This window comes from Ciceribacter azotifigens, from assembly GCF_048159625.1.
Classification (GTDB): domain Bacteria; phylum Pseudomonadota; class Alphaproteobacteria; order Rhizobiales; family Rhizobiaceae; genus Allorhizobium; species Allorhizobium azotifigens.
Genome location: NZ_JBLQTA010000004.1, coordinates 111,549 through 166,843, shown reverse-complemented (window position 1 = coordinate 166,843; position 55,295 = coordinate 111,549). Strand labels below are relative to the sequence as shown.

At 64.6% G+C, this 55,295-nt stretch carries 55 protein-coding genes, 1 pseudogene and 2 riboswitches (2 of these 58 cut by a window edge); of the genes and pseudogenes, 37 read left to right on the top strand and 19 right to left on the bottom strand.

Annotated elements, in window-relative coordinates; translation table 11 throughout:
- Both ACM6UT_RS08160 and rpe read right to left on the bottom strand, forming a co-directional pair.
- Positions 1-243, bottom strand: the beginning of a protein-coding gene (locus ACM6UT_RS08160; protein WP_416796852.1) for a DUF2259 domain-containing protein. The gene continues 492 nt to the left of window position 1, outside the view; the window shows 243 of its 735 coding nt (coding positions 1-243); the start codon lies at positions 241-243; its stop codon lies off the left edge, out of view.
- Positions 240-917 carry a ribulose-phosphate 3-epimerase gene (gene rpe / locus ACM6UT_RS08155; protein ID WP_416796851.1) on the bottom strand — a complete coding sequence of 226 codons (678 nt, stop codon included), beginning with the start codon at positions 915-917 and terminating at the stop codon, positions 240-242. Before rpe ends, ACM6UT_RS08160 begins: the two co-directional genes overlap by 4 nt.
- Before the next feature lie 146 nt (positions 918-1,063).
- Between rpe and ACM6UT_RS08150 the strand changes: the two genes are divergently transcribed.
- Positions 1,064-1,819 carry an SDR family NAD(P)-dependent oxidoreductase gene (locus ACM6UT_RS08150; protein WP_416796850.1) on the top strand — a complete coding sequence of 252 codons (756 nt, stop codon included), beginning with the start codon at positions 1,064-1,066 and terminating at the stop codon, positions 1,817-1,819.
- 17 nt (positions 1,820-1,836) lie between these two features.
- Here ACM6UT_RS08150 and ACM6UT_RS08145 read toward each other — a convergent pair whose 3' ends face one another.
- Entirely contained in the window at positions 1,837-2,919 is a 1,083-nt protein-coding gene (locus ACM6UT_RS08145; protein ID WP_416796849.1) for a branched-chain amino acid ABC transporter substrate-binding protein, read from the bottom strand.
- Between the two features lie 183 nt (positions 2,920-3,102).
- Here ACM6UT_RS08145 and ACM6UT_RS08140 point away from each other — a divergent pair, with 183 nt between their 5' ends.
- Genes ACM6UT_RS08140 through ACM6UT_RS08110 form a run of 7 tightly spaced genes read left to right on the top strand, consistent with a single transcriptional unit; the run spans position 3,103 to position 8,815 of the window.
- Positions 3,103-3,597, top strand: coding sequence for a flavin reductase (locus tag ACM6UT_RS08140; protein ID WP_416796848.1), 495 nt, complete (start codon positions 3,103-3,105; stop codon positions 3,595-3,597).
- Positions 3,598-3,621: 24 nt separating this feature from the next.
- The gene (locus tag ACM6UT_RS08135; protein WP_416796847.1) at positions 3,622-4,551 is read left to right on the top strand and encodes an AAA family ATPase; all 930 of its coding nucleotides are present in this window, start codon (positions 3,622-3,624) and stop codon (positions 4,549-4,551) included.
- Position 4,552: 1 nt separating this feature from the next.
- Complete coding sequence (locus ACM6UT_RS08130; protein ID WP_416796846.1) at positions 4,553-5,824, top strand: vWA domain-containing protein; 1,272 nt, start codon at positions 4,553-4,555, stop codon at positions 5,822-5,824.
- A complete protein-coding gene (locus ACM6UT_RS08125) occupies positions 5,808-6,137 on the top strand; it encodes an XdhC family protein (protein WP_416796845.1) in 330 nt (109 codons plus the stop codon). Before ACM6UT_RS08130 ends, ACM6UT_RS08125 begins: the two co-directional genes overlap by 17 nt.
- Positions 6,137-6,841 carry an XdhC family protein gene (locus tag ACM6UT_RS08120; protein WP_416796844.1) on the top strand — a complete coding sequence of 235 codons (705 nt, stop codon included), beginning with the start codon at positions 6,137-6,139 and terminating at the stop codon, positions 6,839-6,841. The genes ACM6UT_RS08125 and ACM6UT_RS08120 overlap by 1 nt, the downstream gene beginning before the upstream one ends.
- Entirely contained in the window at positions 6,838-8,469 is a 1,632-nt protein-coding gene (locus ACM6UT_RS08115; RefSeq protein ID WP_416796843.1) for an NTP transferase domain-containing protein, read from the top strand. The genes ACM6UT_RS08120 and ACM6UT_RS08115 overlap by 4 nt, the downstream gene beginning before the upstream one ends.
- A 4-nt stretch (positions 8,470-8,473) precedes the next feature.
- Positions 8,474-8,815, top strand: a complete 342-nt coding sequence (locus ACM6UT_RS08110) for a TfoX/Sxy family protein (protein ID WP_416796842.1) — start codon at positions 8,474-8,476, stop codon at positions 8,813-8,815.
- On the opposite strand, the gene ACM6UT_RS08105 is transcribed toward ACM6UT_RS08110, so the two are convergent.
- The 5 genes from ACM6UT_RS08105 to ACM6UT_RS08085 all read right to left on the bottom strand — a co-directional run bounded on the left by ACM6UT_RS08105 (position 8,803) and on the right by ACM6UT_RS08085 (position 13,719).
- Positions 8,803-9,210: an NUDIX domain-containing protein gene (locus ACM6UT_RS08105; protein WP_416796841.1), complete on the bottom strand. Its 408-nt coding sequence runs from the start codon at positions 9,208-9,210 to the stop codon at positions 8,803-8,805. The genes ACM6UT_RS08110 and ACM6UT_RS08105 overlap by 13 nt on opposite strands.
- Positions 9,210-10,694 (bottom strand): DEAD/DEAH box helicase, encoded by a 1,485-nt coding sequence (locus tag ACM6UT_RS08100; protein WP_416796840.1) that lies wholly within the window; start codon positions 10,692-10,694, stop codon positions 9,210-9,212. Before ACM6UT_RS08100 ends, ACM6UT_RS08105 begins: the two co-directional genes overlap by 1 nt.
- Positions 10,695-10,963: 269 nt before the next feature.
- Positions 10,964-12,253 (bottom strand): M23 family metallopeptidase, encoded by a 1,290-nt coding sequence (locus ACM6UT_RS08095; RefSeq protein ID WP_416796839.1) that lies wholly within the window; start codon positions 12,251-12,253, stop codon positions 10,964-10,966.
- Positions 12,254-12,413: 160 nt separating this feature from the next.
- Positions 12,414-13,241: a ferritin-like domain-containing protein gene (locus ACM6UT_RS08090; protein ID WP_416796838.1), complete on the bottom strand. Its 828-nt coding sequence runs from the start codon at positions 13,239-13,241 to the stop codon at positions 12,414-12,416.
- A 1-nt stretch (position 13,242) separates the two neighbouring features.
- The gene (locus ACM6UT_RS08085; RefSeq protein WP_416796837.1) at positions 13,243-13,719 is read right to left on the bottom strand and encodes a peroxiredoxin; all 477 of its coding nucleotides are present in this window, start codon (positions 13,717-13,719) and stop codon (positions 13,243-13,245) included.
- Positions 13,720-13,842: 123 nt separating this feature from the next.
- Here ACM6UT_RS08085 and ACM6UT_RS08080 point away from each other — a divergent pair, with 123 nt between their 5' ends.
- Complete coding sequence (locus tag ACM6UT_RS08080) at positions 13,843-17,256, top strand: hypothetical protein (protein WP_416796836.1); 3,414 nt, start codon at positions 13,843-13,845, stop codon at positions 17,254-17,256.
- A 55-nt stretch (positions 17,257-17,311) separates the two neighbouring features.
- On the opposite strand, the gene tyrS is transcribed toward ACM6UT_RS08080, so the two are convergent.
- Positions 17,312-18,565, bottom strand: a complete 1,254-nt coding sequence (tyrS, locus tag ACM6UT_RS08075) for a tyrosine--tRNA ligase (protein ID WP_416796835.1) — start codon at positions 18,563-18,565, stop codon at positions 17,312-17,314.
- A gap of 124 nt (positions 18,566-18,689) precedes the next feature.
- Between tyrS and ACM6UT_RS08070 the strand changes: the two genes are divergently transcribed.
- Positions 18,690-19,835: an anhydro-N-acetylmuramic acid kinase gene (locus ACM6UT_RS08070; RefSeq protein WP_416796834.1), complete on the top strand. Its 1,146-nt coding sequence runs from the start codon at positions 18,690-18,692 to the stop codon at positions 19,833-19,835.
- A gap of 112 nt (positions 19,836-19,947) precedes the next feature.
- Positions 19,948-21,117, top strand: a complete 1,170-nt coding sequence (locus tag ACM6UT_RS08065) for a GGDEF domain-containing protein (protein ID WP_416796833.1) — start codon at positions 19,948-19,950, stop codon at positions 21,115-21,117.
- Between the two features lie 70 nt (positions 21,118-21,187).
- On the opposite strand, the gene ACM6UT_RS08060 is transcribed toward ACM6UT_RS08065, so the two are convergent.
- Positions 21,188-21,865 carry an alpha/beta hydrolase gene (locus ACM6UT_RS08060; protein WP_416796832.1) on the bottom strand — a complete coding sequence of 226 codons (678 nt, stop codon included), beginning with the start codon at positions 21,863-21,865 and terminating at the stop codon, positions 21,188-21,190.
- A gap of 217 nt (positions 21,866-22,082) precedes the next feature.
- Here ACM6UT_RS08060 and ACM6UT_RS08055 point away from each other — a divergent pair, with 217 nt between their 5' ends.
- From ACM6UT_RS08055 to ACM6UT_RS08010, 10 genes are all read left to right on the top strand, one after another.
- The gene (locus tag ACM6UT_RS08055) at positions 22,083-23,249 is read left to right on the top strand and encodes a cysteine desulfurase family protein (RefSeq protein ID WP_416796831.1); all 1,167 of its coding nucleotides are present in this window, start codon (positions 22,083-22,085) and stop codon (positions 23,247-23,249) included.
- 143 nt (positions 23,250-23,392) lie between these two features.
- Positions 23,393-24,862 carry a Fe-S cluster assembly protein SufB gene (gene sufB / locus ACM6UT_RS08050; protein ID WP_416796830.1) on the top strand — a complete coding sequence of 490 codons (1,470 nt, stop codon included), beginning with the start codon at positions 23,393-23,395 and terminating at the stop codon, positions 24,860-24,862.
- Positions 24,862-25,224, top strand: coding sequence for an ADP-ribosylation/crystallin J1 (locus ACM6UT_RS08045; protein WP_148177389.1), 363 nt, complete (start codon positions 24,862-24,864; stop codon positions 25,222-25,224). The genes sufB and ACM6UT_RS08045 overlap by 1 nt, the downstream gene beginning before the upstream one ends.
- A 117-nt stretch (positions 25,225-25,341) precedes the next feature.
- Complete coding sequence (gene sufC / locus ACM6UT_RS08040; protein WP_416796829.1) at positions 25,342-26,097, top strand: Fe-S cluster assembly ATPase SufC; 756 nt, start codon at positions 25,342-25,344, stop codon at positions 26,095-26,097.
- A 23-nt stretch (positions 26,098-26,120) separates the two neighbouring features.
- Positions 26,121-27,395, top strand: a complete 1,275-nt coding sequence (gene sufD / locus ACM6UT_RS08035) for a Fe-S cluster assembly protein SufD (protein WP_416796828.1) — start codon at positions 26,121-26,123, stop codon at positions 27,393-27,395.
- Positions 27,388-28,632, top strand: a complete 1,245-nt coding sequence (locus tag ACM6UT_RS08030; RefSeq protein ID WP_416796827.1) for a cysteine desulfurase — start codon at positions 27,388-27,390, stop codon at positions 28,630-28,632. Before sufD ends, ACM6UT_RS08030 begins: the two co-directional genes overlap by 8 nt.
- A gap of 10 nt (positions 28,633-28,642) precedes the next feature.
- Positions 28,643-29,023 (top strand): SUF system Fe-S cluster assembly protein, encoded by a 381-nt coding sequence (locus ACM6UT_RS08025; RefSeq protein WP_416796826.1) that lies wholly within the window; start codon positions 28,643-28,645, stop codon positions 29,021-29,023.
- Between the two features lie 78 nt (positions 29,024-29,101).
- Complete coding sequence (sufA, locus tag ACM6UT_RS08020) at positions 29,102-29,494, top strand: Fe-S cluster assembly scaffold SufA (RefSeq protein WP_416796825.1); 393 nt, start codon at positions 29,102-29,104, stop codon at positions 29,492-29,494.
- Between the two features lie 219 nt (positions 29,495-29,713).
- Positions 29,714-30,163: an Lrp/AsnC family transcriptional regulator gene (locus ACM6UT_RS08015; RefSeq protein ID WP_416796824.1), complete on the top strand. Its 450-nt coding sequence runs from the start codon at positions 29,714-29,716 to the stop codon at positions 30,161-30,163.
- Position 30,164: 1 nt separating this feature from the next.
- Positions 30,165-30,791, top strand: a complete 627-nt coding sequence (locus ACM6UT_RS08010) for a LysE family translocator (RefSeq protein WP_416796823.1) — start codon at positions 30,165-30,167, stop codon at positions 30,789-30,791.
- 398 nt (positions 30,792-31,189) lie between these two features.
- On the opposite strand, the gene ACM6UT_RS08005 is transcribed toward ACM6UT_RS08010, so the two are convergent.
- The 5 genes from ACM6UT_RS08005 to gcvT form a co-directional block, all read right to left on the bottom strand.
- Complete coding sequence (locus ACM6UT_RS08005; RefSeq protein WP_416796822.1) at positions 31,190-31,432, bottom strand: flagellar basal body rod protein; 243 nt, start codon at positions 31,430-31,432, stop codon at positions 31,190-31,192.
- A 242-nt stretch (positions 31,433-31,674) separates the two neighbouring features.
- Complete coding sequence (locus ACM6UT_RS08000; RefSeq protein ID WP_416796821.1) at positions 31,675-31,809, bottom strand: hypothetical protein; 135 nt, start codon at positions 31,807-31,809, stop codon at positions 31,675-31,677.
- Between the two features lie 106 nt (positions 31,810-31,915).
- Positions 31,916-34,780: an aminomethyl-transferring glycine dehydrogenase gene (gcvP, locus tag ACM6UT_RS07995; RefSeq protein ID WP_416796820.1), complete on the bottom strand. Its 2,865-nt coding sequence runs from the start codon at positions 34,778-34,780 to the stop codon at positions 31,916-31,918.
- Positions 34,777-35,139, bottom strand: coding sequence for a glycine cleavage system protein GcvH (gene gcvH / locus ACM6UT_RS07990; RefSeq protein ID WP_416796819.1), 363 nt, complete (start codon positions 35,137-35,139; stop codon positions 34,777-34,779). The genes gcvP and gcvH overlap by 4 nt, the downstream gene beginning before the upstream one ends.
- 84 nt (positions 35,140-35,223) lie before the next feature.
- Positions 35,224-36,357, bottom strand: a complete 1,134-nt coding sequence (gene gcvT, locus ACM6UT_RS07985; RefSeq protein ID WP_465245560.1) for a glycine cleavage system aminomethyltransferase GcvT — start codon at positions 36,355-36,357, stop codon at positions 35,224-35,226.
- 153 nt (positions 36,358-36,510) lie between these two features.
- Positions 36,511-36,599: riboswitch (glycine riboswitch) on the bottom strand.
- 224 nt (positions 36,600-36,823) lie between these two features.
- Between gcvT and ACM6UT_RS07980 the strand changes: the two genes are divergently transcribed.
- Positions 36,824-37,195: a hypothetical protein gene (locus ACM6UT_RS07980; protein WP_416796818.1), complete on the top strand. Its 372-nt coding sequence runs from the start codon at positions 36,824-36,826 to the stop codon at positions 37,193-37,195.
- Positions 37,196-37,537: 342 nt separating this feature from the next.
- Positions 37,538-37,924, top strand: a pseudogene (locus ACM6UT_RS07975) (copper chaperone PCu(A)C); the annotation flags it as partial.
- 80 nt (positions 37,925-38,004) lie between these two features.
- On the opposite strand, the gene ACM6UT_RS07970 reads toward ACM6UT_RS07975, so the two are convergent.
- The gene (locus ACM6UT_RS07970; protein ID WP_416796817.1) at positions 38,005-38,280 is read right to left on the bottom strand and encodes a hypothetical protein; all 276 of its coding nucleotides are present in this window, start codon (positions 38,278-38,280) and stop codon (positions 38,005-38,007) included.
- A 291-nt stretch (positions 38,281-38,571) separates the two neighbouring features.
- Between ACM6UT_RS07970 and ACM6UT_RS07965 the strand changes: the two genes are divergently transcribed.
- The 11 genes from ACM6UT_RS07965 (at position 38,572) to cobO (ending at position 50,041) form a co-directional block, all read left to right on the top strand.
- Positions 38,572-39,108, top strand: coding sequence for a flavodoxin domain-containing protein (locus ACM6UT_RS07965; protein ID WP_416796816.1), 537 nt, complete (start codon positions 38,572-38,574; stop codon positions 39,106-39,108).
- Between the two features lie 59 nt (positions 39,109-39,167).
- Positions 39,168-39,545, top strand: coding sequence for a fluoride efflux transporter CrcB (crcB, locus tag ACM6UT_RS07960; protein WP_416796815.1), 378 nt, complete (start codon positions 39,168-39,170; stop codon positions 39,543-39,545).
- Positions 39,546-39,639: 94 nt separating this feature from the next.
- The gene (locus tag ACM6UT_RS07955; RefSeq protein ID WP_129332744.1) at positions 39,640-40,632 is read left to right on the top strand and encodes an RluA family pseudouridine synthase; all 993 of its coding nucleotides are present in this window, start codon (positions 39,640-39,642) and stop codon (positions 40,630-40,632) included.
- Complete coding sequence (locus ACM6UT_RS07950) at positions 40,629-41,300, top strand: HAD-IA family hydrolase (protein WP_416796814.1); 672 nt, start codon at positions 40,629-40,631, stop codon at positions 41,298-41,300. Before ACM6UT_RS07955 ends, ACM6UT_RS07950 begins: the two co-directional genes overlap by 4 nt.
- Complete coding sequence (locus tag ACM6UT_RS07945; RefSeq protein ID WP_416796813.1) at positions 41,293-42,084, top strand: ATP12 family chaperone protein; 792 nt, start codon at positions 41,293-41,295, stop codon at positions 42,082-42,084. Before ACM6UT_RS07950 ends, ACM6UT_RS07945 begins: the two co-directional genes overlap by 8 nt.
- 63 nt (positions 42,085-42,147) lie before the next feature.
- Positions 42,148-42,615: a hypothetical protein gene (locus ACM6UT_RS07940; protein ID WP_416796812.1), complete on the top strand. Its 468-nt coding sequence runs from the start codon at positions 42,148-42,150 to the stop codon at positions 42,613-42,615.
- A gap of 65 nt (positions 42,616-42,680) precedes the next feature.
- Positions 42,681-43,049, top strand: a riboswitch (cobalamin riboswitch).
- Between the two features lie 169 nt (positions 43,050-43,218).
- On the top strand, positions 43,219-43,743 hold the full coding sequence (gene cobU / locus ACM6UT_RS07935) for a bifunctional adenosylcobinamide kinase/adenosylcobinamide-phosphate guanylyltransferase (RefSeq protein ID WP_416796811.1): 525 nt from the start codon (positions 43,219-43,221) through the stop codon (positions 43,741-43,743).
- A gap of 3 nt (positions 43,744-43,746) precedes the next feature.
- Positions 43,747-44,829 (top strand): cobalamin biosynthesis protein CobW, encoded by a 1,083-nt coding sequence (cobW, locus tag ACM6UT_RS07930; protein ID WP_416796810.1) that lies wholly within the window; start codon positions 43,747-43,749, stop codon positions 44,827-44,829.
- A 274-nt stretch (positions 44,830-45,103) separates the two neighbouring features.
- The gene (gene cobN / locus ACM6UT_RS07925; RefSeq protein WP_416796809.1) at positions 45,104-49,012 is read left to right on the top strand and encodes a cobaltochelatase subunit CobN; all 3,909 of its coding nucleotides are present in this window, start codon (positions 45,104-45,106) and stop codon (positions 49,010-49,012) included.
- Positions 49,005-49,391, top strand: coding sequence for a GFA family protein (locus ACM6UT_RS07920; protein ID WP_416796808.1), 387 nt, complete (start codon positions 49,005-49,007; stop codon positions 49,389-49,391). The genes cobN and ACM6UT_RS07920 overlap by 8 nt, the downstream gene beginning before the upstream one ends.
- Before the next feature lie 17 nt (positions 49,392-49,408).
- Entirely contained in the window at positions 49,409-50,041 is a 633-nt protein-coding gene (gene cobO, locus ACM6UT_RS07915) for a cob(I)yrinic acid a,c-diamide adenosyltransferase (RefSeq protein WP_416796807.1), read from the top strand.
- 12 nt (positions 50,042-50,053) lie between these two features.
- Here cobO and ACM6UT_RS07910 read toward each other — a convergent pair whose 3' ends face one another.
- The 3 genes from ACM6UT_RS07910 to ACM6UT_RS07900 form a co-directional block, all read right to left on the bottom strand.
- The gene (locus ACM6UT_RS07910; RefSeq protein WP_416796806.1) at positions 50,054-50,866 is read right to left on the bottom strand and encodes a helix-turn-helix domain-containing protein; all 813 of its coding nucleotides are present in this window, start codon (positions 50,864-50,866) and stop codon (positions 50,054-50,056) included.
- The gene (locus ACM6UT_RS07905; protein WP_416796805.1) at positions 50,863-51,225 is read right to left on the bottom strand and encodes a nuclear transport factor 2 family protein; all 363 of its coding nucleotides are present in this window, start codon (positions 51,223-51,225) and stop codon (positions 50,863-50,865) included. Before ACM6UT_RS07905 ends, ACM6UT_RS07910 begins: the two co-directional genes overlap by 4 nt.
- Before the next feature lie 112 nt (positions 51,226-51,337).
- Positions 51,338-52,123: a TSUP family transporter gene (locus tag ACM6UT_RS07900; protein ID WP_416796804.1), complete on the bottom strand. Its 786-nt coding sequence runs from the start codon at positions 52,121-52,123 to the stop codon at positions 51,338-51,340.
- 333 nt (positions 52,124-52,456) lie between these two features.
- Between ACM6UT_RS07900 and ACM6UT_RS07895 the strand changes: the two genes are divergently transcribed.
- The 3 genes in view from ACM6UT_RS07895 to cbiE are tightly spaced (at most 25 nt apart) and all read left to right on the top strand, a layout consistent with a single transcriptional unit that may run on beyond the window.
- Positions 52,457-53,788, top strand: coding sequence for a sirohydrochlorin chelatase (locus ACM6UT_RS07895; RefSeq protein ID WP_416796803.1), 1,332 nt, complete (start codon positions 52,457-52,459; stop codon positions 53,786-53,788).
- A gap of 25 nt (positions 53,789-53,813) precedes the next feature.
- Complete coding sequence (locus ACM6UT_RS07890) at positions 53,814-54,458, top strand: precorrin-8X methylmutase (protein WP_416796802.1); 645 nt, start codon at positions 53,814-53,816, stop codon at positions 54,456-54,458.
- A protein-coding gene (cbiE, locus tag ACM6UT_RS07885) for a precorrin-6y C5,15-methyltransferase (decarboxylating) subunit CbiE (RefSeq protein WP_416796801.1) crosses the window boundary here: on the top strand, positions 54,451-55,295 show its 5' portion. It continues 385 nt past the right edge of the window; the window shows 845 of its 1,230 coding nt (coding positions 1-845); its start codon is at positions 54,451-54,453; the stop codon falls past the right edge of the window. Before ACM6UT_RS07890 ends, cbiE begins: the two co-directional genes overlap by 8 nt.

Genomic DNA, 55,295 nt, shown 5'->3' with positions numbered 1-55,295 from the left:
GTCGATCCGCACACGGATCGGCGTTCCGGGGAGGAAGGTATCCTTTTCAGCGTCGAGAACGTAGATGTTCGAATAGGGAAAGCCGGAGCCGTCCTGGACGCCGTATTCCTCGAAGGCGTAGATCTTGCCGTTGCCGGAAAAACCGATCGACCGGAAGCCGGCGATGTCACCGGCCGTGGCGGCCGTCGCGGCGAGCGCGAAACCAGCCGTCAGTCCTGCAAGCGATCCCCGCAATCCCCTCAACGACGTCCCTCTTCGGCAGCCTTTCTCAGACTGTCGACGGTTTTGCGGTAGTCGTCAACGCCTTCGCCCTTGTAGATCGCCGAGCCCGCGACCAGCACGTTGGCGCCGGCCGAGGTGACGAGCGGGGCCGTGGTGGCGGTGATGCCGCCGTCCACCTGGAGCATGATGGGGCGATCGCCGATCATCCGGTTCGCCTCGGCGATTTTCTCGACCATGGCAGGAATGAACTTCTGTCCGCCGAAGCCCGGATTGACGCTCATGATCAGGAGCAGGTCGATGTCGTCGAGCACATGTTCGAGAACCGAAACCGGGGTTGCCGGATTGAGCGACACGCCGGCCTTCTTGCCGAGCGCGCGGATAGTCTGGAGCGAGCGATGAAGGTGCGGACCGGCCTCGGCATGAACGGTGATGTAGTCGCAGCCTGCGTCGGCGAAGGCTTCGAGATAGGGATCGGCAGGTGCAATCATCAGGTGGCAGTCGAAGACGGCCTTGGTGTAGGGCCGGAGCGCCTTGACGATCGGCGGGCCGAAGGTGATGTTCGGCACGAAATGGCCGTCCATGACATCGAGATGGATCCAGTCCGCGCCCGCTTCCACGACGTCGGCGACCTCCTGGCCGAGCTTCGCGAAATTGGAGGCGAGGATCGAAGGGGCGATCAGCAGCGGGCGGGTCATGGGCTCTTTCCTTGTCGGCGGTGACTTTGGCGTCGCCTTAACATTGCGGGCCGGGCGCGGCAACCGTACCAAGGGTGAGGACGGCGGGCGACTTGACGTTGTCCGCTCGTCGGGCCATCCCTGCGGGTGGTTTGTGGAGGCGAGGCATGAAGCGGTTTGCAATCATCACCGGAGGAAGTTCGGGTATCGGGCGGCACCTGGTGTCGGCCTTTGTCGCGGAGGGCTACGACGTTGCCTTCAGCTACCTCGGTGCCGTCGAGGATGCGGAGACAACGGTCGCCAGCGCCCCCGGTGGCGGGCGGGTCATGGCGGCGACGTGCGATGTCGGTGATGCCGCGGCCGTGGAGCGTTTCGTCACCGAAGCCGAGGCATGGGCGGGCCAGGCGCCTGACGTGCTGGTCAACAATGCCGGTATCCAGACCTGGTCGCCCCTGCTCGAATTGTCCGAGGAACGCTGGGACGCGGTCATCCGCACCAACCTAAAGGGCACCTTCCTGAACACGCAGATCGTCGCCCGACATATGGTCAGCGCCGGCAAGGGCGGGTCGATCATCAATATCGGCTCCGGCTGCAACAAGCATGCCTTTCCACGGCTCGTCGACTACACGGCGTCGAAGGGCGGCGTCGAACAGTTCACCAAGGTTGCGGCGGTGGAACTCGGGCCGAGCGGCATCCGCGTCAACTGCGTCGCGCCGGGTGCAATCGAGACCGAGCGGACGAAGATGGAAGCGCCGGACTATGCCGAGACGTGGGGCGCGGTGACGCCGCTGCGGCGCGTCGGCACGCCTCAGGACATCGCCGGTCCGGTGCTGTTTCTTGCAAGCGAGGCGGCGGGGTTCGTCACCGGCCAGACGATCTGGGTCGATGGCGGCGTGTTTTCGCAGCCGCAATGGCCGTATTGAACCGCACCGGCGCGGCGCTACTGTCCGACGGCGCCGACGGATACGAAGCGTCCGTCCTTCCACGCCATCAACGTGTATGGATTGTCGGCAAGCTCATGATCGGTACCGAAGGTGACGCTGCCGATCGCCGTGTCGAAAGCGGTTCCGGCCAGCGCCTCGGCAACGGGCATGCCCATCGCCGAGGAGAGGCCCGCGGCATCGGTGACCAGCTCGACGCTCGCGAAGGCGGGCAGCACGTAACCCTCCGGGACGATGCCCTTGCTGCGCAGAAGAGCGACGGCCTCCTGTGCCGAGGGGGAGGTGTCGTATTCCGGCAGGGCGACGGCCAGGGTTCCGGCGGCGAGCGCGACGGGCTGGTCAGCCGCCCGCATCGCGTCGCCGCCCATCAGGGTCAGCGTCGCCTTCTCGGCCGCCGCATCGCGTGCGATGACCGCTACGTCGTTGCGGTCGCCGCCGACGAAGACATGCGTGGCCCCGGCCTTCTTCAGCCGTCGTACCAGCGCGACCTGTTGTTCCTGTCCGGGCCGGTAGGTGTCGGTGAAGACCGGTTTCATGCCGCGCTCCTCGATGCCCGCCCGCACGGCCTCCACCAGTTCGCGGCCGTGAATCGTCCCGTCCTCGACCAGCGCGACGGCATCGCCGGACCAGTCCCGCAGGATGACCTCGATCACCTTCTCGGCCTCGTCGCCGGCGGTCGGCGCCATCCGGAAGAACGGCCATTGGTTCTTCAGGGTATCCTCCATCAGCATCTTCCACTGGACCGAAAGAGTGATCGCGGGAATGCCGGCCTCCTTGAGGAGCGGCAAGACCCCATCGAGCGACTCGCTGCACAGAAAGCCGATCGCCGCCGTGACCTTCGCGTCCCTCAGTTCTCGGGCGATTATCTCGCCGCCGCCGGTTTCACAGGTCTCGGCGACAAGATGGACCTCTATCCCGAGCCTCTCCGCCGCTGCTTCGGCGCCGTCCTGAATCTGTTTGCCGAGAAGTGCGAAGGGTCCGGACTGCGGCGCGACCACGCCGATGCTTACCGCTGCCGCGGCCTTCGCGGACAGAAACGTCGCGGCGAGCACGATCGGCAGCAGGCGCGAGGCGGGGTTCAAATTCTTGTTCTCCTTCACGAAACCGGCGCAGCTTAACCGAGACGTCCGGCCGCACAAACCGCAAATTGGCCGGCGGACGGCGGATTTCGAAAAATCGCCGCCGTTGTGGAAAATGTAAACCTTGCAAGCCATATTGTGGGCAAACCAATGTGCGGCGGGAGTTCTCGCCCCGGAGACAAACGATTGTTGAACACACAGCAGATGGATCCCGTCCTTTATCGGGAGGCGATGAGCCGGTACGCGGGCCACGTCCAGATCGTCACGACGGAATATGAGGGCGTGCGTCGCGGCGTCACGATCACGGCCGCCTGTTCGGTCTCGGATCGTCCGCCGATGCTCCTCGTCTGCCTCAACAACAACAATCCGAACAATGCGGTGTTCTTCGAGGCCGGCTATTTTGCCCTCAATACGCTCGGCGCGCAGCATGAGGCGCTCGCGAACGCCTTCGCCGGCTTCGGCGTGAAGGAGGCCGACGCCCGCTTTGCGCTTGCAGAGTGGCAGGTGCTCTCGACCGGTGCACCGGTGCTGAGCGATGCGGTGGCGGCCTTCGACTGCAGGGTCACCGACCGCAAGGTGACGGCGACCCACACCGTGCTCTTCGGCGAGGTGGCGGCGGTCCACTTCGGGCCGCGCGAGCCGGCGCTCATCTATCTGGACCGCGGCTATCACAGCTTGTAATCTCCTCCCGAAAAGGGAGGAACAATGGCCAATTTACCGGTAGAGGGCATCCCGACGACGATCGACGAGATGCTCGCCCTCTTGTCGTCGCGCGACTATCTCGCCAGCCGATCCCTGGCCACGGTGCTCTTCCTCGCGCTGAAGATGGAACGTCCGCTGTTTCTCGAAGGAGAGGCGGGTGTCGGCAAGACCGAGATCGCCAAGGTACTTTCGGCGGCGCTCGACCGGCCGCTGATCCGCCTCCAGTGCTATGAGGGGCTGGACGTGGCCTCGGCCGTCTACGAGTGGAACTATCCGGCGCAGATGCTGGAGATCCGTCTCTCCGAGGCGGCGGGGATATCCGACCGTGACCGGCTCGAACACGACATCTTCTCCGAGCGCTACCTGATCCGCCGGCCGGTCCTGCAGGCGCTGACCAGCGAAGGTGGCCGAGCGCCTGTGTTCCTGATCGATGAGCTCGATCGCACCGACGAGGCTTTCGAGGCGTTCCTGCTCGAAGTGCTTTCCGACTTCCAGGTGACGATCCCGGAATTCGGCACGGTCAAGGCGGCGCATCCGCCGATCGTCATCGTCACCAGCAACCGGACGCGCGAAGTGCACGACGCATTGAAGCGCCGCTGCCTCTACCACTGGGTCGACTATCCCGACGCCCGGCAGGAGCTGGAGATCATCCGCCGCAAGGTGCCGGGCTGCAACGAAGCCCTGTCGCGGCAGGTCGTCGCCTATGTGCAAAAGCTTCGGACCGTCGATCTCTTCAAGAATCCCGGGGTCGCCGAGACGATCGACTGGGCGACCGCGCTCACCGAACTCGACCGCGTGGCGCTCGACCCGGAGACCATTTCCGACACGCTGGGCACGCTCTTGAAATACCAGGACGACATCGCCCGCATCCAGGGCGGTGAAGGCCGGAAGATCCTTTCGGAGATCGAAGCCGAACTCAGGGCGGTGGGCTGATATGGAGAGGGAGGCCGGCGGGAGGGATGGGCTCGTCGTTCCGCCGGTTGCGGTCGGCGACGGCCGTCTTGCCGACAACATTGCCTTTTTCGCGCGGGTGCTGCGTAAGGCCGGCCTGAAACCGGGCCCCGGCTCGGTGGCCGATGCGATTGCCGCGGTCGATGCGATCGGGATCGGCTCGCGGGAGGAATTCCACGCCGCGCTTTCCGCCGTTTTCGTCAAGCGGCACGAGGATCAGGCGGTGTTCGACGAGGCCTTCCGTCTCTTCTGGCGCTCGCGCGACCTTGTCGGCAAGATGATCGCGATGATGTCGCCGGTGGCGCCCGACCGCAGCGAGAAGGACAAGGCCAGGGCCGGGGCGGCGAGGGTGAACGACGCGCTCTTCGCCGAACGGCAGCGCGAAGGCCGCGCAGAAGAGGAGCCGGAACTCGAAATCGATGCGCGCTTCACCGTTTCCGGCAGCGAAGTGCTGCGGGGCATGGACTTCGCGCAGATGTCGGCCGAGGAACTGGCGCTGGCGCGCAAGGAGATCGGCAGGCTCGTGCTGCCCTTCGACGAGGTGCCGGTACGTCGCTACCGCGCGTCCCATCGGCCGCAATCGGTCGATCCGCGGGCGACGATGCGGGCCTCGATGCGGACCGGGGGCGCGCTCATCCTTCCGCGCTTTCGCGAGCGCCGAACGATGCATCCGCCGCTGGTGATTCTCGCCGACATTTCTGGTTCGATGAGCCAGTACACCCGCGTCTTCCTGCATTTCCTGCATGCGATGACCGAGCGGCGCCGGCGTGTGCACACCTTTCTCTTCGGCACCCGGCTCACCAACGTGACGCGGCAGATGCGCAATCGCGATCCCGACGAGGCGCTGGAGCAGTGCGCGGGTGCGGTCAAGGACTGGTCGGGCGGCACGCGCATCGGCGAGACGCTCCGCGAGTTCAATCACAAATGGTCGCGCCGCGTGCTCGGCCAGGGCGCGGTGGTCCTTCTGATCACTGATGGACTGGAGCGGGAGGACGTCGACCTTCTCGTCCACGAAATCGACCGGTTGCACCGGTCCTGCCGCCGCCTGATCTGGCTCAACCCGCTTCTGCGTTTCGACGGATTCGAGGCGCGGGCGCGCGGCGTCAGGGCGATGCTGCCGCATGTCGACGAGTTGCGCCCGGTCCATAATCTCAACGCGCTCGGCGACCTCGTCGCCGCGCTCGGCGACGGCCGCAGTAGCGGCGGCGATCCGCGGCGTTTTCTCCCGGAGGGGCATCATGGCACACGACATTGACGAGATCGATCCACTGACGATCGCCGAGACCTGGCTCGACGAGGGCCGCAAAGTCGCAGTCGCGACCGTCGTGGAGACCTGGGGCTCGGCGCCGCGACCCGTCGGCAGCCATCTGGTGATCGACGGCGAGGGCAATTTCCACGGTTCGGTCTCCGGCGGTTGCGTGGAAGGTGCGGTCATCACCGAGGCGCTCGACGTGCTCGAAAAGGAAGAGCCGAGAATGCTCGAATTCGGCGTCGCCGACGAGACGGCCTGGCGGATCGGGCTTTCCTGCGGCGGACGCATCCGCGTCTATGTCGAAAGGCTCGGCTGATGGATCCCCGGCTTCTGAAGGAACTCAACGCGGCGCGGCAGGCGCGTAAGGCGGCCGTGCTGGTGACCAGCCTTGATGATGGCTGCAGCCGCCTGGTGGTCGAAGGCGAGGCGATCGGGGGCGATCTCGGCGTGGAAGTCACCGCCCGCCTGCGCTCCGGCAAGTCCGGCTCAGTCGAGATCGATGGACGTCCGCACTTCCTCAATGTCTACCTGCCGCCGCCGCGCATCGTGGTGATCGGTGCCGTCCACATCAGCCAGGCGCTCTATCCGATGGCCCGCATTGCCGGGTTCGACCTGGCGATCATCGACCCGCGGACGGCCTTTGCCACTGCGGAGCGGTTTTCCGGTGCCGACCTCGTCGCCGACTGGCCGGAGGACGCGCTGAAGGCCCGTCCGCTCGACGGCTACACCGCGCTTGCGGCGCTCACGCATGATCCGAAGATAGACGACTATCCCATTGCGATGGCGTTGAAATCCGGATGCTTCTACGTGGGCGCGCTCGGCAGCCGGAAGACCCACGGCAAGCGGGTGGAGCGGTTGAAGGCCGAAGGCTTCGGCGATGGCGAGATCGCCCGCATTTCCGCACCGATCGGCCTCGACATCGGGGCTGCGACTCCCGGAGAGATCGCGGTCGCGATCCTTGCCGATATCATTCAGGCGTTCCGCCGCCGCGAACTCGCACAGGAAGAGGCCCGCGGATGATTTTCGGCGAATTTCCGGTCGAGGGCTCCGAAGGGCTGATCCTCGCCCATTCGGTCCGGCTGCCGGAAGGGCGGCTCGGCAAGGGGCACAGGATTACCGATGCGGATGTGGCGGCGCTTCAGGCGGCCGGCATCGTGTCGGTCATCGCCTGCCGCATCGAAGCGGATGACCTCGGCGAAGATGCCGCGGCGGCGATGCTGGCGGCTGCGATCGACGCCGCGCATCTGCGTCTCTCGGCCGCCGCGACGGGCCGGGTGAACATCTACGCCACCTGCAACGGCCTCTTCACCGCCGATCGCGCGGTGGTCGACCGTTTCAACCGTATCGACCCGGCGATCACCTTTGCCTGCCTTGCCGATCACAGCGACGTCCGGGACGGCGACATGCTCGCGACCGTCAAGGTTATCCCGCTCGCCGCGCCGCGTGCGAGCGTCGAGGCCGCGGCTGCCGTCTTCAGCGAGGCGTTGCCGATCCAACTCAAACCCTATCGGGCCCATGCCGTCTCGCTCGTTGCGACCGAGCTGCCGTCGCTCAAGCCCTCGGTGATGGACAAGACCGCCCGGGTCCTGGAGCAGCGCCTCGCCGCGTCCGGCAGCCGGGTCGTCGGCGAGCGGCGCGTGGCGCATCGGGCGGACGCGGTGGCCGCAGCGATCGAACAGGCGCTGGCAGAGCCGCGGGATGCGCCGCGGATGGTGGTCCTGTTCGGCGCCTCGGCGGTGGCCGATCCCGCCGACGTGCTGCCCGAGGCGATCCGGATGGCCGGCGGAACCGTCGAGCAGGTGGGGCTGCCGGTCGACCCCGGCAATCTTCTCGTGCTCGGCCACGTGGGTGAGGTGCCGGTGATCGGCGCGCCCGGTTGTGCGCGTTCGCCGAAGGAGAATGGTTTCGATTGGGTTTTGAACCGGCTGCTCGCTGGCGAGAAACCGACGGTGCACGACCTGACCGGCATGGGGGTCGGCGGCCTGCTCATGGAAATCCCGAGCCGGCCAATGCCGCGCGAGATCGCCGACGAGCCGGCGCGGCCGCGTGTCATCGCCGTTGTGTTGGCCGCGGGCAGCGCGAGCCGGATGGGCGAGAGCGGAGGTCACAAGCTGCTCGCGGAGTTTTCGGGCGAACCGCTCGTCCGGCGCTCGGCACGGATATCGCTCGAGAGCGGCGCCGACGGCGTCGTCGTCGTGACGGGCTATCGTGCCGCCGCGATCCGCAGTCTCCTCGAAGGGCTCGCCGTCGATGTCGTCGATAACCCGGAGTACGCGAGCGGCATGGCGAGTTCGTTGAAGGCCGGGTTCGCGAGCCCGGCAGCGCGGCGCTCCGACGGCATTCTGGTGATGCTCGCCGACATGCCCGGTCTCGACACACAGGACCTGCGGCGCCTGATCGAGGCATTTGGCAAGGCCGGCGGCCGGGCGATCGTCCGGGCGGTCGCGGGCGGGAAGCGCGGCAATCCGGTGATCCTGCCGCGCTCCACCTTCGAGGCGGTCCAGGCCCTCGAAGGCGATGTCGGCGCGCGCTCGATCGTCGAAGGCTCGGGGCTCGCCGTCATCGACGTCGAACTCGGTGAGGCGGCCCATCTCGATGTCGATACGCCCGAGGCGGTGCTGTCCGCCGGCGGACTGCTCAAGGGGTGAGAGAATGGAGAACGAAGCGCTTGAAGAAGTATTCCAGTCGCTCGGCCGTGTGACGATCCGGCGGATGTTCAGCGGCAAGGGCATCTATCACGACGGACTGATCCTTGCGCTCGTCGTCGACGGCGAACTGCTCCTGAAGGCTGACGAGGTGAGTGCTCCGCTCTTCGAGGAGGCGGGTGCGCGGCGCTGGGTCTACAGCGGCAAGGCGAGGAAGAATCCTGTCCGTATGCCCTACTGGTCGGTGCCGGATGCAGCCTATGACGATCCGGAGGAAATGGCGACTTGGGTGCGGCTTGCCTATGAGGCTGCGCTCAGGGCACCGCCGGGGCGCAGTCAGCGCAAGTAGGGAAGAAGGGCCGCGGTGAATGCCGAGAGCGGTTGCGGCAGGTCGTCGAGGGGGAACCAGCCGATCTCGGCGATCTTGTCCGGCTCGGTCAGTTGCGCCTCTCCCTGCGCATCGCTCGTCCGGTAGAGGAGCGAAATCCAGTGCTGGCGGTCGGCGTCGATGATCTGCTCGGTCGCACACACGAATTCGATTTCGCCGATCGAGAGGCCGGTTTCTTCCTCGGCCTCGCGCCTTGCCGCCTGTTCGGCGGGCTCGAGATGGTCGACCTTGCCGCCAACGATGTTCCAGAAACCGGCTTCCGGCGCTTTCAGCCGGCGGGCGAGCAGGAGTTTTCCGTCGCGCAGGATTGCGAGCCCGACGCCGACGCCCGGAAAATTGACGCCGGGCAGGCCCATCAGGCCTTGGCCTGGATCAGCATGAAGGCAGGGATGTCGTCGCCGAAGCCGACCGGGGTCGGGCCGTCGTCGCGGTCGCGGTAGTGGTTGCGGCGCTCGCGGCGATCGTCGTTTGCCGGGTTCGGCGTCCTGCCGCCGCGGGCCGGACGCTCTGCGTGGCTCGGTCGCTGATCCTTCTTCCGCTCTGCCTTCACGCTTTCCGTCCTTGCTGGCGTCTCTTCGATCTCTGCGGCCACAGTCTGCTCGATCTTCTTTTCAGATTTGTGACCTGCAGCATCACGCCGGCCGCGACCCTTGTCCTTCGACCCGCGACGGGCGCGCGATTCGTCGTGTTCGGCGGGCGACGGCAGGGCGGTGAGGTCGCCGTTCTGCCATTCGATCTTGGTACCGATCAGCTTCTCGATGGCATCCAGATGCTTGGTGTCGGACCTGGTGACGAGCGTGAACGCCTTGCCCGAACGTCCGGCGCGACCGGTGCGGCCGATGCGGTGGACATAGTCCTCCGCGTGGATCGGAACGTCGAAGTTGAAGACGTGGCTGACATCCGGGATGTCGAGGCCGCGGGCGGCGACGTCCGAGGCGACGAGCAGGGTGATCTGGTTGTCCTTGAAGCCTGCGAGCATGTTGGTGCGTGAACGCTGGTCCATGTCGCCGTGCAGCGCGCCGACGGAGAAGCCGTGGCGTTCCAGCGAGCGGAAGAGGTCGGCGACATCCTTCTTGCGGTTGCAGAAGATGATCGCGTTCTTGAGGTCGTCCTGCTCGCGGATGAGGTTGCGCAGTACCTCGCGCTTCTCGTAGTCCTTGTTGTTCGAGGCGACGAGCCGCTGGGTGACCGTCTTCGCGGTCGACGACGGCGGGGCGACCTCGATCCGCTCCGGGTTCTGCAGGAAGCGGTCGGCCAGCTTCTGGATCTCCGGCGGCATTGTCGCCGAGAAGAACAGCGTCTGGCGGGTGAAGGGGATCATCTTTGCGATGCGCTCGATGTCGGGGATGAAGCCCATGTCGAGCATGCGGTCGGCCTCGTCGATGACGAGGATCTCGACGCCGGTCATCAGGAGCTTGCCGCGTTCGCAATGGTCGAGCAGGCGGCCGGGTGTGCAGATCAGCACGTCGGCGCCGCGTTCGAGCTTGCGGTCCTGTTCATCGAAGGAGACGCCGCCGATCAGCAGGGCGACGTTGAGCTTGTGATTCTTGCCGTACTTCTCGAAGTTCTCGGCGACCTGCGCGGCGAGTTCGCGCGTCGGCTCGAGGATCAGCGTGCGCGGCATGCGGGCGCGGGCGCGGCCCTTTTCGAGCAGCGTCAGCATCGGCAGCACGAAGGAGGCGGTCTTGCCCGTTCCCGTCTGTGCGATACCGCAGATGTCGCGGCGTTGCAGCGCGAAGGGAATGGCACCGGCCTGGATTGGGGTCGGGGTCGTGTAGCCGGCATCGGTGACGGCTGAAAGTACTTTTTGGCTCAGGCCAAGGTCAGAAAACGTGGTCAATGGGGGATCTGTTTCTGTTCCGGTTCTTGCGAACACAATTCGAACGCCTGCGAAGCGCCGGCGTCAACGTAAGCGCGGGATAGTGCCAAAATCCCCGAAAGTCAAGAAAACTGGACGATCTGTCGTAATAAAGGGTGAATGTAATCCCTCAACTGCGAGAGTGCGACATCATTACTGCGGCAACGGCCATGGCAAGCACGCCTCCGTCCGCACGATTGACCACCTTTACTACGCGCCGCGTCGTCAGCAACCGACGCGGCGTATACACGTCAATCGATCAGCGCGGAGAGCTTAAATCCGGCGTTGACGAAATGCATCGGATCGGTCGGCGCGCCGTTGCGGCGGACTTCGTAGTGGAGGTGGGGACCCGTGGAGCGGCCGGTGCTTCCGGATTGTCCGATGACGTCTCCCGGCGCGATCTCGTCGCCGACCTTGACCAGAATGCGCGACATGTGTCCGTAGCGGGTGGTGAAGCCCATGCCATGGTCGATCTCGACCATGTTGCCGTAACCGCCGACGGAGCCTGCCGTGATCACCTTGCCGCGGCCGGCGGCGCGGATTTCGCCGCCTACCGGGGAGCGGAAGTCGATTCCTGCATGGAGTGCGAGCCGGCCGAGGAACGGATCGCGGCGATTGCCGAACCCGCTCGTGATGTCGCGGCCGGGGGCGGGATTGCCGAAGGGGAGGTCTGTTGCCGTTTCACGGGCGGTCTCGAGGCGAGCGAGCGCATTGTCGAGGCCGTCCAGCGACGACTCGAAGGACGTGGCGGGCTGCGGTGCAAGGTAAGGACCGCCGATCGCGTCGGCAGCGGCAGCGGGCGTTTCCTGATGCACGTTCACACCGCTGCGGGCGAGGATGGTCTCGATCTGGTCTGCGGTCTCGACGGCACCGTCGGTGAGGTCGCGAATGCGGTCGAACTGTTCCTGTTCGATGTCCTTTAGCGAGATCGTCACCCGCGAAAAGATGCGATCGGTCCGGTCTGCAACCGATTCGCTGGCCGGCGCGTAGCCGAGCGCGGCGACCTCCGTTCCCTGCTGTTCCGTTGCCGGCGTGCCGAGCAGGTTTTCGATCGCCCTGACGCCGCCCGAGAGGCTGGCCTGCTTTGCGCCGATCACGGGTCGGGCGGCCGGTACGGGAGCTTCGGTGTCGAGGCCGGATTGCTCCGCCCGGTCGAGCAGGGCACCGAGCCGTCCGTCACGGGAAGAAAGCGCCATCTGCTGTTCCAGCAGCTTTTCAACCTTCTCCTCGACGACCTGCTGGTCGAGGAGTTGCCGGGACGTCACGCGGTCGACCTGCGCGCGCAGCGCTGCGATGCGATCCTCGTAGACATGTTGCATGCGCGCCTGCCGCGCCATGGAGGCGCCGATCAGGTTGTCACGCATGACGAGATAGGTGGTGGCGCCGAGATAGCCGATCGCCATGACCCCGCAGAAGCAGAAGGCGATGGCCGCCATCCAGGGCCGGACCGTCATGTGGCGGATATTGTCGCCGCTTGCGAGAATGATGACGTGCTGGGTCCGGCGCTTTCCGAAGACATGATGGCCTGCTCTTGCGGTCACGGGCTTTCCTCAACTGGGCCGGTCGGACACCGCGCGAGACGTTCCCTCTCGCAACGGGAGAGCTGGAGCTTCTTCGGCTCCTGCTGCCTCGTCGCAATTAGACATTGTTAAGGTTAACAAAGGCTTGAATTCGTTGGTCGCGGGAAGTGGCGGGCGGGCGTCAACCGCTGCTTGTCGAGGTGAGCGAGCGGTAGAAGGAAGGCGTCAGCCCGGCCTCGGCGCGGGCGAGGTCGTTGAACGGTGCCTTGAGCGCGCCGCGGAAGTTTGCGCGCACCAACTCCTGGAAGGTCCGTGCGGGATCTTTCCTTTCCCGTGCGCAGAGGAAACGGAACCACTTGGCGCCGATCGCGACATGGCCCTTCTCGTCGTCGTAGATGACCTTCAGCACATCGGCGCTCTCGACATCGCCGGTTTCGCGCATTTTCTCCTGCAGCGAAGGGGTGACGTCCAGCCCGCGGGCCTCGAGAATCAGCGGGACCACGGCGAGCCTCGCCGTCAGGTCGTTGCGGGTCGAATGGGCCGCCTGCCAGAGGCCGTCATGGGCCGGCATGTCGCCATAGTCTGCGCCGAGGGCGCGAAGGCGTTCGCGCACCATGCCGAAATGCTTGGCCTCCTCGAAGGCGACCTGCATCCAGCCGTCGAAGAAGGAGTGCGGGACCGGCTCGGTCGCAAAGCGCGCGACGATGTCGAGGGCGAGATCGACGGCGTTGAGTTCGATATGGGCGAGTGCATGGAGGAGCGCGATCCGGCCCGGCAACGTGTGCAGCGAACGCTTCTCGACGGCCTTCGGCGGAACGAGCACCGGCCGTTCGGGACGACCGGGGCGATCGGGTAATTCCGGGTCGAGCGGGGAGCGGAGCGAGAGCCAGCGGGCATGCCAGCGGCGGGCGGTCTCCTGCGCGAGTGCGGTCTTGCGGTCGAGGTCGCTCGCGCTGATCGCGAGCGTCACTCCGGCGCGCAGCGACCCGATGTCATTCAAGTCGGGCATTTCAGGTCTCTCCGAGCGTGGCGATGGCGTCGAGCACCTCTTGGGCGTGGCCCTTGACCTTGACCTTGTCCCAGATCCTGACGATGCGGCCGTCGGGACCGATCAGGAGCGTTGTGCGCACAACGCCCATGAAGGTGCGGCCATACATGCTCTTTTCCCGCCACACGCCGTATTCGGTCATCACTTTCGCGTCCTCGTCCGAGGCGAGGATGACGGTCAGTCCGTGCTTGGTGATGAACTTGTCATGGCTCTTCACCGGGTCGGCCGACATACCGACGACGACGGCGCCCTTCTTCCCGAACTCGGGGGCGAGTGTGGTGAAATCGATCGCCTCGGCGGTGCAGCCCGTCGTGTTGTCCTTTGGATAGAAGTAGAGAACGACCGGGCGCCCGGCGAATTCCTTCAGCGACACGGTACCTCCGCCGTCGCGGGGGAGTTCGAAATCCGGTGCCAAGTCTCCAGATACCAATTCCGCCATGGGATAACCTTTCTTTTGCCCGTTTTGTGGATGAAATACGCGGCCATCGATATATAGTCCGCACGGCTGCAGTCCAACATCGGATTGCGTCGGGAGCGGGCAAACGGAGACAGTCGCCAGCACATGGGAGAAATCCGCGGCGAAAAGGTAAGGTTCAGCAAGAAAGACATCGTTCCCTTGCACGACCTGCCGTCTGCGCGCGCCGAGGATCCGCTGATCGTGCATTGTCCGGCACGATCCACATGGTTGGGCAGGACCGCGCGCTTCATATTCGGTCTGTTCCTGCTCGCCGCCATCCTGAGCGGCGGGTTTTTCGTCGTGATCGAGAGCGGAGCGCTCGACGCTACCTTCGCGGGCGGCGCACAGAGAGTTCTGAACGGCGCGCTCGCCCCGCAATATCGCGCCGAAATCTCCGGCACGGCTGTACGATTCTCCAAGGAATGGAAGCTCGCCGTCGAGGCGCGTGATGTCTCCGTGTACCGCAAGGGCGACGGACTCGTCGCGGCGGAGACGGAAGCGGTACGCCTCGTCGTCGACCCGATCGCGCTCCTTTCCGGCCGATTCTCCGTGAGCGAGATCGAGGCGGACGGTGTGTCCGTCGACGAATCGCTCTTTTCCTCCGGGCCGCCGCTCGATTTCACCAAGCTCAGGGTCGATGCAATCCCGACGCTGCTGGAGGCAGCGTTCACCCAGCTTGACCTCGTACAGAGCTTCATTTCAAAGGGCGGGCTCGATCGCATGCGTCTCGACGGGCTCGAGATCGCCATGGGCAAGGCGCGCGCCCGGCCGGTGCTGCTTTCGGTGCGCAACCTTATGATGGAGCGCGGCGTGGATGCGTCGCTGACGATTGCCGGAATACTGGCGATCAACGGCTACGAAAGCCCGATCTCGGCGAAAGCAACGAATGCCGACGGGCTGACGCGCTCCTTCAGCGCGTGGATCGGCGACGTGCGGCTCACGCCGTTCCTGCTCCGGCGCGATTCGCACGGCGACCCCCGCCAGGGATATGACGGCTCCGCGGAGGTGACGATCTCCGCCCGGCGCGGAACCGCGGCGGAGAAGCCGGCCGTTTCGATGATCGCGCAGACCCATGACGGCACGCTCTATCAGGACGGAAATCCGCAGGACGTGACGCGCGGCACGCTCAATTTCGCCTATGATTTCTCCAAGGACACGATCGAGGTCGCATCATCGCGCATCGATTTCGGGCCGATGGTCATGCCGATTTCCGGCGGCTTGATCGACCTCGACCGCTTGCCGGGAAGCGAAGCGGCGGGACCCGGCATCGGCATCGACCTGCTCGTCGACCAAGGGCTGGCCAGCGTGCCGTCCGCCGGTGAGCAGCCTTTCCCCTTCTCCTTCAAGATATTCGGGCGCTTTCTCTACGACACCGACGAGTTGCAGCTCGACACGTTGAGTGTCTCGACGCCGATGGGGCAGATGACCGGATCGCTCCGGGCACGCTTCTTCGAAGGCGAGGGGCCGGAGATCAGCTTCGGCGCACGGTTTGCCAACATGCAGACCACGGTCATCAAGCAGCTCTGGCCGTACTGGATTGCCGACAAGCCGCGCCGATGGGTGCTCGCAAACATCTTCGGCGGAACGGTGACCGAGGGCTCGGTGCAGGTCTTCATTCCGAGAGGGCGCATGTCGGTCGAGCCGCGGCCGCTGCACCTCGACGCGAACGAGTTGCAGATCAGTTTCGACATCGTCAACGCCCGGATGAACGTTACGGGGGATATCCCGCCGTTGCGCGACACCGATGCGCATTTCGAGCTCGCCGGGCCGAAGGTGACGACGATCATCAAGTCGGCGACCTCCTACTTCCCCTCTGGCCGCAGCGTGAAGGTCGAGGGCGGCGAGCTGGTTCTCGGTGAGATCTACACCAAGCCGCTGATGGCGGATATCAAGATCGCCGTCGCCGGCAGCGCGGACTCCGTCGCCGAACTGGTCTCGTTCCGCCCGATCAACGCCCTGAAGCGCGTCGGTTTCGAGGCCGCCGACTTCAAGGGAACGGTCAAGGGAACGGCAGAAGTGCGTCTCGGGCTGATATCCGAGCAGAACCCGCCCGAACCGGCGTGGAAAGCCCACCTCGATCTTGCCGGCGTCGATCTCGCAAAACCTTTCTCCGGGCGGAAAATCGACAACCTGAATGCCGCTCTCGACGTCGATCCGCGGGCTGCGCACCTCGAGGGCAAGGCCGACATCGACGGCGTGCCGATGGAGCTTGCGGTTACCGAACCCGTCGAGGACGATCCTGAATTCCGCCGTGAGCGCCACGTCAAGGTGGTGCTCGACGACAAGGCAGGTGTCCGTCATTTTGCGCCGGGTCTCGACCAGATCATCGACGGACCGGTCACGGTCGAGCTCGATCGCATCGACGAGAAGCGACAGGCGGTGAGCGCCGACCTTTCACGCGCGGCACTGACGGTCCCGTGGCTCGGCTGGACCAAGGGAGCCGGGATCGCCGCCAAGGTGAAGTTCGAGGTCACCGATGGCGAGAAGCAGTCCGTCATCGACAAGTTCGTCCTCGATGGTGATGGTTTCGGCGTCAGCGGTGCGATGACGGTCGGCAAGAACGGCCTCGTCTCCGCCGATCTCTCACGCGTCAGGCTGTCGCCGAGCGACGACTATTCGGTCGTGGTACGCCAGGCCAAGGGCGGCTACCAGGTCGCGGTCAACGGCAAGTCGGCGGATGTCCGCTCGCTGATAGACCGAATGAAATCGCCGGGGGAAGGCGGGGATGGTGACGCCGGCGCCGATCCGAGCGTCCGTATCGACGGCAAGCTCGACCGCATGATCGGTTTCGGTGACGAGACGCTTTCGAACGTGACGCTCGACTACGCGTCGCGCAGCGGCAAGCTCTCCGCGCTCGACTTTTCGGCCATCACCGCGAAGGGCCAGGCAGTCGTCGGGCAAATGCGCCGGCCGTCCGGCCTCGGTGAAGTGTCTGTGACGAGCGGCGACGCGGGCGCCGTTGCTCGCTTCGCCAACCTCTACAGCCGGATGAACGGCGGGTTGCTGAATCTGAAGATGAAGGAGAATGCCAACGGCATCTGGAACGGTTCCGTCGACCTGCGCAATTTCAGCCTCGACAACGAGCAGCGACTGCAGTCGATCGTCTCGACGCCTGCCGACGCTGACGGGCGGAGCCTCAACAAGGCCGTCAAACGGGACATCGACGTCAGCTCCGCACGCTTCCAGCGCGGTTTCGTCCGGCTGATCTACAGTGACGGGACACTGCGGATCGAAAACGGCGTCGTGCGCGGCGAGCAGGTCGGCGCGACCTTCCAGGGGCTCGTTCGCGACAGCCAGGGGCGGATCGACCTGACCGGTACCTTCATGCCGGCCTACGGGCTGAACCGCCTCTTTGCCGAACTGCCGGTGATCGGCATCCTGCTTGGCAACGGCCGCGACCGCGGCCTTCTCGGCATCACCTTCAAGCTCACCGGCGCGACCGAGCAGCCGAAACTCGTCGTCAATCCGCTGTCGATCATCGCGCCGGGCGTCTTCCGGCAGATCTTCGAATTCCGATAAGAAAAAGCCGGCGCGTCAGGCGCCGGCTTGTGTGTGCGATCGGGATGCGGCCGGATCAGGCCGGGCGCACCAGAATATGCTTTTTCTTGCCGAGCGAGAGCTTGATCACGCCATCAGCCGTGACTTCGCCGGTGCCGACGGCCATGCGCTCGTCCGCGACCGGCTTGTCGTTGATGCGGACTGCGCCGCCCTGGACGTGGCGGCGAGCTTCGCCGTTGGAAGCGGCAAGACCCGCCCGGACGATCAGGCTGAGCAGGCCGACGCCGGCTTCGAGCTCGCCCGCGGGCACGTCGATCGAGGGAAGGTTGTCGGCGATCGCGCCTTCCTCGAAGGTCTTGCGGGCGGTTTCGGCCGCTTCCTCGGCCGCGGCGCGGCCGTGCAGGATCGCGGTGACTTCCGTCGCGAGGATCTTCTTCACCTCGTTGATCTCCGATCCTGCGAGGCTCGAAAGGCGTCCGACTTCACTCATCGGCAAGGTGGTGTAGAGCTTCAGGAAGCGCGGCACGTCCGCATCTTCGGTGTTGCGCCAGTATTGCCAGAAGTCATAGGCCGACAACATGTCCGCGTTGAGCCAGACGGCGCCGGTCGCCGACTTGCCCATCTTAGCCCCGGAAGAGGTCGTGAGCAGCGGCGAGGTCAGTGCGTAGAGCTGCGGCGTGCCCATGCGGTGGCCGAGATCGATGCCGTTGACGATGTTGCCCCACTGGTCGGAGCCGCCCATCTGCAGCCGGCAGCCGTAGCGCTTGTTGAGTTCGACGAAGTCGTAGGCCTGCAGGATCATATAGTTGAATTCGAGGAACGACAGCGAATGCTCGCGCTCGAGCCGGGTCTTGACGCTGTCAAAGGACAGCATGCGGTTGACCGAGAAGTAGCGACCGACGTCGCGGAGGAATTCGAGGTAGTTGATCGAACGCAGCCAGTCGGCGTTGTTGATCATCAGCGCATCCTTCCGGCCGTCGCCGTAGTTCAGGTAATTCGAGAAGACCTTCTTGATCGAGGCGATGTTGCTCTCGATCGTTTCGATGGTCATCAGCTGCCGCGCCTCGTCCTTGAAGGAGGGGTCGCCGACCATGCCGGTGCCGCCGCCCATCAGCGAGATCGCGCGGTGGCCGGTCGCCTGGAACCAGTGCAGCATCATGATCTGGATCAGCGAGCCCGCATGCAGGGAGGGTGCCGTCGGGTCGAAGCCGATATAGGCGGTCACGGTTTCCTTCGTCAGCAGGTCGTCGAGGCCGGATTCATCGGAAATCTGATGAATGAAGCCGCGCTCTTGCATCGTGTGGAGGAAATCGGACTTGAACTTCTTCATGACGACTGGGCTTTCTGGAAAACGGAATGCGGGAGTGGCGGCGCTTTAGCATTGTTTTTTGAAATGTGCACCTGTTTCGGTCATGAATGTTAGCGTGCGACCACGCGAATCGGCAGGGCAGGCCATGGGACAAATCTTCACTGCGATCGGACTGATGAGCGGCACGTCGATGGACGGGATCGACGTTGCGATGCTGGAAACCGACGGCGAGGGTATCGTCGTGCGACGGCAGAATCTTTCCGTCCCCTACGACCCGGCCTTTCGCGATCGTCTGAAGCAGGGTCTCGAAGACGCCAAGGCTATCACGAAACGCGACGAGCGGCCGGGAAGCCTTGCCGCTCTCGAATGCGACCTAACGCTACGTCATGTTGAGGCTGTCCGATTCTTCCTTAGCGAAAACAATATCTTGCCTGGTGATGTCGATGGGGTCGGTTTCCATGGGCAGACGGTTCTGCATCGCCCCGACCAGGCGCTGACGGTGCAGATCGGCGATGGTGCGCTGCTGGCGCGGGAAATCGGTATTCCGGTCGTCTACGACATGCGGGCGAACGACATGGCGCATGGCGGGCAGGGCGCGCCGCTCGTCCCCGTCTATCACGCCGCGCTCGCCCGCAACCTTCGCGATCCGCGGTGGCCGGTCTGCTTCGTCAACATCGGCGGCATTTCCAATCTCACCTGCGTCGCGGCCGACGGCGCGATCGTCGCCTTCGACAGCGGGCCCGGCAATACGCTGATCGATCAATGGGTGGAGACTCATGCCGGCATCCCCTTCGACCAAGGCGGGCGGATCGCCAGCGAAGGCCGGGTGCTTCCGGCACTTGCCGAACGCTATCTCGCCAATCCGTTCTTCACCGACGAGAAGCGCCGGTCGCTCGATCGAAACGACTTCCTGCCGCCGAAGGGCGGCGATGCCGAGCTTTCCGATGGTGCCCGGACCCTCGCCTTTGTGACGGCGGCGGCGATCTTCAGGTCGGCCGGGCATCTCGACGAGATGCCGAAGACGTTCGTGATCTGTGGCGGCGGGCGCCACAACGACATCATTATGGGCGATCTCAGGAGCGAAGCAGAGCGGATCGGCGCGGTCCTGCTGACGGCTGAGCAGGCGGGTTTCGACGGCGATGCCATGGAGGCGGAGGCCTGGGCCTATCTGGCTGTGCGTTCACTGAAGGGCTTGCCCCTGACCTTTCCGGCAACAACCGGGGTCGAAAGGCCGGCGACGGGCGGTCTCGTCGCAGGCTCGGATGCGATCTTTTCTTGCGCGCGACATTAATTCTTTGTTTCATACGTTTCGCATATAGTATCGAAGATTGCGCATTGTTTCTTGCTCGCGTATTGCGAGTGTTCTATGGCCATGAGTGGCCCCGGGGGTGGGTGTTAGCAGGATGGACGCGGCATTTTCGCTTCTGGTCGTGAACTTCGTGATCGCCCAGATCTTCGTGCTCGTGTTTGGTGTCGTCGCGTTCAAGGGACAGTCACGCCGTTCCGGTCTCGGCTTTGCCGTCGCCTTTGCGGTCGCATCGCTTTCGGCGCTCTGCGAAGCCCTGATCCCCATCACCGGTTATGTCCGCTTCTTTGCAATCGGCGCCTTCGTGACCATGTTCGGCGGCTTCTGCCTGCTCGCGCGCAGCATCACGCGGCATTACGGGCTCTGCATCGCGGATGGCGTCTTCGTGCTGCTGTTCGCGTTCGGCGTCTTCGCCGACTTCATGATCTACGATCTGCCGCGAGGAACAGTCGTCCAATCGGTTGCCTACCAGACTCCGTTCTTCCTGATGATGGCGCTCTCGGCCGCCGCCGTATACCTATCCAGCCGCCGTTCGGCAGCGGACATGACGCTGTTTTCGATGCTCTCCTTGAGCGCCGCCTACTTCCCGCTCAAGGCCTATGTCGCCGTTGCGGTTGGAGCTGGCGCCACGGCAGGCGGCTACCTCGCGAGCAAGTTCGCCCTCGTGTCCCAGGGACTGGGGGCCGTGCTGATCGTCGCGACCGGGCTCGCAATGGTTGGCGTCTTCGTCAAGGAAGCGATCGAGGACGCGGTGGCGAGGTCCGACATCGATCCACTTTCCGGGATCTTCAACCGGCGCGGCTTCGCAAGGCGCGTGGCGCCGCATCTCGATCGGGTGAGTGCGACCTCGGCCGGCGCGCTGATCCTGGCCGACATCGATCATTTCAAGCGAATCAACGACAATTTCGGCCACCATGCCGGCGATATCGTCATCCAGACCTTCGCCCGCGTGCTGCGCGACGCCGCCCCGACCGACGCCGAGGTGGCCCGCATCGGAGGCGAAGAGTTCGCGATCTACATCCCGGCAATCGACGGCGAGCTTGCGCGCGAATGCGCCTGCAATATCCGCGGCGCCATGTCGGCGGTCAGCCTCGGGCAGTTCTGCAACAACGAAACGATCACGGCGAGCTTCGGCGTCGCCTCGGTTCTCGGCGGTGACACGCTGGAGCGCGCGATGCAACGGGCGGATACTGCCCTCTATGCCGCCAAGGCGGCCGGCCGCGATCAGGTGCAGCTGGCCGGCGGTCCGCAGGCGCTAGCCTCCTGACGAAAAAAAAGAAGAGGCGCGGCCCTTGCGAGCCGCACCTCCTGTTTATCGGTGTCGAACGACCGAGATCTCAGCGGATGCGCTTGGCAGCCGGTTCCGGCACCAGCTCGCCGTCGAGACGGCGATCGAGGTAATCCTCGCATTCCATCAAAAGGCTTTCGGTCTGGCCGGAGAAGAAGTGGTTGGCGCCCGGGATCGTCTTGTGCGTGATCAGGATGCCCTTCTGGGTCTTCAGCTTGTCCACGAGTCCCTGGACATCCTTTTCCGGCGCTACCTTGTCGGCGTCCCCGTGGATAATCAGGCCGGAAGACGGGCAGGGCGCCAGGAAAGAGAAGTCATAGGTGTTCGGCTGCGGCGCGATCGAGATGAAGCCTTCGATCTCCGGACGGCGCATCAGGAGCTGCATGCCGATCCAGGCGCCGAAATTGTAGCCAGCGACCCAGCAGCTCTTGGAATCGGGATGCAGGCTCTGCACCCAGTCGAGCGCCGATGCGGCGTCGGAAAGCTCGCCGGCACCGTGGTCGAAGTCACCTTGGCTGCGGCCGATGCCGCGGAAATTGAAACGCAGCGTCGTGAACCCGCGCTTCTGGAACATGTAGAAGAGCTGGTAGACGATCTGGTTGTTCATCGTGCCGCCGAACTGCGGATGCGGATGCAGGATGATCGCGATCGGCGCGCTTTTTTCCTTGGACGGCTGGTAGCGGCCTTCGAGGCGGCCGGCCGGGCCGTTGAAAATCACTTCGGGCATGGATACTCCGGTCTTTCGTGTTTTTTCGGTTCCAGACTGTCCACAGGGCAGCACGATGACTTGACGAATGCAGTCAGCTTTTCTAGAACAAAGTTTAGAACCGTTCGAAACTGGATGATGGGTCACCCATTGTTGGACGTGTCATAAGGCAAGCCCGGCGGAAATTTCAAGAAAAATGCGCCGAGCGGGCCGGAATGGATCAAAAGCGAAAATAGTCATGGCGAAACAACGCATCTACATGGACTGGAACGCGACGGCGCCTTTGCTCGGCGACGCGCGCGCGGCCATGCTCGATGCGCTGGCCGAACCGGGCAACCCGTCGTCGGTGCATGCCGAGGGGCGCGCGGCCCGCGCTATGGTGGAGAAGGCCCGCCGGCAGGTTGCCGCGCTTGTCTGTGCGGAGCCGTCGCACGTGACCTTCACCAGTTGCGCGACCGAGGCGGCGAACCATGTGCTGACGCCCGAATTCCGCATGGGACGGGCACCGCTTGTCGCCTCGATGCTCTACGTTTCGGCGATCGAGCATCCGGCGCTGCGCGAGGGCGGCCGTTTTGCCGCCGATCGTGTCCGCGAGGTTCCGGTTGCCGAATCCGGCGTCATCGACCTCGGCGCGCTCGAACGCCTGCTCCAGGCTCATCCGAAAGAAGAGGGCTTGCCGCTGGTCGCCGTCATGCTCGTCAACAACGAGACGGGTGTCATCCAGCCGGTCGTCGACGTCGCCCGTATCGTGCACGCTCACAGCGGACTGCTGGTGGTCGATGCCGTGCAGGCAGCCGGCCGCATCGCGATCGACATGGGCATGCTCGGCGCCGATTTCCTCATTCTCTCTTCCCACAAGATCGGTGGGCCGAAGGGTGCCGGCGCGCTCGTCTCGCGCGGCGAGACGCTGATGCCGGTACCGCTCCTCAAGGGCGGCGGGCAGGAGAAGGGGCATCGCGCCGGGACGGAGAACGTCGCGGCGATCGTCGGCTTCGGCGCTGCCGCGCAGTGGATGGTCGAGGGGCTTGCCGAACGAAATGCGGCAATCGGCGCCTTGCGGAACCGCCTCGAAGAGGGCATGCGTGCGGCCGCCTCCGACGTCGTCATCCATGGCGCGGCCGAGGCGCGGGTCGCCAATACCTGCTTCTTCACGCTGCCGGGCCTCAGGGCCGAGACGGGACAGATCGCCTTCGATCTCGAGGGGCTCGCCCTGTCTGCGGGCGCGGCCTGCTCGTCCGGCAAGGTCGGGCAGAGCCACGTGCTGACGGCGATGGGGCATGATGCGAAGACAGGCGGGCTGCGCATCTCGCTGGGTCCGTCGACGACGGCGGACGAGGTCGAGGAGGCGATCGAGATCTTTTCGCGCGTCGCATCGCGGCGCAAGATGGCCGGCGAGGCGGCCTGACACGGGATAAACTTGCGGAAAGTCAAATTTCTGCTTGCAGTGAGGGGTGAAATACACGCCTCTGACAATTACATAAGGAGCGGTTTCCGCTTTCGCGTTATCAAGCTGCCGGACCTTGGACCCGGCAAGATTGGAGAACGAGCATGGCTGCCGTACAGGAAACAATCGATCAGGTCCGCCAGATCGATGTGGATCAGTACAAGTACGGTTTTGAGACGATGATCGAAGTCGACAAGGCGCCGAAGGGCCTGTCGGAGGACATCATCCGTTTCATTTCCGCAAAGAAGAACGAACCGGAATGGATGCTGGAATGGCGTCTCGACGCCTATCGCCGCTGGCTCACCATGGAGGAGCCGACCTGGGCGCGCGTCCATTATCCGAAGATCGACTTCAACGACATCTGCTACTATGCCGCGCCGAAGACCGCGGAAGGTCCTAAATCCCTCGATGAGGTCGATCCGGAGCTTCTGAAGGTCTATGAGAAGCTCGGCATTCCGCTGAAGGAACAGGAAATCCTGGCCGGCGTCGAGAAGTCCAAGATCGCGGTCGATGCCGTGTTCGACAGCGTTTCCGTCGTCACGACCTTCAAGGAAGAGCTGAAGAAGGCCGGCGTGATCTTCATGTCGATCTCGGAGGCGATCCGCGAGCATCCCGATCTCATCCGTACCTATCTCGGTTCGGTCGTGCCGGTCTCCGACAACTACTATGCGACGCTCAATTCCGCGGTGTTCACCGACGGTTCCTTCGTCTTCGTGCCGAAGGGCGTGCGCTGCCCGATGGAGCTTTCGACCTATTTCCGCATCAACGAGAAGAACACCGGCCAGTTCGAGCGCACGCTGATCATCGCCGAGGAAGGCGCCTACGTCTCCTATCTCGAAGGCTGCACCGCGCCGCAGCGCGACGAGAACCAGCTGCATGCGGCGGTCGTCGAGCTCGTCGCCCTCGACGATGCCGAGATCAAGTATTCCACCGTCCAGAACTGGTATCCGGGTGACAAGGAAGGCAAGGGCGGCATCTACAACTTCGTCACCAAGCGTGGCGATTGCCGCGGCAAGAATTCCAAGATCTCCTGGACGCAGGTCGAGACCGGCTCGGCGATCACCTGGAAATATCCGTCCTGCATCCTGCGCGGGGACGGTTCGCGCGGCGAGTTCTACTCGATCGCCGTTTCCAACGGCTACCAGCAGGTCGACAGCGGCACCAAGATGCTGCACCTCGGCAAGAATACGTCGAGCCGCATCATCTCGAAGGGCATCTCCGCCGGCCGCTCGAACAATACCTATCGCGGCCAGGTGTCGATCCACCGCAAGGCCGAGAACGCGCGCAACTTCACCAATTGCGATTCGCTCCTGATCGGCGACAAGTGCGGCGCGCATACCGTGCCGTATATCGAGGCCAAGAACACGACGGCGAAGGTCGAGCACGAGGCGACGACCTCGAAGATCTCCGAGGACCAGAAGTTCTACGCGATGCAGCGCGGCATTCCCGAAGAGGAGGCGATCGCCCTGATCGTCAACGGCTTCGTCCGAGACGTCATCCAGCAGCTGCCGATGGAATTCGCCGTCGAAGCCCAGAAGCTGATCAACATCTCGCTCGAGGGAAGCGTGGGGTGATGGACGCCGTACATACGGTAACTCTCTTTCGACCGGTTGGGTTGGAAGAACTGGAACTTATCAAGGCAAGCGGGTGGAAAGCTTTTCCGCCTCGCTTGCCGGATCAACCCATATTCTATCCGGTCACAAATGAAGGCTATGCGGCCCAGATTGCGCGGGATTGGAACACGAAGACCGGATCGAGGCATGGCTACGTGACCCGGTTCGAAGTTAACGCGGAATATGCTGCTCGGTTCGATCGGAAAATCGTGGGCGGACGCGAACATGAGGAACTTTGGGTACCGGCGGAAGAACTTCACGAGTTCAACCGCAACATCAGCGGGCTGATCGAGGTTACCCAAACTTTCCTGCCGGCAGACTAGAGACAACACATTCAATCCTCGGGACAAGCCCGAGGATGACGGAATTGCAAGGCGCCGGATGGCGTACCGATGATCGACAGGCGGCTCTTGAACCGCCCTAAGAACAGGAACACAGACATGCTTGAAATCAGAAACCTGCACGCCCGCATCGCCGAAGACGGCACCGAAATCATCCGCGGCCTGAATCTCACCGTCAAGGCTGGCGAAGTGGCGGCGATCATGGGGCCGAACGGCTCGGGCAAGTCGACGCTCTCCTACATCCTGTCGGGCCGCGAGGACTACGAGGTCACCGAGGGCGACATCCTCTACAATGACGAGAGCATTCTGGAGCTCGACCCGGCAGAGCGCGCGGCAAAGGGCATTTTTCTCGCCTTCCAGTATCCGGTCGAAATTCCGGGTGTCGCCACCATGCAGTTCCTCAAGGTGGCGATGAACGAGCAGCGCAAGGCGCGCGGCGAGCCGGAACTGACGACGCCTGAATTCATGCGCCGCGTGAAGGAGGCCACCGCCGAACTGAAGATCGCGCCCGACATGCTGAAGCGGCCGCTCAATGTCGGCTTCTCCGGCGGCGAAAAGAAGCGCGCCGAGATCCTGCAGATGGCGCTCCTGGAGCCGAAGCTCTGCATCCTCGACGAAACCGACAGCGGCCTCGACATCGACGCGCTGAAGATCGTCGCCGACGGAGTCAACGCACTGAAGTCGCCGGATCGCGCGGTGATCGTCATCACCCATTACCAGCGGCTCCTCGACTACATCGTGCCGGACACCGTCCACGTCCTCTACAAGGGGCAGATCGTCAAGACGGGCGACAAGAACCTGGCACTCGAACTGGAAGCCGGCGGTTATGCCGACATCATCGGGCAAGCGGCCTGACCGGCCGGGAAGGAGTCCTGACGATGACCCTGCAAGCAGCCAACCGACTGACGGCGGCGGAAACGCAGCTGATCGACAGCTATTCGAACCAGATCGGCGAACTGCCGGGTGAGGGCAGTGTTCTCGCCGCCCGCGACCGGCTCTTCGACGAGCTGAAGCGCGGCGGCCTGCCGACCCGCCGGATCGAAGCATGGCACTATACGGACCTGAAGAACCTCCTGCGTGCCGTTCCGGACTACGTCGTGGCGACGGATGCCGTGGCAGCCGCGCCCGTTGTCGCCGGATCGAGCCTGTTTCCCCTTCTGCAGGGCACCGCTCGGGACATCCGCGCACCGGAAGGCGTCGACGTCCAGCCTTTCCGCAGCAAGCTCGCGGACGGCTCGGCCGTGAGCCAGCTCGTCGCCTATGACCGTGACGATACGATCGGGCGCATCAACAGCAGTTTCGTGCGTGACGGCTTTGCCGTGTCGGTCGAGGCCGACACGATCGTCGAGGCGCCGATCGAATTGCAGTCCGTTCATGGCGCCGGCCAGCTTCATGTCCGCTATCCGGTGACCTTCGGCGCCAAGAGCCGTGCGACGGTAATCGAGCGTCATCTGGGCAACGGTGCAGAACCGGCGCTCGTCTCCGCCGTCAGCGATCTCGTCCTCGGCGACGACGCCGACGTGACGTGGATCATCCTTCAGGCCCAAGGCAAGGACGACACCCATCTCGGACAGATCAAGGCCGAACTCGGTGCCGGAGCAAAATTCCGCCTCTTCATCATCAATGCCGGCGGCAAGCTGGTGCGCCAGGAGGTTCATGTCCGCACCGCCGGCGAGGGCTCCGATTTCACCCTGCGCGGCATCAACCTGATCGGCGGCGAGAGCCATGTCGACGTCACGATGACGCTCGGCCACGATGTCGCGAACACCACGTCGACCGAGATCGTGCGCAACGTCGTCTTCGATCGCGGCCGCGGCGTCTTCCAGGGGATGATCAGGGTCGCCCCGGATGCGCAGAAAACCGATGCCCGCATGGCCTGCAACACGCTGCTGCTGTCCGACGACGGCGAATTTTCGGTCAAGCCGGAGCTCGAGATCTTTGCCGACGACGTCCAGTGCGCCCACGGCGCTACGGTCGCCGACATCGATCACAACCATCTCTACTACATGATGTCGCGCGGTGTTCCGGAGAAGCAGGCGCGGGCACTGCTCGTGCGGGCCTTCGTCGCCGAGATCATCGAGGAACTGGAAGGCGAGGCGCTGGTCGAGGCGCTCGAAGAGTTGATCTCCGACTGGCTGGAACACCATGGCTGATCTCTCTCCGACAATCGCGGGTTACGACGTCGAGCGCGTCCGGCAGGATTTTCCGATCCTGTCGCGCGAGGTCTACGGCAAGCCGCTCGTCTACCTCGACAACGCCGCCTCGGCCCAGAAGCCGAGGCAGGTAATCGACGCGGTGTCGCACGTTTACGCCCACGAATACGCCAACGTGCATCGCGGCCTGCACTTCCTCTCGAATGCAGCGACCGAGGCCTACGAGGGCGCGCGCGAGAAGGTGCGGCGTTTCCTCAATGCCGGATCGGTGGACGAATTGGTCTTCACCAAGTCCTCGACCGAGGCGATCAATACGGTCGCCTATGGCTGGGGCATGACGCACGTCGGCGAGGGTGACGAGATCGTGCTCTCCATCCTCGAGCACCATTCGAACATCGTGCCCTGGCATTTCCTGCGCGAACGCAAGGGGGCCAAACTCGTCTGGGCGCCGGTCGATGACGACGGCGCCTTCCACATCGAGGATTTCGAGAAGTGCCTGACCGAGCGGACCAAGCTCGTCGCGATCACCCACATGTCGAATGCGCTCGGCACCGTGGTGCCGGTCAAGGAAGTCTGCCGCATCGCCCATGAGCGCGGCATTCCGGTGCTCGTCGACGGCAGCCAGGGCGCCGTGCACATGCCGGTCGACGTCCGCGACATCGACTGCGACTGGTACGCCGTCACGGGACACAAGCTCTATGGCCCTTCGGGGATCGGCGCCCTTTACGGCAAAACGGAACGGCTGAAGGAAATGCAGCCCTTCATGGGCGGCGGCGAGATGATCGTCGAGGTGACCGAGGACCGCGTGACCTACAACGACCCGCCGCACCGTTTCGAGGCGGGCACCCCGCCGATCGTCCAGGCGATCGGGCTCGGCCATGCCCTCGACTACATCGACAGCCTCGGCCGCGCGGCGATCGCCCGCCACGAGGCGGAACTTGCCGCCTATGCCGAGGAACGGCTTCGGGCGATCAATTCCCTGCGCATCATCGGCAATGCGCCGGGCAAGGGAGCGATCTTCTCCTTCGAGCTCGCGGGCATCCATGCCCACGACGTCTCGATGCTGATCGACCGCCGTGGAGTGGCTGTCCGGGCGGGTACACATTGCGCCCAGCCGCTGCTTTCCCGTTTCGGCGTGACGTCGACCTGCCGGGCGTCGTTCGGTCTCTACAATACCCGCGCCGAAGTCGATGCGCTGGCCGATGCGCTCGACCACGCGCGTACATTCTTTGCTTGAGGAGCCGCTCATGAGTGTGAACGAGAGCGAACAGAAGCCGGACTTCCGTGAGGATATCGTGCAGTCGAACATTCCTCAGCAGGAGCTTGCGCGCCTTTCCGACGACATCGTCGCGGCGCTCAAGACCGTCTACGATCCGGAAATCCCGGCCGACATCTTCGAGCTGGGGCTGATCTACAAGATCGACATCGACGACGACCGCATGGTGAAGATCGTCATGACCCTGACTGCGCCGGGCTGCCCCGTCGCTGGCGAGATGCCGAGCTGGGTGCAGAACGCCGTCGGTGCCGTCGAGGGCGTGTCCGGCGTCGAGGTGGAGATGACCTTCGATCCGCCGTGGACGCCCGATCGCATGTCGGAAGAGGCTCAGGTGGCAGTCGGCTGGTATTGATCGTCGTCAAGTCCGGGACTACATTTGAAGAACCGAAGCGCCGGACCTTGAACCCGGCTGCGGCAGGAGACACACGAAATGGGCTTTCAAGTCATGACCATGACGGACGCTGCGGCTCAGCGCGTCCGCGCGATCGTCGATAGTTCCGGGCCGGATGCGCAGGGCGTCCGGGTCGGGATCAAGAAGGGCGGTTGTGCCGGCATGGAATACACGATCGAGCTCGTGACGGTGCCGAGCGCCAAAGACGATCTCATCGAACGCGACGGCGCGAAAGTGTGGGTCGATCCGGCAGCCGTTCTCTACCTGCTCGGCACCGAGATGGACTTCGAGACGACGAAGCTGCGTTCCGGTTTCACCTTCAGCAATCCCAACCAGACGTCGGCCTGCGGCTGCGGCGAATCCGTCGAGCTGAAAGCGGCAGACCTCGCCGAGCTCGCGCGCCAGAAAGAGGTTGCGGCAAGCGTCGGCTGAGCGGCCGGCGCGCAATCTGCGCCATGTCACCCGCCACCGAGCTTTTCAGCGACTGATGTCTCGCATCAAAGACAGGGCCGGCCGCATGGCTGCGTCGCGCGCCGCACGGGCGAGAAGCCTTGAGCAAGGTAGCCCCTGGATTCCACCTGTTTCCGATTTCGTATGAATTTTCCGCAAAAAATCTTGCGCGACCTAGTCGAACTTGTATAGTTTGCGGTCATGGATACCGTAGACCACAAAATCATCACTCTTCTCGCGGAAGATTCGCGGCGTTCGCTGAGCGATATCGGTGAGCATGTAAGCCTCTCTCCCTCCGCTGTCAACGAGCGCATGCGGCGGCTTCTGGCGTCGGGTGCCATCAAGCGCTTCACCGTCGATGCCGACCACGCCGCGTTGGGGATGGACATTCTCGCCTTCGTCTTCGTGTCGCTGGACGCGCGCGCCAACGAAGAGGCGTTCCGCGCTTATATGAACGGCCACAGGTCGATCGCCGAGTGTCATCACATTACCGGCGCCTGGTCCTATCTCATCAAGATCCGCGTCGGGGCGCTGACGGGAATCGAGGATTTTCTGGCCGATCTCAAGGCGCGTGGTTTCCTCGCCCGCAGCGAGACCGTGATCGCGCTTTCCACCATTACCGAAACCCCGTTCACTCCGCCGGAGATCTGACATGGCGGTCGCGCTCGTCGCTAAGGGCATCCTGCTCGGGCTTGCCATCGCCGCGCCGCTCGGCCCGATCGGTGCACTCTGCATCAACCGGACGCTCGAGCGCGGCTTCTGGGCCGGTGTCGCCGGCGGTCTGGGAACGGCGCTTGCCGACGGCGCCTATGCGCTGATGGCAGCAGCGGGTTTTGCCGCCTTCGCCGTCCTTCTTGAGACGATCTCCATTCCGCTGCAACTCTGTGGCGGCGCCTTCCTGCTCTGGCTCGGCTGGACGAGTTTCCGGCCGCGTCCGCCTGTCACCGCCGCCAAGGTTGGCGCGCGTGACCTCGTCGCGACCACCGTATCGACCTTCTTCCTCACTATCACGAACCCAGCGACCATCCTCTCCTTCGCGGCCATTTTCGCCGGCCTCGGGCTCGCCGGAGCGGGCGATCGCTGGAGCGCGGCGCTGCTAGTCCTCGGCGTATTTGCTGGCTCTATGCTCTGGTGGTTCTTTCTGTCGGGGCTCGTGGCGGTGCTGCACCATCGCCTGCCGCCGTCCTTCTCCCTCTGGGTCTCGCGCATCTCCGGCGTGGTGCTGATCGGCTTCGGTTTGGCGGCGATTGCCATGGGATTTGTCGCGTTGGCCGCGTGAGTGGTTGTCCGGGCGCTTGTGTGCGGGACCGCCTGACAAAGGCGCGGAAGGCATCTTCGAGGGCCGATCGCTGAGCCCCGGAGTTGATCTTTCATCTGTGTCGGCATGATTGGGTCGCCGACACGGATGAAGAATGAACTCAACGCGAGCGGCAGCGGCCGGTCTTCGTCGTTTACTTGTCGCCATCATCATAGGCGATGCTGATTTTTTTACCTGCGAGAGACGTGATCGTGCTGAATACCAGTTGCCCTGGCCCTTGAAATTGCACTCGACCTTCGTCCCGATCATCCAGTCATACGGGCGCACATTCCCGATGGCGACCGTTTCACGGTCACCATCATCGTAGCGAATGGTCGCAACAGTGCCCGGCTTTGGCAGGCAGGCGATGCCACTCTAAATCAGTCCCGCTTGATGCTCATCAGCACGTCCCACATGTCCGCGCCGGTCTCGAATACGGCGGCATTGGCCTTGAACCCGATTTCAGCCTGGATCGTGTCGAGCATTTCCTGCCCGAGGTCGACGTCCGAAGTATCGGGGAGGGACGTTGCAACGTTGGCGACGTTCCGCGCCGAGGCGGCGAGGCTGCCCGTGTTCGCCTGCATGCCCGAAACGGCGATGCTCATAATCGCGGAAATGCCCATGTCCTTGCCCTGACGTTGTATGCGAGTGGCGCCACGCTAGGCCATCGGCGTTTGCAGTGCGTGAAGAAGCAGGGTTGATGATTTGGATGCTCCGCGGGTGGCATCTGCATCGAAACAGGACGACGCCACCTTCTTTGCAGTCGGAACAATAGATAATCATGCAAATAGGAAATTAGGTGGATAGCTAAATATGCTGTCGCGCTCGACCGGTCGGTGTATCCGCGCGGTTTGTGCGCCGCCACCTATTTCCGCGAGACGGCAAGCCAGCCGACGAGTCCGATCGGAATGCCGACGGCGATGCCGATTGCCACGTTGCCGAGGACGGTGGCGCCAAGGGCTGCGCCGATCCCGACGCCGATTGCGATCCAGAGTGCCATGCTTGCCATCCTGTTTGTATTCGACGGCGATTTTGCGACTCTGGCCCGAAATGGAGAAAGCCCGCCTGGTGAGGCGGGCTTTCGGGTTTCGGTTGGGGAAGGCCGGCTATTCTGCAGCTTCCGCGTACTCGCTCATCGGCGGGCAGGTGCAGACGAGGTTGCGGTCACCATAGACGTTGTCGACACGGTTGACTGGCGACCAGTACTTGTCGACCCGGAAGGCGCCGGGCGGGAAGCAGGCCTGTTCGCGGCTGTAGGGCCGGTTCCACTCACCGACGAGGTCCTCCACCGTATGCGGGGCGTTCTTCAGCGGGTTGTCGTTGGGGTCCATGCGGCCCTCTTCGACGGCGCGGGCTTCCTCGCGGATCGCCAGCATCGCATCGCAGAAGCGATCGATTTCCGCCTTCGTCTCGCTTTCGGTCGGCTCGATCATCAGCGTGCCGGCGACCGGCCAGCTCATGGTCGGGGCGTGGAAGCCGCAGTCGATCAGGCGCTTGGCGATGTCGTCGACGGTGGTGCCGGAGGTGTCTGCGAGCGGACGCGTGTCGATGATGCACTCGTGCGCAACACGGCCGCGCCCGGATTTGTAGAGCACCTCGTAGGCACCCTTCAGCCGTGCGGCGATGTAGTTGGCGTTGAGGATCGCGACCTTGGTCGCCTGCGTCAGGCCTTCGCCGCCCATCATCAGGCAGTAGCTCCAGGAGATCGGCAGGATCGACGGCGAACCGTAAGGTGCGGCCGACACCGCACCCGACCGGCCGTCGGTCGCCACGTGGCCGGGCAGGTAGGGCGCAAGATGCGCCTTGACGCCGATCGGTCCCATGCCCGGACCGCCGCCGCCATGCGGAATGCAGAAGGTCTTGTGCAGGTTCAGGTGGCTGACGTCGGAGCCGATGTCGCCGGGACGGGCAAGGCCCACCATGGCGTTCATGTTGGCGCCGTCGAGGTAGACCTGGCCGCCGTGCTCGTGGGTGATCCGGCAGATTTCCCGCACCGTCTCCTCGAACACGCCGTGGGTCGAGGGGTAGGTGACCATGCAGCACGACAATGTGTCGGCATACTGCTCGGCCTTGGCGCGGAAGTCGTCGAGATCGACGTCGCCGTTCTCCTTCGCCTTCACCGGTACGACCTCCATGCCGGCCATGTGCGCGGAGGCGGGGTTGGTGCCGTGTGCGGAGGTCGGGATGAGGCAGACGGTGCGATGGGCATTGCCGCGGGCGAGGTGATAGTTGCGGATCGTCAGCAGGCCTGCATATTCGCCCTGCGCACCGGAGTTCGGCTGCATGGAGAAGGCGTCGTAGCCGGTGACGGCGCAGAGCTTTTCGGAAAGATCGTCGATCATTTCCTTGTAGCCGAGCGCCTGGTCGGCCGGCACGAAGGGATGGATGTCGGAAAATTCCGGCCAGGTGATCGGCAGCATTTCCGCCGTGGCGTTGAGCTTCATCGTGCAGGAGCCGAGCGGGATCATCGCCCGGTCGAGCGCGAGGTCGCGGTCGGAGAGCCGGCGGATGTAGCGGGTCATCTCGCTTTCCGCACGGTTCATGTGGAAGATCGGGTGCGTCATGTACTCGCTCTTGCGGAGCAGGTCCTTCGGCAGCCGGTAGCCGGGTTCGAAATCGGCGAGCACGAAATTGCCGCCGAAAGCACGCCAGACGGCTTCCAGCGTCGCCGGGCGCGTGCGCTCGTCGAGGCTGATACCGATCTTCGTCTCGCCGACCTTCCGCAGGTTGACGCCTTCCGCGCGGGCGGCGCGCAGCACGAGACCCTGCATGTGGCCGACGTCGACGGTGATCGTGTCGAAGAAGGTTTCCGGCTCGACCTTGTAGCCGAGCTTTTCAAGACCCTTCGCCATCAGCACGGCCTTCTGGTGCACGGCCTGGGCGATCGCCTTGAGGCCCTTCGGGCCGTGGAAAACGCCGTACATCGAGGCCATGACGGCAAGCAGCACCTGGGCGGTGCAGATGTTCGACGTCGCCTTCTCGCGGCGGATATGCTGTTCGCGGGTCTGCAGCGACAGGCGATAGGCGCGGTTGCCGCGGGCGTCGACCGAGACGCCGACCAGGCGGCCGGGCATCGAGCGCTTGTAGGCATCCCTCACCGCCATGTAGGCGGCGTGCGGGCCGCCGTAGCCGACCGGCACGCCGAAGCGCTGGGTCGAGCCGATGGCGATGTCGGCGCCCATTTCGCCCGGGGCCTTCAGGAGCGCCAGCGCCAGCGGATCGGCAGCGACGGCGGCGATTGCGCCGGCATCGTGGAGCTTTGCGATCAGGCCGGTGAAGTCATGCACGTGACCGTAGGTGCCCGGATACTGGAAGAGTGCTCCGAAAACCTTCGCCGGGTCGAGGTCGGTGAAGGGATTGCCGACGACGACCTCCCAGCCGAGCGGTGCCGCACGGGTCTCGATAACGGCGATGGTCTGCGGGTGGCAGTTCTCGTCGACGAAGAAGGCCTTCGCCTTCGACTTGGCGACGCGTTCGGCCATGGCCATCGCCTCGGCGCCGGCGGTCGCCTCGTCGAGGAGCGAGGCGTTCGCGACGTCGAGACCGGTCAGGTCGCAGATCATGGTCTGGTAGTTGAGGAGCGCTTCGAGGCGGCCTTGCGAAATCTCGGGCTGGTACGGCGTGTAGGCGGTGTACCAGGCCGGGTTTTCGAGAATGTTGCGCTGGATGACCGGCGGCGTGATCGTGCCGTAGTAGCCCTGGCCGATCAGCGACACGAGGACTTCGTTCTTGTTGGCCGTATCGCGCAGCTTGTCGAGCGCCTCGCGCTCGGTCATCGGGGCGCCCCAGGTGAGGGGAACCTGCTGGCGGATGGAGCCCGGCACGGTGTCGTCGATCAGGGCGTCGAGGCTCGGGTAACCGATAAGCGCCAGCATCTCCTTCATCTCCGCCGGCGAGGGGCCGATGTGACGGCGATTGGCGAAGTCGTAGGGCTGGTAATCGGTGAACTGGAATTCGGTCGGCGTGGTCATGCGATCAGCTCGTTGTAGGCGGCTTCGTCGAGCAGCTTTTCGACATCGGCGGGATTGGCGAGCTTCAGCTTGAAGAACCAGCCGGCACCCTGCGGGTCGGAATTGACGAGCGAGGGATCGTCAACGATCGCCTGGTTGACCTCGGTCACCTCGCCGTCGAGCGGGCAGTAGACTTCGGACGCGGCCTTGACCGATTCCACCGTCGCGGCGTCGCCGCCCTTCTTGAAGCTCGAACCGACGTCCGGAAGCTCGACGAAGACCAGGTCGCCAAGCTGTTCGGTGGCGTGGGTGGTGATGCCGACGATCGCGACATCGCCCTCGATCTTCAGCCACTCATGTTCTTCGGTGAATTTCAGCATGTGATGTTCCTCTCTTGATGTGTTGGGGAGCGACCCGTCCTCACGCTGGCAGCAGCCGGATGAGAGGCGGTCGCGGTCATGGGATCAGCGCTTGTAGGTCTGAGTGACGAAGGGGAGCGCGGCGACGGTCATCGGCAGGTACTTTCCGCGGACCTCGGCATAGACGGTCGTGCCGACCGTCGCATGGGAGGAGGGCAGGTAGCCCATCGCGACCGGGCCGCCGGCCGAAGGTCCGAAGGTGCCGGACGTGACTTCGCCGATCTCGCTCGTGCCATTCTCGTCGCTGTAGATCTTTGCATGCGAGCGAACCGGCGCCTTGCCGTCCGGCTTCAGGCCGACGCGGCGGCGCGCAGGGCCGTTCTCGAGTTCGGACAGGATGCGGTCCGCTCCGGGGAAGCCACCTTCGCGGGCGCCACCCTTGCGGCGAGCCTTCTGGATCGCCCACTCGATCGCGCCCTCGACCGGCGAGGTCGTGGTGTCGATGTCGTTGCCGTAAAGGCAGAGCCCGGCTTCGAGGCGGAGCGAATCGCGGGCGCCGAGGCCGATGGGCTCGCAGTCGGGATGGGCGAGCAGGGCATTGGCGAGGTCCACCGCCCTGTCGGCGGGCACGGAAATCTCAAACCCGTCCTCGCCGGAATAGCCGGAGCGGGAGACGATGCAGGCAATCCCGGCGATCGTCGCATCGCGCACGTCCATGAACTTCATCGAAGCGATGTCGGGAGAGAGCGAGGCGAGCACGGTTTCGGCTTTCGGTCCCTGCAGCGCCAGCAGGGCGCGATCGAGGAGTTCGACCTCGCAGGTGTCGGCGAGCTTTGCCTTCATGTGGGCGACGTCGGCGTCCTTGCAGGCGGCGTTGACGACGACCAGCAGATGATCGCCGCGATTGGTGATCATCAGGTCGTCGAGGATGCCGCCGTTCTCGTCGGTGAAGAAGCCATAACGCTGGCGACCTGCCTTGATACCGAGAATATCGACCGGGACGAGCTTTTCGAGGGCGAGGGCTGCGTCCTCGACGCGACCGCTCCTGGCGCGCAGGATCACCTGGCCCATGTGCGAAACATCGAAGAGCCCCGCCTTTTCGCGTGTCTGAAGATGTTCCTTGAGGACACCGGCCGGATATTGCACCGGCATGTCGTACCCGGCGAAGGGCACCATCTTGGCGCCGAGCGACAGGTGAAGGTCATAAAGAGGGGTGCGTTTCAGTTGGGCGGTATCCAAAGGGCGCCTCCGGTTTTCGCGCTCGATGCGCTGGCTCAGATCATGGCGCGCGAATGCCCGCCGGTTACATGAGCCCCCTCTGTCCGTTTGCCTGAGATTGTTATCCCTTCGGCGCGCGTCCCGTCAGACGGAACGCTTCTCTCCAGAGTCCAATGGCACCTTGTGGTCCTTTCGCCTGAGAGTTTCCGGGGCGGTTGCTCCTTCGGCACCGGATCGAACCGGCTTCTCCCAACAAGATGGCTTGGCATTATCTGGCAAGGCTGCCCCTTGGCAAGAGGCTTGCGTCGTTGTGAAGCAAATAATTGTCGCTGTCGTTTTTATCCGTCGAGAGAGGTCAGCTTGCGGCGGCGATTTGTCCTTGATCAAAGACAGCTGCGACGTGACGTCCGAATGTGGCGTCAGTTGCAGAGGGTCGTTGATTCCGACGCGAAAGACGCTAAGGATGATGCCGCCCGGAGGTAATGGAATGACGAAGGCGAAATGGATCGGTGGCGGTTTGGTGCGCATGTTCTGCGCGCTCGCCGTGCTGTCGCTTGCCTTTGCGCACAAGCCTCCGCAAGTGATGGCGGCGTCGATCGAAAACGCTTCCTATGTCCTTCCCGACGGCAGCTATGCCGACCTCTGCGTCGGCGACGTGGCGGTCAAGCACCCGTCTGCGAGCGGCTTCTGCGAAGCCTGCATTCTTGCTGCCGCGACGCTCCTGCCGGCGCCGCCGGAAGAAGGCTGGTTGCTTTCCGCCTTCGCGAGCCTCGACAACCAACCGGTCTTCGAGGGGCATTATCTCGGCCCCGAATCCGTCGAGCGTCCGCGCTCTCGCGCACCGCCGGTCTTCGCCTGATCTTTCGAGAATCTTCGTCAAAAACAAAGCCGCCACGCGGTGTGTTCCGGTCGCCTCCCATTCTGTTTCAGAGGACCGGTCAGGAGAACAATAATGAAAGTCACCATTTCCCGCCTCACCCTTGCTGTCGTCAGTGTCGCAGCCGGTGCCGTCTTCGCTTATCCGAGCCTTGCCTGCAGCATGCATGACGGTGCCGCGGCGGCGACGCCCGCCGTCATGCACGCCGGTCACAACATGAGCGCTCCGGTGGTCAAGGTCGCCGATACCGGCGGTCACCAGATGAACGGCGCGATGGCCGGTTCCGGCATGGGTGTCGTCAATCCGGGCGGAATGGAAGCCGCCAAGCTCGGCGATCTCGAACTGACCGGCGGCTTCACCAAGGCGATGCTTCCCGGCCAGCCCGTCGGCGGCGGTTTTGTCGTCATCAAGAACACCGGCTCTGCGGATGACGTGCTGGTCGGCGCCGAATCGGCCGTGGCCGATCACGTCGAACTCCATGAGATGGTTATGGAAAACGACGTCATGAAGATGCGGCCTCTCAAGGACGGCATTCCGGTTCCGGCCGGCGAGACGGTCGAACTGAAACCCGGTGGCCTGCACATGATGTTCATGGGCGTCAAGGAACCCTTCGTCGAGGGCGGCACGGTCAAGGTCAAGCTGACCTTCCAAAAGGCCGGCTCCGTCGATCTCGTCCTGCCCGTCGGCCCGGCCACGCCCAAGAAGATGTAAGCAGACGCTGGAACTCAGCCACAAAAGAGCGCCGCGGACGAGATGTCCGCGGCGCTTTTTGAATCAGTGCCGAGATATCCTCAGGAGGCAGAACCGAGATAGGCGGCGAGCGCTTCCTTGAGCGTCGCCTGCTCATGCTTCGTCTGGCCGGCCGTCAGGAAATGGAGTGACAGCGCCGGCGGCTGGACGACGGTGAGGAGTGCGCGCAGCCTGAAGTCGTCGCTCTTGGCGGCGCGCTCCGCAAAGACCTGTAACTGCTCCTCGATCAGCGTGCTGCGAGGAACACGCTGGGGCGGTTTGGTTGCTTCCATCGCATATGCGGCCGTGGTGGCCGACACTGTAACTACCTGGGGCATGGCTATCACCGGTATCTTCTAACGCGGCAGGATACGGCAGGCCCCTCTACGGACCGCTAAATTCGGCAGGGGCATTTTACTCAAATTCGATGGACTGCGGGACGGTGCCATGAACCTGCGGCGAAAGGTGCCGAAGGAACCACCCGAAATGGCGGCGGAGCAGGCTTGCAATCGCTCGCCGATCTGTCATTTTGCTTGCAAATTCAGGCTTCCGCTTGCTGATTTCAGCGGCGGCAAACGGTAGATATGCGGTGGCTCTGGCGGGTTGCCGACAGAGGGACGGAGGGGAAAATGAACATTCTCATTGGCTTTGTCAGCATCGAAGGCCAGACGCGCAAGATCGCCGAGAAGATCGCCGAGCAGGTCGAGAAGGCCGGTCATCGCGCCGTCTTCTTCAACGTCACCTCGATGGCCGAATATGCGCTGGACCGGCCGGAGGCGGTGATCCTCTGCGCTCCGATCCATGCCGGGCGCTATCCCGCACCCTTCGTCGATTTCGTCCGCCGCGAGAGGGATTTTCTGAAATCGGTGCCGAGCGCCTTCGTGTCGGTCTCGCTGTTCATCCGCAGCGAGTTCGAGGAGGAGCGTGAGGAGGCGCGTCATTTCCCCGAGGCGCTGATGGCCGAGACAGGATGGACACCGGGCAGGGTGCTCAATGCCGCCGGTGCACTGCGCTACACCGAATACGACTTCTTCAAGCGCTGGATGGCGAAGCGCCTTGCCGTGCGTGAGGGCGCGCCGACCGATGCCAGCCAGGACTTCGAATTCACGGACTGGGCCGAGCTTGAGCGTTTCGTCGCCGATTTCCTCGTGGGCGTAAGGGCCTGAGGCGACAGGTCGAATGATAGAGCCCGCCCGGCCCGGCCCGACGTGATGGAAGGCGCGACGTGAACCAGATTCTACTCGTAGCCGCCGGTGGTGCGGTTGGCTCGGTCTGCCGCTATCTCGTCGGCGTCGGTCTGCTTCGGCTGGCCGGTCCGGCGTTTCCCTGGGGCACGCTCGCCGTCAATCTCGTCGGCTGCTTCGCAATTGGTTTCCTTGCCGAATTGATCGTCACTCGTTTCGGCGCCTCGCCGGAGATGCGGCTTCTGCTGATCACCGGCTTCCTCGGCGGGTTCACGACCTTCTCCGCCTTCGCGCTTGACGCCGTCTCGCTGTTCGAACGCGGGGAAGCGCTTACGAGTCTCGTCTATGTTGGCGCGAGCGTTGGCCTCTCGCTCATTGCGACCGTCGCAGGCATCGGCGTCATGCGTTCGCTGCTCTAAGGCAGCTTTTACGCTTCCCTTCGGCAGGCGAAATGCTCTAAAGGCCCTGATGCGCGGCGTTCGGGCCGTGCGGAAATTTGTCGAAAGAGCGGAAATGGCGGGCGTCGAGCATATCAAAGTGGATGCGGACGAGGCCGGGATGCGGCTTGACCGTTGGTTCAAGGTGCACTTCCCGGGCCTCGGTTTCGGTGCATTGCAGAAGCTTCTGCGATCCGGCCAGGTGCGTATCGACGGCGGCCGGGCCAAGAGCGATACGCGCGTGCAGCCGGGCCAGATGATCCGCGTGCCGCCGCTCGACGTCGACGCCAAGGCCAAGACGGGACCGATCGCCGGCAAGGACCTGAAGCACTCGGGCGACGGCGAACTCCTGTCGCGCATGCTCCTTTACGAGGACGAGAAGGTCTTCGTGCTCAACAAGCCGGCCGGGCTTGCCGTGCAGGGCGGCTCGGGCGTGACCCGCCACATCGACAAGATGCTCGAGGCCTGGACGAACAAGAAGGGCGAGAAGCCGCGTCTCGTCCACCGGATCGACCGCGACACCTCCGGCGTTCTCGTCGTCGCCCGCTCGCGGGGCGCCGCGCAGAAGCTGACCGCCGCCTTCCGCGAGCGCGATACCCACAAGATCTACTGGTCGCTGGTCAAGGGCGTGCCGCGCAAGCACGAGGACAAGATCTCGACCTGGCTCGTCAAGGAGCAGACCCCGGACGGCGATCGCATGCGCGTCGCCAAGCACGGCGAGGAGGGGGCGGACCACGCCGTCTCCTATTATCGCGTCATAGATACTGCAGCCCAGAACCTCGCCTGGCTGGAGATGGAGCCCTATACCGGGCGTACCCATCAGCTGCGCGTCCATGCGCTTTACATGGGGCATCCGATCATCGGCGATCCGAAATATTTCATCGACGATCCGAACTGGGATTTCCCCGGCGGCATCCAGAAGCGGCTGCATCTCCATGCCCGCTCCATCGACATTCCGCATCCCTCCGGCGGGCGGCTGAAGGTGACGGCGCCGTTGCCGCCGCACATGGTGCAGAGCTGGAACCTGCTCGGCTTCGATGAAGCCGACGGAGCGAGGGACGAGGAATGAAGCTCGTCCTCTTCGATTGCGATGGCACGCTCGTCGACAGCGTCGGCCTCATCCACGCAGTGATGACGCGCACCTTCCTTCATTTCGGCCACGCCGCGCCGGATGTCGAACACACCAAGGCGATCATCGGCCTGAGCCTCGATCTTGCGATCGCCACCATGCAGGGCAAACCGGACGTTGACCACGAGGCGGGGGCGATGGCGCTCTACTACAAGGCGGTTTTCGCCGAGGTGCGCGCCGAGCAGGGTTTCGAGGAGCCGCTCTACGACGGGATCGCCGAGGTGATTGCGGCCATGGTTCGCCGTGACGACCTTTTGATCGGGGCGGTGACCGGCAAGTCTCGCCGTGGCCTCGACGGCGTGCTTGAAACCCATGGGCTGAAGCCCCATTTCGTCGTTTCACGGACGGCGGACGAATGTCCGTCGAAACCCAATCCGGCCATGGTCCTGGAGTGCTGCCGCGAAACCGGCATGGATGCGCGGGATGCGGTCGTCATCGGCGACGCGATCTACGACATGCAGATGGGCAAGGCCGCAGGCGCCCGGGCGATCGGCGTCTCCTGGGGCTATTCGACGACCGCCGCGCTGCTGCTCGCGGGTGCCGATGCCGTCGTCGACCATCCGGCCGACCTTTTGGCCCACGTCATGAAAGGAACCGTCGATGCGTGACCTTCTCAGCGATTTCGGCCCCGAGCCAAGCGATCCGGACCCGGTGCGCCGGGCGCAGATCCAGATGCAGCGGCCGCAGGCCAAGCGCTTCTACACCGACGTCGGCACGCTGAGTGAGGATGACGGTGTCGCCGTCGTGCTCGACGGACGCGGCGTGAAGACGCCGGCGAAACGTGCTCTCCGGCTGCCGACGGCCGAGGCTGCCGAACTCGTCGCTTCGGAGTGGCGCGCCCAGGGCGAGACGATCGACCCGGCGACGATGCCGACGACCCGGCTTGCCAACACGGCGATAGACGCCGTCGCCGATCAGGTCGACGCCGTGTTCGAGGATATCGTGCGCTACGCCGGCAACGACCTGCTCTGCTACCACGCGGAATCGCCGCAGGAACTCGTCGAACGCCAGGCGAGGCAGTGGGGACGGGTGATCGACTGGGTGGCTTCCGCCCACGGTGCCCGCTTCGTTCTCGCCGCCGGCATTGTGCATCAGGCGCAGCCACAGGCGGCGATCGATGCCTTCGCTTCGGCGCTCAGCGCCTACCGGACGCCGTTCGAACTCGCCGCGCTGCACGTGGTGACCACGCTGACCGGTTCGGCGATCCTGACGCTCGCCTTCGCCGAAGGCTTCCTTTCCGTTCCCGAGGTCTGGGCACTCGCCCATCTCGATGAGGACTGGACGGAGGAGCATTGGGGCGTGGACGAGGAGGCGCAGGCCCGCCGGGCCAAGCGCTTCGAAGAGATGGACGCCGCGGCGCGGCTGTTCCGGGCCGTGCGGGCTACCGCTTAACGCAGCGCTAACCATAATGATGACAGGCTTCTCCGAAGCGAATCGGGGTCGGATCAGCCTGTCATGTTTCTGCGGTTCTGCCATGCCGCCATCGCCCTTCTCCTTTCCGCGCTGCTGTCGTCGTGCAGCATCGCCGGGGCGGGGCTTTTCACGTCGCCCAAGGTCTATGACGTCCGCGACCTGACAGTGCTTGCCGATATCCGGGTGCCGAAGGTGGTAATCGTCAGTACCGACAGCCGCATTGCCGCGGCGATCGCTGCGACCGTGCCGCGGCCGGAGGCGCCGCCGGTGGTACTTTCCGTGCGGATCGGCTCCTACAGGCCGGACATTTCTCCGCTCAACCGCCGCAGCGAGGCGACGGTCACCGTAACGGCCGTTTCGGTCATAGACGGTTCGCCCGTCGCCACCGCAACCTTCCCGGTGATGAGCGGAACGGAAAATCCGGATTTCGAGGCGGAGGCGCTCGCCGAAGTGATTGCCGCGCGCATTCGCTCGCTCTTCGCACTGACCATGCCGTCGGGCCGACGGTGAGGATGATCGCCACGGTCTGCACGGCCGATTCCCTTCGAATTGACTTCACTGCCGCTTGCGCCTAAGCAGTTTCTCATTCGGATGGTTTCCGCGCCGTCGATTGCGGGGCGGAACGCAAAAGGGAATGCGACGGTGGGGACCCAAGCCGGGCCTGCCAATCGCAGCCGACCCCGCGACTGTAGAGCGGTGAGGGTCCTTCATCCGGCGAGCCGGAATATCCGCGACGGGTCCGCAAGAGGTGGACGGCGGGTTCTTCGGCGAAACCGGAAAAGCCACTGGAGTGGCGACACGAACAGCCGGGGCCGGGACGCCTCTATTTCTACGAATCGTCCGCCCTTCGTGTCGCCTCGAAGCTCCGGGAAGGTGAGAGAGACCCGCTGGCGCTAGGCGCCTCAACCGCGAGCCAGGAGACCTGCCACCCGTGCCGGGCTTTGAAAGCCCATCCTGGGGAAAAGTCCCCGTTGCCAGCACGGAGGTTGTCGTGGCGACATCTTGTGACGGCGGGATCGTGCGATCCCGCATTTCCACATTCTTTCTGGCGGGCCGCGCGCCCGGCCTCTTCCTATGTCCGTCTTTCCGGCGCTCTGCCGCTGAGGTCCGCCCTTGAGCGCGGCTGACGGCCACTGCGTCTTCGTGCTCGGCGGTGCCCGTTCGGGCAAGTCACGGCATGCGGAGACGCTTGCCGAGGCGAGCGGGCTCGAACGCCATTATGTCGCTACCGGACGCGCCTTCGACGACGAGATGCGCGAACGCATTGCATTGCATCGCGAAGGTCGCGGCGGGCTCTGGACGACCCATGAGGAGCCGGTCGACCTCGTCGGCGTTCTCCGGCGCATTGATGCGCCGGGTCGCGTCGTGCTCGTCGACTGCCTGACGCTCTGGGTCACGAACCTGATGCTGGACGAACGCGATGTCGCCGCTGAAAGCGCGCGCCTCGTCTCGGTCCTGCCGACGCTTCAGGCGCGGCTCATCCTCGTCTCGAACGAGGTCGGGCTCGGCATCGTGCCGGAAAACCGCATGGCGCGCGAATTCCGCGACCATGCAGGACGGCTCCATCAGATGGTCGCGGCGGTCGCGACCGAAGTCTATTTCGTCGCGGCGGGACTGCCGCTGAAAATGAAGGGTTGAACCATGCTGCAGCAGAAGATCCCGGCAACCGTCATCACCGGCTTTCTCGGCGCCGGAAAGACAACGATCATCCGCAACATGCTGATGAACGCCAACGGCAAGAAGATCGCGCTCATCATCAACGAATTCGGCGACCTCGGGGTCGACGGCGAGGTGCTGAAGGGCTGCGGTGCCGACAATTGCACCGAGGACGACATCATCGAACTCACCAATGGCTGCATCTGCTGCACAGTGGCCGACGATTTCGTGCCGACCATGCAGCGTCTGCTGGAACGCGACGAGCGGCCGGATCACATCGTCATCGAGACCTCCGGCCTCGCCCTGCCGCAGCCGCTGGTCGCCGCCTTCAACTGGCCGGACATCCGCACCCGCGTGACCGTCGACGGCGTCGTGACTGTGGTCGACAGTGCCGCGGTGGCGGCCGGCCGCTTTGCCGACGACCACGATCGGGTCGACGCGATGCGCGAGCAGGATGCCTCGCTCGACCACGACAGCCCGCTCGAGGAGCTCTTCGAGGACCAGCTCACCTGCGCCGACCTGATCGTTCTCAACAAGACGGACCTTCTGGACGGTGAGGGGATTGCCGCGGTCCGCTCCGAGGTGGCCGGTCGGATCAACCGAAAGCCGACGCTGATCGAGGCGAGGAACGGTGAAGTTCCGGCGATCGTGCTTCTCGGCCTCGGTGCCGGTTCGGAGGCCGATATCGAAAACCGCAAGTCGCATCACGAGCTGGAGCACGAGGCAGCGCACGCCTCCGGCGAGGGACACGACCACCTGCATCACCACGACCACGACGAGTTCGAGAGTTTTGCGCTGCGGCTTCCGGCGATCGCCGATCCGGCCGCTTTCGTCGAACGGCTGAGGGCCATCATCGAGGCACACGACATCCTGCGCCTCAAGGGCTTCGTCGACGTGCCCGGCAAGCCGATGCGGCTCGTCGTCCAGGCGGTCGGCTCGCGGATCGACACCTATTTCGACCGACCCTGGGCCGCCGGCGAGAAGCGGGAGACCCACCTCGTCCTCATCGGTCTGCACGAATGGGATTTCGCGGCAGTGGTCGAGGCGGTGGAGAAGGCGGCGGGTTGAAAAACGGTTTAACCATGGTGCGAAGCGTTACCCCCCTCTGGCCTGCCGGCCATCTCCCCCACAAGAGGGGAGACCGGAATGCGGAGACGCTCGGTCGTTCCGTCAGCAGTGAAGACGGGCGGTCGTTCGGAGCATGGCTCAGAAGGGTCTGGCAGCAGGCGCGACTTGTCGGCTTCCGATCTCCCCCCTTGTGGGGGAGATGGCCGGCAGGCCAGAGGGGGATGTTGTCAACGCGATACGCCTCGACGCGAACTCTTGGAGAAGCGAAGCAGCCATGCATCTTCTCCTAGCCCAGAAAGGCTCGATCAGCGACGGCGAGGAGGCGATCGACCTTGGCCAGAGCGCCGGCGACATCGTCTTCCTGACGGCGGCCGACACCGAGCTTTCGGCGATCGCCGCGGCCGTGCGGTTGCGCGGCGAGGCCGGTCCGAAGTGGCGTCTCGCGAGCCTGATGGCGCTGAAACATCCGATGTCGGTCGACACTTACGTCGAGCGGACGGCGCGCCATGCCCGGCTGATCGTGGTCAGGGCGCTCGGCGGCGCGAGCTACTTCCAGTATGCGCTGGAGGCCCTGCACGCAGCGGCACAACGGTCGGGCGCGATGATCGCCGTGCTTCCGGGTGACGACAAGCCGGACGAGGGGCTTTCGAGCTTTTCCAACCTGGCGGCGGAGGACCTCGCCGCGCTCTGGGCCTACCTGATCGAGGGCGGCGATGCCAATGCCGGCGGCTTCGTCGCCTATGCCGAGGCGCTCGTCGCCGGAGCCGAGAAGCCGGAGCCGGCGCGGCCGCTGCTGAAAGCCGGCATCTGGTGGCCGGGTCGCGGCGTGGTCGGCACGGAGGAATGGGGGCGGTGTAGCGGTTTTGTCCAAGCGTCGACGCCCGTCGTTGCCATCTGCTTCTACCGCGCGCTCGTCCAGAGTGGCGAGACGAAGCCGGTGGAGGCGCTGATCGAGGCTCTCGCGGCCGAAGGGCTCGTCGCCTTGCCGGTCTTCGTCTCGAGCCTCAAGGATGCCGTCTCCGTCGATACCCTCAGGGCAATCTTTGCCGATGCGCCGCCCGCGGTGGTGATCAACGCAACCGGTTTTGCCGTTTCCGCGCCGGGTGCAGAACGACGCGCGACCGTGCTCGACGAGGGCGGGGCCGTCGTTTTGCAGGCGATCTTCTCGGCGTCCGCAAAGGAAGCCTGGCAGGCTTCGAGCCAGGGCCTTTCGGCGCGCGATCTCGCCATGAACGTGGCGCTCCCCGAGGTCGACGGACGGGTGCTTGCCCGCGCCGTCTCGTTCAAGTCGGCGGCCCGGTTCGACGAGCGCGTCGAGGCGAACATCGTTACCCACGAACCGGAGCCGGGGCGAACCGCCTTCGTCGCAGCGCTCGCCGCCCGCTGGGTACGTCTCAGGCAGACGTCGGCGGCCGGGCGACGGGTTGCGCTTATCATGGCGAACTATCCGAACCGCGACGGCCGTCTCGGCAATGGTGTTGGTCTCGATACCCCGGCCGGGACGATCGAGGCGCTGCGCGCCATGGAAAGGGCCGGCTACGCCGTCGGCCAAGTGCCGGAGAACGGCGACGCCCTGATGACGCATCTGATGGCCGGACCGACGAACGCCGCGAATGACGGTCGGGAGATCCGCGAAACGATTTCCCTGAATCAGTACAAGGCCTTCTTCGAAAAACTTCCGAGAGCGATTCAGGACGAAGTGACCACGCGCTGGGGGGCGCCGGAGAGCGATCCCTTCTTCGTCGACGGGCGGTTCGCGCTGCCGCTGTCGCGCCTCGGCAACCTCGTCATCGGTATCCAGCCCGCCCGCGGCTACAATATCGATCCGAAGGAGAGCTATCACTCTCCGGACCTCGTGCCGCCGCACGGCTATCTCGCCTTCTATGCGCATCTGAGGACGGTCTTCGACGCCCATGCGGTGATCCATATGGGCAAGCACGGCAACCTCGAATGGCTGCCGGGCAAGGCGCTCGCGCTGTCCGAGACCTGCTATCCTGAGGCGGTTTTCGGTCCCTTTCCGCATCTCTATCCCTTCATCGTCAACGATCCCGGCGAGGGTACGCAGGCGAAGCGGCGGACCTCGGCCGTCATCATCGACCACCTGACGCCGCCGCTGACGCGCGCCGAAAGCTACGGTCCGCTGAAGGACCTGGAGGCGCTGGTCGACGAGTATTACGAAGCCGCCGGCGGTGATCCGCGCCGCCTGAAGCTGCTGAAGAAGCAGATCCTCGATCTCGTCGCCGATATCGGCCTCGATGAAGACGCCGGGATCGCCAAGGGCGAGGCGGAGGAAAGCGCGCTCGAGAAGCTCGACGCCTATCTCTGCGATCTCAAGGAAATGCAGATCCGCGACGGGCTGCACATTTTCGGCCTTGCGCCGGAAGGCCGGCTTTTGACCGACCTGACCGTCGCGCTGGCCCGCGTGCCGCGGGGCCTCGGCGAGGGCGGCGACGCCAGCCTGCAGCGCGCGATTGCGGCGGATGCACTTGGAGAAGAAAAACCCTCCCCAACCCCTCCCCACAAGGGGGAGGGGCTTCCGCTTGCGCCCGACGCTTCCGTCGAACGCCAAGGCCAGTCGCGGTTGCTCTCCCCCCTTGCGGGGGAGATGGCCGGCAGGCCAGAGGGGGATTTTTCGCACAAGCAGGCCGTCTTCGATCCCCTCGATTGCGTGATGTCCGATCCGTGGGACGGACCCCGGCCGGCGATCCTTGCCGATCTCAGCGACGCCCCCTGGCGCACCAAGGGCGACACGGTCGAGCGCATCGAACTGCTCGCCGCAAGGCTGGTGGCTGGCGAGGCGACGTGCCCCGACGCGTGGGTGCGAACCCGCGCGGTGCTCGACGAGATCGAAACACGGCTGAAGCCGTCCGTCACCGCCTGCGGTCCGGCCGAACTTGAGGGCCTGCTTGCCGGCCTTTCCGGCCGCTTCGTGCCACCTGGACCCTCCGGCGCCCCGACGCGCGGGAGGCCGGATGTTCTGCCGACGGGCCGCAACTTCTACTCAGTCGACAGCCGTGCGGTGCCGACGCCGGCGGCCTATGAGCTCGGCAAAAAGTCCGCCGAACTTTTGATCGCCCGCTACGTGCAGGACCACGGCGAGTGGCCGACCTCGTTCGGGCTGACCGCCTGGGGAACCTCGAACATGCGCACGGGCGGCGACGACATCGCCCATGCGCTGGCGCTCCTCGGCGTCAAGCCGCTCTGGGACATGGCGTCTCGCCGCGTCACCGGCTTCGAGATCGTTCCGCAGGCCGTTCTCGGCCGGCCGCGCGTCGACGTCACGCTCAGGATTTCCGGCTTCTTTCGCGATGCCTTTCCCGAACAGATCGCCCTTTTCGACCGTGCCGTCCGTGCCGTCGGCGCGCTCGACGAAGACGCGGCCGACAACCCGGTCGCGGTCCGCATGCGGGAGGAGGCCACGCGGCTGCGCGGAGCGGGCATGGACGAGGCCGCAGCCGCCCGCCGTGCCGGCTACCGCGTCTTCGGCTCCAAGCCGGGCGCCTATGGCGCGGGCCTGCAGGCACTGATCGACGAGAAGGGCTGGGAGCGCCGCGGCGATCTCGCCGAAGCCTATCTCGTCTGGGGCGGCTATGCCTATGGCGCCGGGGAGGAAGGCAAGGCCGAACGCGGGCTCTTCGAAGAGCGGCTGCGATCGGTGCAGGCGGTCGTGCAGAACCAGGACAATCGCGAGCACGACCTTCTCGACAGCGACGACTACTACCAGTTCGAAGGCGGTATGACCGCGGCGGTCGAGCATGTGTCCGGCCATCGGCCGAGCGTCTATCACAACGACCATTCGCGCCCGGAACGGCCGGTCGTGCGCTCGCTGGAAGAGGAGATCGGCCGCGTCGTGCGGGCCCGCGTCGTCAATCCGAAATGGATCGAGGGCGTCATGCGCCACGGCTACAAGGGCGCCTTCGAGATCGCCGCGACCGTCGATTACATGTTCGCCTTTTCAGCCACCACCGGTGCGGTGCGCGACCATCATTTCGAAGCCGTCTACCGGGCCTTCATCCTCGACGAGCGGGTGCGCGATTTCATGGCGGAGAAGAACCCGGCGGCGCTGGAGGAGATGTCGGCACGCCTGATCGAGGCGATCGACCGAGGGTTGTGGACGCCGAAGAGCAATTCGGCCAAGTTCTCGCTCCTGGAACTAGCTTCGGCGGGAGAACATCATGGCTGAACTTTCCGGTCGCTGCCTGTGCGGCGGCGTGCGTTTCAAAGTGAACGGCGAAGTCCTTAGCGCAGGTCATTGCCATTGCGAAAGCTGCCGGCGGGCGACATCGTCTCCCGTCACCACCTTCTTCACTGTCCGGCGCAGCGATGCCGAGATCGGCGGCGAGAGCTTGCGATTCTACGCCTCGTCGCCGGGCGTGAGACGCGGCTTTTGCGGCAATTGCGGCTCGCCGATGTCCTATCAAGCGGACGAGCGGCCGGACGAAATGGATTTCTATGTCGCAAGCCTGGACGATGGACTGCGCGTCGAGCTCCGCGAACATTGGCACTGGGACGAACGGGTTGATTGGCTGAACGTTGCCGACGATCTCCCGAAGGGCAGTTGAGGACAGGAGAAGAGAAAATGACGGAAGAGACACAGGGACCGGAAGACGCCGACCTCGCCCGCCACGCGGAGAAGATGGCCAAGAAGAAAGCCGCGCGCGACAAGATCATGGCCACCAAGACCGACGAGAAGGGCCTGATCATCGTGCATACCGGCAAGGGCAAGGGCAAGTCGTCTGCCGCCTTCGGCATGATCTTCCGCCATATCGCGCACGGGAAGAAGTGCGCGGTCGTTCAGTTCATCAAGGGCGCCATGTCGACCGGCGAGCGCGACCTGATCCTGAAACACTTCTCCGACATTTGCGAATTCCACACAATGGGCGAGGGCTTTACCTGGGAGACGCAGGACAAGGCGCGCGACATCGCGATGGCGAAGGCCGCCTGGGAGAAGGCCAAGGAACTGATCCGCAATCCGGAAATCTCGATGGTGTTGCTCGACGAGATCAACATCGCCATTCGCTACGACTATATCGACATCGGTGAAGTGGTCGAGTTCCTGAAGACCGAGAAGCCGGAGATGACCCATGTCGTGCTGACCGGCCGCAACGCCAAGGACGAGCTGATCGAGATCGCCGATCTGGTGACCGAGATGGAGCTCGTCAAGCATCCTTTCCGCTCCGGCATCAAGGCACAGATCGGCGTCGAGTTCTGAGCTCGGCCGCCGCTAGTCGTCGTCCGGCTGAAGAGGCAGCGCCTTCAGGATCTCCGCCGTCCGTGCATCGGCCGGAAAGAAGGATTCGATAGCCAGCTCCGACAGCGTGATGTCGAGCGGCGTGCCGAACACCGTCGTCGTCGACAGGAAGGAAAGCACGCCCGCCTCGGTTTCGATTTGCAGCGGGACGGCGATGTCGCCGAGGTCGTGCACCTCGTCGGTGGCCCTGTGCGGCGATGCAGGAGGCCGGGGCAAAGCCATCAGCTCATCGAGAAGATTACGGAGTACGGGATCGCCGCTTGCGGCGATCTGTTGCTGCAGCCGTTCGAGCAGATGGTTGCGCCAGGCTGCGAAATTGACGATGCGGCGGGCGAGACCGTCTGGATGCAGGCTGAGACGCAGCACGTTGATCGGCGGCGCAAGCAGGCTCTCGTCCTCGACGCCGGCGAGCAGGGGGCCGAGCGCAGCATTGGCCGAGACAAGGGTCCAGTGGCGGTCGACCGCCAGCGCGGGGAACGGTTCGTGCCCTTTCAGGATCATGTCGATGGCCTGCCGCGCTGCGACGAGCGCCGGGTCGTCGAGCGATCTCTGCGCGAAGACGGGTGCATAGCCGGCGGCGATCAGGATCGGGTTGCGCTCGCGCAGCGGCACGCCGAGCCGCTCGGTCAGGTGCAGCAGCAGGTCGCGGCTCGGTGCCGCGCGCCCGCTTTCGATGAAGCTCAGATGCCGCTGCGAGATCTCGGCATCGAGCGCGAGATCCAGCTGGCTCAAATGGCGGCGGCGCCGCCATTCTCGCAGGATGTCGCCGAGGCTCCCGGCGGTCATGCGGCCGCCGGAACCTTGTCGAGGAAGCCGTGGACCTCTTTCAGGCGGCCGTCCTCGACGATCGCGAAGTCCGTCCCCTCGATCATGTCGTCATTGTCGGCGGGGCCGAGCTTCCAGGAAAAGCGCACACGGTCGCCGTAGCCGTCTGCCGAGATGAGGGCGAAGCGGAAGCCGGGGAAGCGGGCCTGAACGGCACTGACCAGCCCCTCGATCTCCGCATGGCCTTCACCGGACATAAGAGGATCGACATAGGTCGCGTCTTCCAGCCAGTTCTCCCGGATCAGCGTGCGGCGCCGGGTGACGTCGGTCTCGTTCCAGATCGCGATGTAGCGTTCGGCGATGGTTTTTGCGTTGTCCATGATCTTTGCTCCTTGTGACTGCCCGGTTCGTCCAGGCAGTCCGATCATCGGCAAGGAAGGTCATAGCATCAATTACCTCGCAGGTAATCGAATGACGATCGACGTCGGAAGCTTACACCCCGAGCCACATTCTGACCGGATTGGCCGGGTCGGAAAGCAGCTTCGTGGCGAGCGCGAGGCAGGTGACGACGAGGAGCGGGCGGATGATCTTCGCGCCGTTGCGCATCGCAAGTCGCGAGCCGGTCTGGGCACCGAGAAACTGGCCGAGGCCCATCAGCAGCCCGATCTTCCAGAGCACCGCTCCCGTCATCAGGAAGACCACGAAGGCGCCGACATTGGAGCCGAGGTTGAGGAGCTTGGTGTGGGCCGTCGCCTTCAGCATGCCGAAGCCGGCGAGCGAGACGAAGGCGAGCATGAAGAAGGAGCCCGTTCCCGGACCGAAGATGCCGTCGTAGAGGCCGATTGCGGGAACGACGGTCGCGCCGAAAAGCGTGTGCGAGAGGCGGCGGTGCCGGTCCTCGTCGCTCAGGTTCGGCTTGAAGGCGAAATAGAGTGCGATCGCGACGAGCAGGAAGGGCATCAAGACCCGCAACGCCTCGCCGGGGACGATGGTCGCGATCATCGCCCCGACGGCGCCGCCGAGCACCGCCATTGCCGCCATCGGGCGCTGGGCCTTCAGGTCGACATGGCCCTTGCGCGCATAGGCGAGGGTCGCCGACAGGGCGCCGAACTGCGACTGCAGCTTGTTGGTGCCGAGCGTCTGGAGCGGCGGAATGCCGGCGATCAGCATGGCGGGCAGGGTGATCAGCCCGCCGCCGCCGGCGATCGAATCGATGAAGCCCGCGACGAAGGCAGCGATGAACAGGAGAACGAAGGCTTGCAGGGCGAGATCGGCCACGAAACGACTCTTTCGGGAGCGGTTGAGAACGGCCGGCACTCTTGCACCAGCGATCCGCGCCGGGCAACCGTCTTGCCGCATGTCAAATATCTCCGATGGGGGCCGTGGCGCAGACTACACAGCTTCCGGCGCAATCCGGTTTGACCGCGACGGTGCGCTTCGGTAAACCACTGGCCAATGTGCGACGGCGCCTGTTTGACAGGCTGGAAATAGTCCGGTGCGGCCGACCCAAGTCGGGGGCCAAGTCCGGAGCTGTCCCGATGGCCGCAGGACCGCTCGGCGGTTCTGGCGCTTCGTACATGTCGAGAGCAACGAAGCAGGAGGCCGGAACGAATGACGGAAAAACTCGGAATCATGGTCTGCGGCCACGGCAGCCGCAACCAGAACGCGGCGCGCGAATTCGCGGTGATCGCGGAGGCGCTGAAGGCCCGCAATCCCGACATGCCGGTCGAATACGGCTATCTGGAATTCTGCAATCCGGTGATTTCCGCCGGCCTCGACAAGCTTCGCGCGCAGGGCGTCACGCGGGTTCTGGCGATCCCCGGCATGCTCTTTGCCGCCGGCCATGCCAAGAACGACATTCCCTCCGTGCTAAACACCTATCAGGCGCAAAATCCGGGCATGGCGATCAATTACGGGCGTGAGCTCGGCATCGACCTCAAGATGATCCGCGCCGCCGGCGACCGCATCCAGGAGGCGATCGACAAGGCGAATGCCGAACTCGGCTTCATCGACAAGCACGAGACGCTGCTGATGGTGGTCGGTCGCGGCTCCTCCGACCCGGACGCCAATTCCAACGCCGCCAAGGTCATGCGCATGCTCTGGGAGGGCATGGGCTTCGGCTGGGGCGAGACGTGCTATTCGGGCGTGACCTTCCCGCTCGTTGAGCCGGGTCTCACCCATGCCGCGAGGCTCGGCTACAAGCGCATCATCGTGTTTCCGTATTTCCTCTTCACCGGCGTTCTGGTGAAACGGATCTATTCCTACACCGACGAAGTGGCGGCGCGTCATCCCGAGATCCAGTTCGTCAAGGCGAGCTACCTGAACGACCATCCTCTCGTGCTCGACGCCTTCCAGGACCGGGTTAAGGAAGTCCTCGAAGGGGCTGCGGTGATGAACTGCCAGATGTGCAAGTATCGCGAGCAGGTGCTCGGCTTCGAGGCCGATATCGGCCAGCCGCAGGAAAGCCATCACCACCATGTCGAAGGCATCGGCGGGGGACTGGAGAACTGTCCGTGCAAAGGCGATTGCGACGCCTCCTGCCGCGATCCCGATTTCTGCAAGGAGCACGGTTTGCCCTGGACCCCCGTCCATTCCCATGCCGAGCCGAACGATCTCGAACCGGCCTTCGATTACGCGGCTTCGACGACGCTCGGCGGCAAGTACGGCCACCTCCTGAATGCAACACCTGATGCCGAACTGGACGCCGTGATGAACGCCCCCTCCAGCGGTAAGACGCATGTCCACGAGCACGGCCCGAACTGCGGCTGCGGGCACCATCACCACGACAACGGTCACGATCATCACCACCATCACGACCATGACCACGACCATGGACATGCGCATGGCCACGGGCACAGCCATGATCACGACCACGGCCATCACCACGCGCCGTACCCGCATGCCGACCATCCGCTCGGCCCGAAGTCGATGCAGAAGAAATGATGAAGCGTTTCGCCGGGGGTATCCATTGACCACCCCCCTCGACTACATCCGCGATCCCGCCGAGATCTACCGCCGGTCCTTCGAGACGATCCGGGGCGAGGCCGATTTGTCGCGCTTTTCCAATGGCATGGAAGCGCTCGCTGTCCGATTGATTCATGCCTGCGGGATGGTCGATCTCGCCGGTGACATCGCCTTTTCGGAGGGTGCCTTCGAGGCGGGGGCTGCGGCTCTCGCCGGCGGCGCGCCGATCCTCTGTGACGCCGAAATGGTCCGCCACGGCATCATCCGCCGCCTGCTGCCCGCCGGAAACGAGGTGGTTTGCCTCCTCGCCGACGAGCGGGTGCGCCCGAAGGCGGCCGAGATCGGCAATACCCGCTCGGCCGCGCAGGTCGATCTCTGGGGCGAGCGGCTCGCGGGTGCTGTGGTTGCGATCGGCAATGCGCCGACGGCGCTCTTCCGGCTTCTCGAACGGCTCGACGCCGGCCCGCCGAAACCGGCGCTGATCCTCGGATTTCCGGTCGGCTTCGTCGGAGCGGCCGAAAGCAAGGAGGCGCTGATTGCCGATCCGCGCGGCGTGCCGTTCATCGCCGTCAGAGGCCGCCGCGGCGGTTCGGCCATGGCGTCGGCGGCCGTCAACGCGCTCGCCGGAGGGTTGGGCACCAATGACTAGGCGCTGGCTCACGATCATCGGCGTCGGCGACAACGGGCTTGAGAGCCTGACACCCGAAGCGCAGGCGCTGCTCTGGCAGGCCGAGACCATCGTGCTCGGCGAGCGGCTCGACGGCGTGCTCGAAGGCGGACACTTGCCGGGGCTGAAGCGCGTGCTCACCTGGAGTGGCGGCTTCCGCGAGACATTGCAGGAAGTGCTGAAGCTGCGCGGGACGCCGGTGACGGTGCTCGCGACCGGCGATCCGATGCATTTCGGCATCGGGGCGACGCTGCGGCGCTACGTGCCGGCGGAAGAGATGGCCGTGCTGCCGTCGCCGTCGGCCTTCTCGCTTGCCGCCGCCCGGCTCGGCTGGCCGTTGCAGTCGGTGGCGCAGATCTCGCTGCACGGTCGGCCGCTCTCCCATCTCAACCGGCACCTGCTGCCGGGTGCGCGCATTCTGGCGCTGACCTCAGGGGCGGAGACGGTGCGCGACGCGGCGAACCTTCTCGTCCGCCGCGGCTTCGGAGCCTCCGTGATCACCGTGCTCGACCATATGGGCGGTCCCGCAGAGCGGATGACGGTGATGAGCGCCGAGGCTTTTGCAGCGGAGGCGCCGGCGATCTCGGAGTTCAACACGCTGGCGATCGATTGCGCAGTCGACGGACCGCTTCTTGCGCCGGTGCCCGGACTGCCGGACGATGCCTTCGTGCACGACGGCCAGTTGACGAAACGCGAGGTGAGGGCGGCAACGCTCTCGCTGCTCGCGCCCTTTCCGAATGCGCTTCTCTGGGATGTCGGCGCCGGCTGCGGCTCGATCGCGATCGAGTGGCTGCGGTGCGGCATGGGCACCCAGGCGGT

What these genes read in the sequence shown, in the direction of transcription:
- rpe (WP_416796851.1), bottom strand. Translation starts at nt 917, where the DNA reads ATGACCCGCCCGCTGCTGATCGCCCCTTCGATCCTCGCCTCCAATTTC.
- ACM6UT_RS08150 (WP_416796850.1), top strand. Translation starts at nt 1,064, where the DNA reads ATGAAGCGGTTTGCAATCATCACCGGAGGAAGTTCGGGTATCGGGCGG.
- ACM6UT_RS08135 (WP_416796847.1), top strand. Translation starts at nt 3,622, where the DNA reads ATGGCCAATTTACCGGTAGAGGGCATCCCGACGACGATCGACGAGATG.
- ACM6UT_RS08130 (WP_416796846.1), top strand. Translation starts at nt 4,553, where the DNA reads ATGGAGAGGGAGGCCGGCGGGAGGGATGGGCTCGTCGTTCCGCCGGTT.
- ACM6UT_RS08125 (WP_416796845.1), top strand. Translation starts at nt 5,808, where the DNA reads ATGGCACACGACATTGACGAGATCGATCCACTGACGATCGCCGAGACC.
- ACM6UT_RS08120 (WP_416796844.1), top strand. Translation starts at nt 6,137, where the DNA reads ATGGATCCCCGGCTTCTGAAGGAACTCAACGCGGCGCGGCAGGCGCGT.
- ACM6UT_RS08115 (WP_416796843.1), top strand. Translation starts at nt 6,838, where the DNA reads ATGATTTTCGGCGAATTTCCGGTCGAGGGCTCCGAAGGGCTGATCCTC.
- ACM6UT_RS08110 (WP_416796842.1), top strand. Translation starts at nt 8,474, where the DNA reads ATGGAGAACGAAGCGCTTGAAGAAGTATTCCAGTCGCTCGGCCGTGTG.
- ACM6UT_RS08105 (WP_416796841.1), bottom strand. Translation starts at nt 9,210, where the DNA reads ATGGGCCTGCCCGGCGTCAATTTTCCGGGCGTCGGCGTCGGGCTCGCA.
- ACM6UT_RS08090 (WP_416796838.1), bottom strand. Translation starts at nt 13,241, where the DNA reads ATGCCCGACTTGAATGACATCGGGTCGCTGCGCGCCGGAGTGACGCTC.
- ACM6UT_RS08085 (WP_416796837.1), bottom strand. Translation starts at nt 13,719, where the DNA reads ATGGCGGAATTGGTATCTGGAGACTTGGCACCGGATTTCGAACTCCCC.
- ACM6UT_RS08080 (WP_416796836.1), top strand. Translation starts at nt 13,843, where the DNA reads ATGGGAGAAATCCGCGGCGAAAAGGTAAGGTTCAGCAAGAAAGACATC.
- tyrS (WP_416796835.1), bottom strand. Translation starts at nt 18,565, where the DNA reads ATGAAGAAGTTCAAGTCCGATTTCCTCCACACGATGCAAGAGCGCGGC.
- ACM6UT_RS08070 (WP_416796834.1), top strand. Translation starts at nt 18,690, where the DNA reads ATGGGACAAATCTTCACTGCGATCGGACTGATGAGCGGCACGTCGATG.
- ACM6UT_RS08065 (WP_416796833.1), top strand. Translation starts at nt 19,948, where the DNA reads ATGGACGCGGCATTTTCGCTTCTGGTCGTGAACTTCGTGATCGCCCAG.
- ACM6UT_RS08060 (WP_416796832.1), bottom strand. Translation starts at nt 21,865, where the DNA reads ATGCCCGAAGTGATTTTCAACGGCCCGGCCGGCCGCCTCGAAGGCCGC.
- ACM6UT_RS08055 (WP_416796831.1), top strand. Translation starts at nt 22,083, where the DNA reads ATGGCGAAACAACGCATCTACATGGACTGGAACGCGACGGCGCCTTTG.
- sufB (WP_416796830.1), top strand. Translation starts at nt 23,393, where the DNA reads ATGGCTGCCGTACAGGAAACAATCGATCAGGTCCGCCAGATCGATGTG.
- ACM6UT_RS08045 (WP_148177389.1), top strand. Translation starts at nt 24,862, where the DNA reads ATGGACGCCGTACATACGGTAACTCTCTTTCGACCGGTTGGGTTGGAA.
- sufC (WP_416796829.1), top strand. Translation starts at nt 25,342, where the DNA reads ATGCTTGAAATCAGAAACCTGCACGCCCGCATCGCCGAAGACGGCACC.
- sufD (WP_416796828.1), top strand. Translation starts at nt 26,121, where the DNA reads ATGACCCTGCAAGCAGCCAACCGACTGACGGCGGCGGAAACGCAGCTG.
- ACM6UT_RS08030 (WP_416796827.1), top strand. Translation starts at nt 27,388, where the DNA reads ATGGCTGATCTCTCTCCGACAATCGCGGGTTACGACGTCGAGCGCGTC.
- ACM6UT_RS08025 (WP_416796826.1), top strand. Translation starts at nt 28,643, where the DNA reads ATGAGTGTGAACGAGAGCGAACAGAAGCCGGACTTCCGTGAGGATATC.
- sufA (WP_416796825.1), top strand. Translation starts at nt 29,102, where the DNA reads ATGGGCTTTCAAGTCATGACCATGACGGACGCTGCGGCTCAGCGCGTC.
- ACM6UT_RS08015 (WP_416796824.1), top strand. Translation starts at nt 29,714, where the DNA reads ATGGATACCGTAGACCACAAAATCATCACTCTTCTCGCGGAAGATTCG.
- ACM6UT_RS08010 (WP_416796823.1), top strand. Translation starts at nt 30,165, where the DNA reads ATGGCGGTCGCGCTCGTCGCTAAGGGCATCCTGCTCGGGCTTGCCATC.
- ACM6UT_RS08005 (WP_416796822.1), bottom strand. Translation starts at nt 31,432, where the DNA reads ATGGGCATTTCCGCGATTATGAGCATCGCCGTTTCGGGCATGCAGGCG.
- ACM6UT_RS08000 (WP_416796821.1), bottom strand. Translation starts at nt 31,809, where the DNA reads ATGGCACTCTGGATCGCAATCGGCGTCGGGATCGGCGCAGCCCTTGGC.
- gcvP (WP_416796820.1), bottom strand. Translation starts at nt 34,780, where the DNA reads ATGACCACGCCGACCGAATTCCAGTTCACCGATTACCAGCCCTACGAC.
- gcvH (WP_416796819.1), bottom strand. Translation starts at nt 35,139, where the DNA reads ATGCTGAAATTCACCGAAGAACATGAGTGGCTGAAGATCGAGGGCGAT.
- ACM6UT_RS07980 (WP_416796818.1), top strand. Translation starts at nt 36,824, where the DNA reads ATGACGAAGGCGAAATGGATCGGTGGCGGTTTGGTGCGCATGTTCTGC.
- ACM6UT_RS07970 (WP_416796817.1), bottom strand. Translation starts at nt 38,280, where the DNA reads ATGCCCCAGGTAGTTACAGTGTCGGCCACCACGGCCGCATATGCGATG.
- ACM6UT_RS07965 (WP_416796816.1), top strand. Translation starts at nt 38,572, where the DNA reads ATGAACATTCTCATTGGCTTTGTCAGCATCGAAGGCCAGACGCGCAAG.
- ACM6UT_RS07955 (WP_129332744.1), top strand. Translation starts at nt 39,640, where the DNA reads ATGGCGGGCGTCGAGCATATCAAAGTGGATGCGGACGAGGCCGGGATG.
- ACM6UT_RS07950 (WP_416796814.1), top strand. Translation starts at nt 40,629, where the DNA reads ATGAAGCTCGTCCTCTTCGATTGCGATGGCACGCTCGTCGACAGCGTC.
- ACM6UT_RS07945 (WP_416796813.1), top strand. Translation starts at nt 41,293, where the DNA reads ATGCGTGACCTTCTCAGCGATTTCGGCCCCGAGCCAAGCGATCCGGAC.
- ACM6UT_RS07940 (WP_416796812.1), top strand. Translation starts at nt 42,148, where the DNA reads ATGTTTCTGCGGTTCTGCCATGCCGCCATCGCCCTTCTCCTTTCCGCG.
- cobW (WP_416796810.1), top strand. Translation starts at nt 43,747, where the DNA reads ATGCTGCAGCAGAAGATCCCGGCAACCGTCATCACCGGCTTTCTCGGC.
- cobN (WP_416796809.1), top strand. Translation starts at nt 45,104, where the DNA reads ATGCATCTTCTCCTAGCCCAGAAAGGCTCGATCAGCGACGGCGAGGAG.
- ACM6UT_RS07920 (WP_416796808.1), top strand. Translation starts at nt 49,005, where the DNA reads ATGGCTGAACTTTCCGGTCGCTGCCTGTGCGGCGGCGTGCGTTTCAAA.
- cobO (WP_416796807.1), top strand. Translation starts at nt 49,409, where the DNA reads ATGACGGAAGAGACACAGGGACCGGAAGACGCCGACCTCGCCCGCCAC.
- ACM6UT_RS07910 (WP_416796806.1), bottom strand. Translation starts at nt 50,866, where the DNA reads ATGACCGCCGGGAGCCTCGGCGACATCCTGCGAGAATGGCGGCGCCGC.
- ACM6UT_RS07905 (WP_416796805.1), bottom strand. Translation starts at nt 51,225, where the DNA reads ATGGACAACGCAAAAACCATCGCCGAACGCTACATCGCGATCTGGAAC.
- ACM6UT_RS07895 (WP_416796803.1), top strand. Translation starts at nt 52,457, where the DNA reads ATGACGGAAAAACTCGGAATCATGGTCTGCGGCCACGGCAGCCGCAAC.